Below are 57,671 nucleotides of genomic sequence, written 5' to 3' on the forward strand. Positions count from 1 at the left end.
TCTGCTCTGTAGAAGTTCGAAGAACTTCATCAAATCCTTTCTCTTACTCAGCTTCAATCTAATCCATATTGGCAAAGGAATCTAATGAGACTTGAGGAGAAGTCTCTACAAGGCTGAAGGGGAATGTAGAATTGAAAAAAAGATGGACTAAGCCATCTTTTAAATTAAATTAATCGTCATTTTTACCTACATCAGATAATACTATACCTTTGTTATGATCTAAAGCCCAAGATATACCCCAATCATTTTGGAATATAAGTAGGTTTCTATCTTTAAAGTCTTTAACTTTTTTAGTATCTGAGGTTAGGTTAAGTTTATCCATATCTATGTTTGTATTTTCAATCCATCTAACATAGCGATAAGCTAGTCTATCCATTTTTATATCAACATTATATTCACTTTTTAATCTATACTCTAAAACTTCGAACTGAAGCACACCTACAACTCCAACTATTATTTCTTCCATACCAACATGGATTTCTTTAAATACCTGAATAGCTCCTTCTTGAGCTATTTGAGAAACACCTTTTATAAATTGTTTTCTCTTCATAGTGTCTATAGGTCTTACTCTAGCAAAATGTTCTGGAGCGAAGGTTGGAATTCCTTCAAATTTAAATTTGTTTTTACCTGAACATAAAGTATCTCCAATAGAGAATATGCCAGGATCAAATACACCTATAATATCTCCAGCATAAGCTTCTTCAATTATTTCTCTATCTTGTGCTAAGAATTGTTGAGGTTGGGATAGTTTCATTTTTTTGCCGCCTTGAATATGATTAACATCAAGACCTTTATCAAATTTTCCAGAACAAATCCTCATAAAGGCAATTCTATCTCTATGAGCCTTATTCATATTAGCCTGTATCTTAAATACAAAAGCAGAAAAATCTTCGCTGAAGGGATCTATTTCTCCATTGCTTGAGTTTCTTGGTAGTGGTGAAGATGTTAATTTTAAAAAGTGTTGTAAAAATAACTCTACGCCAAAGTTTGTAAGGGCTGATCCAAAGAATACAGGAGTAAGATCTCCATCTTTTACTTTTTCTATATCAAAATCATCACCAGCTATATCTAATAATTCTATATCTTCTTTAAGTTTGTCATGAAGTCCATCACCTAAGAAGTTTCTAAAGGTTGGATCATCAATTGATCCTTCCATCATTTCTACTTCTGTTTGACCATGATTTCCAGAATTAAAGATGGCTATAGCTTCTTTATCTCTTTCATAAACTCCTTTAAAATCTTTACCTGAACCTATAGGCCAGTTCATTGGATAAGATTTTATTCCAAGTTCTCTTTCGATGTCTTCTAATAGTTGGAAAGGATCTTGAGCTTCTCTATCCATTTTGTTTATAAAAGTAAATATAGGAATACCTCTTAGTGCACAAACATGGAATAGTTTTTTTGTCTGATCCTCAACTCCCTTAGCAGCATCTATAACCATAACAGCAGAATCGGCAGCCATTAGGGTTCTATATGTATCTTCAGAGAAGTCTTGATGCCCAGGAGTATCTAATATGTTTATACAGTATCCATCATAATTAAATTGCATAACAGAGGAGGTAACAGATATTCCTCTTTGCTTTTCTATTTCCATCCAGTCTGATACTGCGTGTTTTGATGCTTTTCTTGCCTTAACGGAACCAGCAAGTCTTATTGCTCCACCATATAAAAGTAATTTCTCAGTTAATGTGGTTTTACCAGCATCAGGGTGGGAAATGATAGCGAAGGTTCTTCTTTTTTGAATTTCTCTAATTAATTCTGTCACTTTGCTTCCTCCTTATTTTAATTTAAAAGATTTTTGTATCTATAATAAAATCATTATATTTCTGTAACAAAACAAACTACATTATATCAATAGAGAGAGGAAATTTCAACTTATATGTCTTAGCATCTTACAAAATAATTAGAAAAATGTATAATATTTATAGGTATACTTTTGGAATATAGATGAATATGAGGTATATATGTATAAAATGGTTTAAATTTTAAAAGGGAAGGAGAGCTATAAATGTACAAATTAGTTGCAATTGATATAGACGGAACTTTATTAAAAAATGATAAAACAATATCTGAGAGAAATAGAGAATGTATAAATAAGGCTATGAAAATGGGGATAAAGGTAGTTATAACTACAGGAAGGCCGATACTTGGAATAATGACTTATCTTAAAGAGTTGAATTTAATAGGAGAAGATGAGTATGCTATAGCAGATAATGGAGCAACTGTGTATAATACTAAGGACTTTTCCTTGATTCATGAAAAAGCTTTAACTGGTAAGGATATAAAATATATTTATCCATTTATGAAAAAGGATAATACAGAAATAGAACTTCATGTCCCAGAAGGTGGATTGGTTGAAAAGGATGCTGGCACTGTGTTTCCTAAAAAGAGAATGCCCTATATGGAATTAAAAACAATAGATATCCTGAAGGATGTTAAGGATGAGGATAAAATATTAAAGTTTTTAGTATTTGGTGAGCCTCATGTAATAGAAGGCATGTACTCTAGTATACCAGATGAACTTATAGAGAAGTATACAGTGGTTAGGGCTTTAAATCATATGTTTGAGTTTATGTACAAGGGTTCCACAAAGGCATCTGGAATAGAGGTTTTGGGGAAACACTTGGGAATAAAGAGAGAAGAAATCATCTCAATTGGGGATGAACTTAATGATTTAGATATGATAGAGTATGCAGGACTTGGGATAGCTATGGGAAATGCTCGAGAAGAGGTCAAAAATAAGGCTGATTTCATAACTAAAAGTAATGAAGAAGATGGAGTAGCTTATGTTTTTGAGAAATTTTGTTTTGGAAGTGAGAGTTAAATGTATAAGTTAGTAGCTGTAGATATTGATGGTACCTTACTAAATGACAATAAGGAATTAACTAAAGAAACAAAAAGAGCTATAAATGAAGCTACAAAACTAGGAGTAAAAGTAGTAATAACCACAGGGAGAATAATACAATCAGTAAAAGAACTGATTGAGGAATTAGGCTTAGAGGGAGAAGAAGAGTACGTAATTGCTAATAACGGCTGTACAATATACAACACAAGAGATTATTCTTTAGTTTATGAGAAGAGTCTTAAAGATAAAAATCTTAAAGAGGTTTATAAAAAGTATAAAAGAAAAGAGACTGTTATAGAGGTGCATACTTTAAATGGAATATTAACAGAAGATATAAGTGAACATGAGCATCAAATTGATAGATATCCTGATATGGAAATACTTCAAAAAGATTTTCAAAATGATAAAATAGAGGATCAAAAACTAGTAAAGATTTTAGTTAAAGGTGATGAAAAATATATAGAAGAACTAACCAAAGTAGTTCCCAGGGAATTGCATGAAAAGTATGCAGTTGTAAGAAGCTTGGATCATTTATTAGAATTTATGTACAAGGGTTCTAGTAAAGCTAAAGGGTTAGAAGTTTTAGGAGAGATTTTAGGAATAAAAAGAGAAGAAATAATAGCAATAGGCGATGGCATTAATGATTTAGAGATGATTGAATATGCAGGACTGGGAGTTGCTATGGGAAATGCGAAAGAAGAGGTTAAAAAAGTAGCTAATTTTATAACAAAGAGTAATGAAGAAAATGGAGTTGCTTATACTATAGAGAAATTTATACTTAAAGATAGGGAAAGGAATGGCAGGGTTGGCTAATAAGCATGGTGGTGATATATACACAGATGGTGTTTTAAAAGGAAGACAAATATTAGATTTTAGTTCTAATATAAATCCATTAGGAGTACCAGGAAAATTTAGAGAAGCTTTAGATGAAATTTATAAAGACGTAGTTAGATATCCAGATTACAAATATAGAAAGCTTAAGGAAAGTATTATTACTTATGTAAAAACATATTATGAGACTAATTTGGATATGGATGAAATAATTTTAGGTAATGGTGCTTCGGAAGTTTTGGATTTATTTATATCTTCAGTTAAAAGTTTAGGGATTATAGTTCCATCTTTTGTGGAGTATGAGGAATTTGCTTTGAAACATGATAACAGAATTACTTTTGTGCCTTTAAGTGAGGATTTTAAATATAACTATTCTTCAATAAGAAAAAGTCTAGAGGACTTAGAAGGAATAATAATAGGAAATCCTAATAATCCCACTGGAAATTTAATAGATAGAAAAGAATTTATGGGATTACTGGAATATTGTGAAGAGAATAGTAAAAAAGTAATTGTTGATGAAGCTTTCATAGAGTTTTGTGATGAAGAGGACTCCTTGGTTAACTTAGTTGGAAAGTACTCTTGCTTATTTATTGTAAGAGCATTTACTAAGTTTTTTGGAATGCCAGGAGCTAGGCTTGGATATGGAATTTCCAGCAATAAGGAACTATTAAAGAAGTTTTCAAATTCTCAACTTCCATGGAATATAAATACCTTAGCTGAATTAGCATTGGAAAAGTCCTATGAGGATAGGGAATACATAAATAAAAGTAAAGAGTGGATAAAAGAGGAGCTTCCTTACATGCTAACTAAGCTTAAAGATATTAGTGTAATTAGCAGAGTAATACCAACAAGCTGTAATTTTGTTTTATGTGAGTTAAAGGGTATTGATGAAAATAAATTATATGAGATTATGCTAGAAAAGGGAGTACTGATTAGAAAATGCTCTAATTTCAAAGGACTTAATGATAGTTTTGTAAGATTTGCAATAAAGTCAAGAGAACTAAATAATATACTTTTGGATTTGTTGCGAGAATTATAGTTAATATGATATTATAAAAGAAAATTTAATAGTTATTCTATGGTGCCTTTTCAAAAGGTTAAAAGGGAAATGGGTTAAAAGCCCATGCAGCCCCCGTTACTGTATTGAGGATGAAACCTATATGAACCACTGAAGTGAGAGCTTCGGGAAGGATAGGGAGTAGGAAGAATCAAAGCCAGAAGACCTGCCATAGAAAGTAAGGTTTATTTTTCGGGAGGGAAAAGATGCCACGGGATATTGATTTTTAGTAGTTAAGTATTTAACTATTTATTTTCATACATTAAACCAGTGGGATTCTCACTGGTATTTTTTATTTTGGGGGAATAATCATGGGATTAAATTTAGAGGCAATGAAAGAGGCAAAATTAAGATTAGATAGGCTTATAAAACCTGTAGGAAGTCTTGGAACTTTAGAGGAAATAGCTATAAAGTTTGCGGGTATAACAGGACGGGTTAATAATAAGATAGACAAAAAGGGAATTGTTATATTTTCAAGTGATAATGGGGTATGTGAAGAAGGTGTGGCATCTGCTCCTCAGACTGTAACAGCTATGCAGACTATAAATTTCTTAAGAGGAATAACGGGTATAGGTGTTTTAGCCAGGGTGAACAATTGTGATTTAAAGGTTATAGATATAGGAATAAAAGAGGACATAAACTATCCTGGGCTTATAATCAAAAAAATAAGAAAAGGGACTTCTAACATGACCAAGGGAGAAGCTATGACTAGAGAAGAGGCTGAAAGAGCTATAAATGTAGGAATAGATATGGTGAGAAAATGTAAGGAAGAAGGTTATGATATTATAGGCACTGGAGAGATGGGGATAGGGAATACAACATCTTCATCCTCTGTATTAATAGCTCTTACTGGATGTTCAATAGATGAAGCAGTAGGACGGGGAGCAGGTCTTCATGATGATGAATTTTCACATAAAAAGAAAGTTATAAATAGAATACTGGAGGTTAATAATCCTAAAGGTGAAGATCCACTAGATATACTTCATAAGGTTGGAGGATTTGATATAGCGGGAATGGTAGGACTGTATTTAGGTGCTAAAAAATATAAGATGCCTATTGTAATAGATGGATTTATATCAGCTGTAGCAGCTCTTTTAGCTTATAGAATTGATAGTGGGGTTAGGGACTATATGTTTCCTTCACATATATCTAGTGAGCTAGGATATAACCTAACTATGAAGGAATTAGGATTAAATCCAATATTGAATCTTTCAATGAGATTGGGAGAAGGGTCCGGATGCCCATTTGCTATGCATATTATAGAAAGTTCTCTAGCTATAATAAATGAAATGGGAACCTTTGAGGAAGGTAATGTGGATATAAAAAACTATGAACATTATTGGAGGGAAGAAGCATGATATTAGTTACTGGAGGAGCTAGAAGTGGTAAATCATCATTTGGTGAATCCATATTAAAAGATGCGGATAGGGTTTTATATATAGCTACATCTATTCCAAAAGATGAAGAAATGGTTGAAAGAGTTAAAAATCATAGAGAAAGTAGAAATCAGAACTGGGATACCCTAGAAAGTTATAAAAATTTAGGGGAACAGCTTAAAGCGGGATATACAGGAATAATAGTTGACTGTATAACTATAATGGTTACTAATTTGCTTTTTCATGGAATGGAGTCTTTTGAAGAAGAGGATTTTAAGAATATGAACTTTAGAAAAAAGGAAGAGGAAATCATAAAAGAAATAAGCTTAATGGTAAAAAGCTTTAAAGAGTATGCACTTAAAAACTCTACTAAAATAGTTTTAATTACTAATGAAGTTGGAGCAGGATTAGTTCCAGAGTATAAGCTTGGAAGGGAGTTTAGAGATATTGCTGGAAGAGTGAATCAATATTTAGCTAAAGAAGCTAAAGAAGTTTATTTTGTTGTAAGTGGTATTCCTATGAAGATAAAAGGTGAGTAGTATGAAAAACTTTATTTTGATACTTCAATTCATGACTAGAATTCCTATAAATATAAACCTTAAGGTTGAGAGAGAAAACTTTCAAAAAGGGGTAGCTTATTTCCCTTTAGTAGGCTTAATAGTAGGAGGATTAGAAGCTTTAGTTTATTATATGTCAGCTAAGATATTTTCACTAAATATAGCTAGTTTTTTTACTCTAGTTACTCATATAGTTGTTACTGGAGCTATACATATAGATGGTTTTGGAGATACAATAGATGGAATATTTTCAGGACGAAGTAAGGAAAAAATTCTTGAGATTATGAAAGATTCTAGAGTAGGAACTTTTGGTGCAGTAGGAATTATACTACTAATACTAGGGAGATTTATAACTATCAAAGAGATGCCTTTTGATACCGCAATAGTGGCTATAGTTTTAGCTCCTATTATAGCTAGAACCTTTGTAACTTTTCTTATGTATAAAAGAAGATACGCTAGAGAAAAGGAAGGTTTAGGAGATTTATTTATAGGAGTTTTAGAGAAAAAAAGCTTTTTAATTGCTCTTGTTATAGGATGTATTTTAACTTTAGTAATAGCTAGGGAACATGGGATTATTTTATTGATAGTAGGTTTTGTTTCAGCTATATTGTTTAGAAAATATGTAGAGAAAAAAATAGATGGCGTTACTGGGGATATCTTAGGAGCAGCTATTGAACTTAATGAATTAATAGTTTTATTGTTATTCACGAGTAGTTTATTTTAGGAGAGAATATGAAAATAGTTTTGGTTAGGCATGGGGAAACAGAGGGGAATTCTAAAGGACTTTATGAAGGCAAAAAAGAAGTAAGTATAAATGATAATGGAAGAAACCAAAGTAAGAAGTTAGGAAATCTACTTAAGGATTATAAGTTTTCTAAAGTTTATTGTTCACCTCAAAAAAGATGTAAGGAAACATTAGATATTATAATAGAAACCTTAGATTTTAAACCTGAATCTATTGAATATAAAGAGGAACTAAAAGAGATAGATTTTGGACTATGGGAGGGTTTAAGCTATAAGGAGATAGAGAAAGTATTTCCTAGGCAATGGGAAGAGTTTATTAAAGATTACAAAGACTTTTATTTTCCAGATGGGGAAAGGTTTATAGATTTTTATAAAAGAGCCACTAAAATTTTAGATTTTTTAGATGATGGCAGTTATTTAATTTTAACTCATGGTGGTGTAATAAGAGCTGTTTTAAGTAAGTTATTAGGATCTGGAATAGAGGGATTTTATTCTATAAAACCTAAACAAGGAGCTTATAGCGAAATAAATTATTATAAAGATTTTGTAGAGATAGAATATATTAATAAAGATTAAAAGGAAGCAGGGATTAGTTTGAATAAGAGTATAATGCTACAAGGAACGGCTTCTACTGTTGGAAAAAGCATATTGTGTACTGCTTTATGTAGAATTTTTGCGGAAGATGGATATGATGTTTATCCTTTTAAAGCTCAAAATATGTCTCTAAACTCTGGTGTAACACCTGAAGGAGATGAAATAGGAAGAGCTCAAATAATGCAGGCTGAAGGAGCGTATAAAATTCCTAACGCTAAGATGAATCCAATTTTATTAAAGCCGACTTCAGATAGAAAATCTCAAGTTGTTTTACTTGGAAAGCCTTGGGATAATTTAGATGCAGTAGATTATTTTGAAAGGAAAAAAGTTCTAAAAAAAGAGATAATAAAGGTATATGAGGAAATATCAAAGGACCATGAACTTATTGTAATTGAAGGTGCTGGAAGTCCAGCAGAGATAAATCTATCTGATGAGTTTGTAAATATGGGAATGGCTAAAATAGCTAATAGTCCAGTACTACTAGTTGGAGATATAGATAAGGGTGGAGTTTTTGCTTCAATTTATGGAACAGTAATGCTTTTGCCTGAGGACGAGAGAAAACTTATAAAAGGAATAATAATTAATAAGTTTAGAGGAAGTATAGAACTTTTAGAACCCGGATTAAAACAAATTGAAGAATTAACTGGCATTCCTGTAGTAGGAGTTATACCTTATTTCAAATTAGACTTAGAGGATGAAGATAGTGTAACAGATTTTAATAAGTTTAAGAAATCAGGGGATTTGAAAGTAGGAGTAATTAAATTGCCATATATGTCTAATTTCACTGATTTTAATTCTCTTGCATTAAGCCCTAATGTTGAATTATCTTTTGTAAGTTTACAAGAAGATTTAGATAAATATCATCTTATAGTAATTCCAGGAAGTAAAAGTACTATAGCTGATTTAAAGGCGTTAAAAGATAGTGGTATGGACAAAAAAATAATTGAACAAAGAGATAAAGGAAAGTTTATATTTGGCATATGTGGCGGGTATCAAATTCTTGGTAGAGAGATTTATGATCTTATGGGATATGAAACTTCATTAGAAAAAGAAGAGGGATTAGCTCTTCTAAATATAAAAACAGAATTTTATAAAGATAAAAATACAGTTATATCTAAAGGTGTTGAAAGTATGTTTGATTCAGAAGTGGAAGGTTATGAAATACATATGGGAAAAAGCCAAACCACAGAAAAAGCTTTTATTAAATTAAGTAATGGTGAAGTAGATGGAGCACTATCAAAAGATTCAAAAGTTATAGGTACTTATTTTCATGGAATATTTGATAACGAAGAATTTACCTTAAGATATCTAAATAAAGTAAGACTTTCTTTTAATATAGCTGAAGAGAAGGATAGCTTCAATTATAGAAAATATAAAAATGAACAGTATGATAAATTAGCTTCTATTGTTAGGGAGAGTCTTGATATGAAAAAAATATATAGTATTTTAGATGAGGGAACAAAATGTCAGTAGTATTAGCTTTTTTATTAGATTGTTTATTAGGAGATCCTTATAAATTTCCTCATCCAGTGAAGTTTATGGGAAAGTATATTAGGCGATTTGAGAAATTTGTAAGAAGGAAAACTCCTACTGAAAATAAACTGAGATATTTTTATGGACCACTCCTTACCCTCAGTACGATAGCTATATTTTTTATGTTGACTTTCATAGTTTTAAAGTTAATAAAAGAATTAAATTATGTGGTTTACTTAATAGCAAATGTGATTATACTTTGGACCACTATTGCACCAAGATGTTTAAGTGAGGAAGGATATAAGGTTTATTTACCTTTAAGCAGGGGAGATATAGAAGGAGCAAGAGAGAGAGTAAGTTATTTGGTTTCAAGAGATACTAAAGAACTTAGTGAAAAGCAAATATGTAAGGCAGCTATAGAAACTGTGCTAGAGAATATTTCAGACGGTATAATTGCTCCTTTATTTTATGCATTTATAGGAGGCGCACCTTTAGCTATGGCATACAAGGCTGTAAATACTTTAGACTCTATGGTAGGTTATAGAAATGAGAAATATGAGAATTTTGGGTTTTTCTCTGCAAAAGTTGATGATGTATTTAATTTTATTCCAGCTAGAATAACTGGAATATTGATAATAATGGCTTCATTTATTCTTAGATATGACTATAAATCTTCATTTAAGATTTTCTTTAGAGATAGAAAAAATCATAAAAGCCCTAATTCAGCTCATCCAGAGTCAGCAGGGGCAGGGGCATTGAATATAAGAATAGGAGGACCTACAAGTTATTTTGGCAAAATTGTAGAGAAACCTTATATAGGAGAAGAGGTTGAAGAACTTAAAGGTGTGCATATAATAAAATCTATTAAACTACTTTACGTATCAACTGTTATTTTCATCGGAATTTATGCTTTAGTTCTTATAAATATTTAAAAGTTGGTAGTTGAGAAAAAGATTATAAACTAAAATAATTGGAGGAAGAACAAATGAAGATTAATAAAAAAATACTAGCAGTACTAATAAGTATTATGACTATAATTTTATTAGTGGGATGCACTAAAACTCAAGAAATAAAGAAAGATGAAGCTATTAAAATAGTGGATTCTTATAATAGAGAAATTTCCTTAGAGAAGGCACCAGAAAGGCTGGTTTCATTATCACCTGGAGCTACAGAAACTATTTATGCATTAAATTCACAGAATTTTTTAGTTGGTAGATCAGATTATTGTGATTATCCAGAGGAAGCGACAAAAATAGAATCTGTTGGACCGATAACTGAACCTAATATAGAGAAAATAGCAGAACTTAATCCAGATTTAGTTATAGCGAGCGCGCATTTTAGTAAAGAGTTAGTTGATAAGATAGAAGTTTTAGGAATAAAGGTAGCAGTACTTTATGGAGAAGATTCTTTTGATGGTGCTTATAAAAACATTCAAGATATAGCATTAGTGCTTGGAAAACAAGAAGAAGGCACTAAAATTATAGATGAAATGAAAAAGAAGGTTGAAGAAGTTGAGAACAAAGTTAAGGATTTAAAGAAACCATCTGTTTATTATGTAGTAGGTTTTGGAAAGACAGATTTTACAGCTGGAGGAAATACTTTTATAGGTCAAATAATTGATAGAGCTGGTGGAGAGAATATAGCTAAAGAGATAGATGGATGGAATTATTCTAAAGAGGTTTTAATGGAGAAAAATCCAGATATTGTAGTTTTATCAGATAAATATGACTCTAAGTCAGGGTTTACAACTGGAGAAGGTTATAAGGATTTAAAGGCAGTAAAAGAGGGTAGTGTATATGAAATAGATGACAATATGTTATCAAGACAAGGGGCAAGACAGGCGGATGGCTTAGAAGCTTTAGCAAAGATTATTCATCCAGAAGCTTTTAAGTAGAAAGGTATTAGTTTTGAAAAAGAAAAGATTATTTATAAGTTTAGTAATTTTCACATTTATCATAGCAATGGGATCTTTGACTGTAGGTTCTGCGAGCATTTCTTCCCTTGAAGCTATTAAGATTATAATTAATTATTTTACTAAGGTTTCTGAAGGAAATATGAGCGAAAAAATTATTATGAATATTAGAGCTCCTAGAGTTCTTATGGCACTATTTACGGGAGCTGGGTTAGCTATTAGCGGTGTAACATTCCAAGGATTGTTTAAAAATCCTATGGGAGATCCATTTGTTTTAGGAGTTTCATCTGGAGCAGCTTTAGGAGCAACTATAGGTTTAATATTTAATTTAGAAAAAAATAATTATATATTAATAACTTTACTAGCTTTTGGAGGAGCTATAGTGACTTTAATGTTAGTTTACAATGTAGCTAGAGTAGGAAATAAGATACCCATAGAAATACTATTGTTATCTGGTATAGCAATTAGTTTTTTATGTAATTCATTAATATCATTAATTATGATTCTTAAAAAAGAGGCTATGGATAAAATAATATATTGGACATTAGGAAGTTTAAATACTTCAAGCTATAAACAAGTCTTATTAATAGTACCAATAGTAGTGTTAGGAAGTCTTTTTATATATAGGAGATATAAGGATTTAAATATACTGTCCATGGGAGAAGAAGATGCCTATAGTTTAGGTGTAGAAGTTGAGAAAGTAAAAAAAGAATTAATTATAATATCTTCACTTATTGTAGCGGCTTTAGTTTCTGTAACAGGGATAATAGGTTTTGTAGGACTTATAATTCCACATATAGCTAGAATGATTGTTGGAAGTAATCATAGGGAGCTAATACCATTTTCATTTATATTAGGAGCCTTATTTTTAGCTGTTTGTGATACAATTTCTAGAGTTATAATTGCTCCAGGTGAACTTCCGGTAGGTGCAGTTACTGCTTTGCTTGGAGCACCATATTTTATCTATCTGCTTTGGAAAAAGAAAAGAGGATTATGATGAATTTCTTAGAGATAAAAAATTTAAACTATGAAGTTAGAGAAAAAAAGATATTAAAAAACATAAATGTAGACTTTAAATCTGGAAAATTTTATTCTATTATTGGGCCAAATGGAAGCGGAAAAACTACCTTTATTAAGCATTTAGTTAAAGGAATGGGTCTTAAAAATGACATATATTTAGATGGGAAAAGTTTAAATGAATATAGAGCAAAGGATTTTGCGGGAAAAATAAGTTATGTTCCTCAGATAATTTCTTATGAAATTGACTTTAGTTGCTTTGATGTGGTTATGATGGGAAGAAATTATGCACAAAATAGTTTGTTTAAATTGAATAATAGAGATATTGAAAAAGTTGAAGAAGCTATGAAAGTTACCGATACATATTTTTTAAAGGATGTAAGCATTAAAGATATAAGTGGGGGAGAAAGAGGTAGAGTGATTCTAGCAAGAGCCTTATGTCAAGAGGCAGAATGCATAATATTAGATGAACCTCTGGCTCACTTAGATATTAATCATCAGATTAATATGATGAGAACGCTTAAAGAAATAAATAAGAGACTTAATAAAACTATAATAATGGTTAATCATGATATAAATTTAGCTATAAAGTATTCAGACAAAATTATAGTATTTAATAAAGGGGAAATTGAAAAAGAATGTAATCCAAATGAGATACTTGATAAGGAGCTTCTTAATAATGTTTATAAATTAAACCTTAAGGATGAAAACATTAACTTGGAACAATTTTTTATTAATTTTTATTAAAAGGTTGGTAAAGATACAGTTATAGTTTAAAATAACTTTAGATGAAAAATTAGGGGGAGTAAGTTATATGTATAAATTGGTAGCCATAGATATGGATGGTACTCTTTTAAGAGAAGATAAATCTGTATCTGATAGAACAAGAGAAGCTATAGAAGCTGCAAAAGCTAAAGCTGTAAAAATAGTTTTAGCGTCAGGTAGACCTATAGAAGGAATAAATAGATACCTTGAAGAGTTAGATTTAATATCAAAAGAGGATTATGTTTTAAGTTATAATGGATCACTAGTATTAAATACTGAAACTAAAGAAGTAATAAGCAGTGATATATTATCAGGAAAAGACATACATGATTTATATAAAATTAGTAAAGAACTAGGAGTAAATATTCATGCTTTTTCTAGAACTCATGGTTTAATTACACCTAAGACTAGTACTTATACTGGAGTGGAGGCTGAGATTAACGGCATTAGGATTAATGAGATGGATTTTAACTTAGTAGACAAAAATGATGAAATAGTTAAAATAATGTTTATTGATGAACCAGAAATATTATCAAAGGCAGTGGATAATCTTCCTAAGGATTTATATGATAAATATACAATAGTAAGAAGTACTCCATTTTTCTTAGAATTTTTAAATATTAATAGTAATAAAGGAACTGGGATAGAGGCTTTAGCTAATTACTTGAAGATTAAAAAAGAAGAGATTATTTGCATAGGAGATGCAGATAATGATAGGCATATGGTAGAATATGCAGGGCTAGGAGTAGCTATGGAAAACGCTATTGAGGATATTAAAAATATTTCTCAATATATAACTTCATCAAATAATGATGATGGAGTAGCAGAAGTTATAGAAAAGTTTATATTAAATATTTAAATAAAAAAGACCTTTTGCAATTAATGCAAAGGGTCTTTAAAATTAACTTTCAAATATAAATTGATGCATTTGTTCAACAGTTTTTGCCTTATCAAAGGTTTGATAATACACTCCATTAATCATTTGACCAGCACCATTATCATCCCTAGGGAATCTATCTTGAATAAGTCCACCGGATAAAGATACTGATGAAGTAGCTAGTTTCAAAATATCTCCACCATCCAAGCTAGTCTTTACTAATGGCAATAATTCATTTAGTATTGCTGGATATTGAGTTTTACTAGTTGATTTTATAGTATTAAATAAAGCTTCAAAAATTACTCTATGTCTATGAGTTCTTTCTTGATCTCCACCGTCATATCTTATTCTAGCATAGGCTAAAGCTTGAGTACCATTGACATGTTGAGTTCCAGTGTTAGTTATATGTGAAACACTAGTTTTTTGTAAATTATTAAGACTATCTATATATCCGTTTATGTACTTTAAATCACCAGTAGTTATGTTTAAGTCAATACCGCCTAATTTATCTACCACCTTTGGTAAACTATCAAAATTAACAGTGGCAAAATCTTTAATATTTAAATCAAAATTTGTATTAATAGTACTGATAGATAATTCAGGTCCACCAAAAGCATATGCATGATTTATTTTATCTTTACCATGACCTTTAATATCCACATATGAGTCTCTCATTATAGATGAAAGTTTTAATTTGTTATGAACATTATCTACAGAAAGAATCATTATAGAATCAGAACGACCTGTTTCACCATCTTCTGAATCAATACCTAATAAAAGTATGTTTGTAATATTTGTATCTTTATATTTTTCCTCAACTTCTTGAGAAATATCTAAATTATCCTCATTAATTTCAACCTTATCAACTTTACCAAGCATAGACATGGTTAATCCTACACCTATACCAGCAATTATTAAAACTACTAGCAATAATGATAATATAATCCATTTCTTTTTATTTTTCTTCTTCTTTTTATTAGGGCCTTTACTTCTTCTTTTTCTATCCTCCACAATAATACACTCCTTCCCATGATTTGTATTTTAACACAATCGTATCTTAGTGTAAATTACAAAATCATTTCAATAAATAGATACATTGTAAAATATAGACTTTCAATAAAATTATATGGTAATATTTTATTGAGATATTTAATTTATGAGAGGAGAATTATTATGAAAGTTAAGAAGGCTATAATTCCAGCTGCAGGACTTGGAACAAGATTTTTACCTGCAACAAAAGCTTTACCTAAAGAGATGTTACCGATAGTTGATAAACCAACCATGCAGTATATAATAGAAGAGGCGATAGCATCAGGAATAGAAGAAATATTAATAATAACAGGTAGAAACAAAAAATCTATCGAGGATCATTTTGATAAATCTATAGAACTTGAAATGGAACTAGAAAAGTCAGGGAAACAAGATTTACTGGATCTAGTAAGAGATATATCTGGAATGGTAGATATTCATTATATAAGACAAAAAGAACCTAAAGGATTAGGTCATGCAATTCTTTGTGCTAAAACTTTTGTTGGAAATGAACCATTCGCAGTACTTCTAGGGGATGATGTAGTACATAGCGAGAATCCATGTTTAGGACAGTTAATAGAGTGCTTTAATGAATACAAAACAACCATACTTGGGGTGCAAACGGTTCCAGAAGAGGATATAAATAAATATGGGATAGTAGATGGTATCCATATTGAAGATAGGGTTTATAAAGTAAAAGATTTAGTAGAAAAACCTTCTAGAGATGAGGCGCCTAGCAATGTGGCTATTCTTGGAAGGTATATAATAACACCACAGATATTTAATATACTAGAGAAAACTAAACCTGGAAAAGGTGGAGAAATTCAGCTTACAGATGCATTAAAAGAACTTGTATCTCAAGAGGCTATGTATGCATATGATTTTGAAGGAAGACGATATGATGTAGGAGATAAACTAGGATTTTTACAAGCTACAGTAGAGTATGCACTTAGAAAAGATGATTTGAGAGATGCATTTTCAGAGTATTTAAAAACTAAACCATGGGAAAACGTAAAATAATTTCAGTTACTATTATATTATACTAATATATAAAAACGTCAAGACTTAAACAAGTTTTGACGTTTTTATATGCCTTAAATTACTTATAAATTAATTACCTAGGAATAAGGCCTATTTTCTTTTGAACTTTTCTTAAAGTTTTATTAGCAACATAATTTGCTTTTTCTGCACCTGTTTTATATATGCTTTCCAGATAATTTTTATCTGCCAAAAGATTTTTGATTTTTTCCTGTAGCGGAGATAATTCCTCAATTATAGTTTCTGCGACATCGCTTTTTAATTGAGCGTATCCTTTATCAGAATAATCAGCAACTATTTCTTCTGGAGCTATACCTTTAATTGAACTTAAAATATTTATAAGATTCTTTATACCTGGTTGCTCATCAGAATAATTTATTTTGCCTACAGTGTCTGTAACAGCTCTGCTTATTTTCTTTCTTATAACTTCAGGAGGATCCAATATTAAGATGTATGAATTAGGATTCTCGTCTGATTTAGACATTTTCTTTTCAGGCTCTTGTAAACTCATAATTTTAGCACCTGCTTTAGGTATATAAGGCTCAGGTATTTTAAAGGTTTCACTGTAGGTATTATTAAATCTATTTGCTATGTCTCTAGTTAGTTCTAAATGCTGTTTTTGATCTTTTCCAACTGGCACTAAATCAGTGTTGTAAAGTAATATATCAGAAGCCATTAATACAGGATAATTAAATAGTGCAGAACCTATTGAATCGCCAAATTTTTGTGATTTATCTTTATATTGAGTCATTCTGCCAAGCTCACCCATATAGGTATTGCAGCCAAGTAACCAAGAACATTCACTGTGAGCTGGAACGTGGGATTGAATAAACAGAGTATTTTTTTCTGGATCAATTCCTGCACCTATATATATAGCTAATACTTCTAAAGTTCTTTTTCTTAAATCAGCAGGTGTTTGGCGAACTGTAATAGCGTGTAAATCAACTACGCAAAAATAACAGTCATATTCATTCTGTAACTTAACCCAATTTTTTAAAGCTCCTAAATAGTTTCCTATAGTTAAATTTCCAGAGGGTTGAATCCCGCTAAAAATAACTTTTTTTCTTTCATCCATAAGTTGGTTCTCCTTCCATGTGCGTTTAATAAAAAACATCAAATTTTAAAATATAAAAAAAAGCCCTATGGAAAAGTCCATAGGGCGTTATTTACGCGGTGCCACCTAAATTCAAGAGTAGTAATCTCTTCTTTGAAGATACATTCATATCCTGCCTATATAACGTTAGACAAACGTTTTAACCTACTAAAAGTTTCAGCTAAAAACCTCAAAGATCCATTCAACTTAAGTACACATACTGCATCCCACCATAAACAGCTCTCTTAAATGTAACTTTTAAGTTTACTACTTCTTTTCACAGGTTATAATATAATTTTATAATATAATTATATGTTATTAATAGGAATAATGTCAACCAACTCAATAGTTCTTTCTTCTTCCAACAAGAGCATCTATTATAAAGACTATAGCAGCAATAACTAGTAAAACATTTATTGCATAGCCACCTACTTTAAATAGAAGACCTAATAGCCAAAAGAAAACAACTATACCTCCAAGCCATTTTAAGAATCCCATTATATCACCTCCATTTAAATAGGATATATTAATAGTATGTCTAATTGGGCCTAAATTAATGTACAGGATCATTTAAGTTTTTTTCTAATACTATACAAAAATGAAGCTATAACTGGAATTATTAACATAAATAAAATATTTATTAATGTATAAAACTCTAAGAATAAACTTAGCGTAAAGATATTTTTACATAGGTAATAACTAATAATATAGTTAACTATAGATATTGTTATAAAAAATTTATTAGAATTTTTGATTTTGTCTTTATAGATAATGTAAATAGCAAATATACTAAGTAAATACTTTATTATAAAGCCTAATACATTTTGTAAAAGAACAAAAAATTCACCACTCTCAAAGAATTTTCCATACTCGACTCTTTGAGCTTGAGTAAACTCAGGAAAAAATATATTAGCCCCTCTAAAATGATTAAAAAAGCCTAAAATACTAAGAACTGAATAAGTTGAAATAACTGATACTATAATCATAGTAGGAATATAGTACTTTTTTAATTCATCTTTTTCTTCAATTTTTTTTATGTAAGGCAAGGTTATTCCAAAAGAAGAGAAATAGCCTAATATGTATATTACTGAAAGTAATGAATTGAAATTCAATGGATTACCAAATACAGGGGTAACATAGTTAATTTTAATATAGGGTATAAATAAAAATGCTAATATTAACATGCACAAAAACATAGTAGCAATAGATATTAAAGAAAGCCTAAGTATGGATGAAAATTCCATACAAAGCATATAAGCAGACGCTGAAATAAAAAATAATAAAGCAAACCAAGCAGGCGTTTCAATGAATACAGTGTTGTGTATTGAAGTTGATAATATAGAGACACTTTCAATAGCATTAAACATTAATAAAACCGAAAAGCAAAACAAAAATATTTTTCCTAAATATTTTCCGTAGGAAGATTCAAAGAAATCATTCATACTTGAAATATTGAATTTTATAAATACATTAATTATATAGTAACCTAAAACACCAATAATTATAGACGAAAAAAGAACTAATAACCAACTATCTCTTCCCCCTAATGATAGAAATAGTATTGGGTATGTTTTTATAGATATTAATGTAACGCACAAGATTAAAAATATATGGTGCTTACTTGTGTATTTTTTCAAAATATTCACCTCTTAATTAGTAACTTTTAAAAATAGTATTTGCAAATTTGGGAATATTAAACCTAGAAAGGAAAAATAATAAGGAATGGTGATGTTTATGAATAATTACTTAGAAGAACTGAAAAAAACATATGAAAATGCCTTTGACGTAAAATATAGGGATATAGAGACCCCACTTGGAAAAGCAACATTGATATTTATTGATGTATTATGTTCTAGTGCATTTATAAGTGAATATATAGTCGCTCCATTAACTTCTAAAAACTATTCTATTAAAAATGTTGATGATATATTAACTAAAGTAATAACAATGAATTTAGCAGGAAATGTTAAAGATATGAAAGATGCTAATGAACATATCTTAATGGGTGATGTTGTTATTGTTTTTGAGAAAAGTGATACTATGATTTATTGTGAGACTAAGAGTTTTGTTAGAAGAGGAGTAGGGATTCCTTTAACGGAGTCAGTAGTTAAAGGGCCAAGAGAAGGATTTGCTGAAGCTTTTGTTGATAATGTTGCATTAATAAGGAGAAGAGTAAGAAATGTAAACTTAAAGCTTGAACCTCTTATATTAGGAAAAGAATCGAATACATCAGTGTGTATAGCGTATTTAAAGGGGATTGCTCCAGATAATTTGGTACAGCAGGTTAAAGATAAAATACAACAATCTAATTATAACTTCTTACTAGATACAAATTATATAGAAAGCACATTAACTGAAAAAAGAAGTCTGTTTGATACCATAGGATACTCAGAAAAGCCAGATGAGATTTCTGCAAAGATAATGGAAGGTAGAGTAGCAATAATAGTAGATGGTACTCCTTTTGTAGTAACTGTACCATATTTTTTCGTGGAAAACTTTCAAACTCCAGATGATTATTATTTAAATAAATACTTTGCTAATTTTACACGAATATTAAGATGGTCAGCATTTTTTATAGCTATGTTTTTACCTGCTTTATATGTAGCGTTTATAACTTATCATTTTGGAATGATACCTACTATGTTTATATTTAGAATGGCTGTTGCAAGAGCTGGAGTTCCATTTCCAACTTTCGTTGAAATTATCCTAATGATGTTATTCTTTCAACTTATAAAGGAGGCAGGACTTAGATTGCCTCAACCCATAGGAAGTTCTATGAGTATTGTATCGGCTTTAATATTAGGAGAAGCTGCTGTAGGAGCTGGGCTAGCTTCTAGAGTAACGATTTTGATTGTTGCAATAAGTACCTTGTCATATTTCTTAATACCAAAGACCTATGGAGCAATATCTTTATGGTCAATTATATTAGTAATAGTAGCGTCTTTATTTGGGATACCTGGATTTATTATAGGATCTATGATATTGATTAGTCACTTGGGTTCATTACAGAGCTGTGGATATTCATTCTTGTTCCCATTAGGAAGTATAAAAAGATACGGATTTAGGGATGTTATACTAAGAGGTAACTTAGAGGATATATCTAAAAATGTAATAAAGGATGAGGAGGAGTAGGTATGAAACTAAGAAAATATGTGGCTTTACTAATAATTATTATTACGACAACCTTCTCATTTACAAGCTGCTATAATTATCAAGATATTAATAAAGTTACATTTGTTACTGCTTCAATAATGGATATAGATGAAGATGATAATGTTTTAATATACTTGGAATGTATAAATCCATATAGAAGTACTAATGAGAGTTCAGATAAAGGGCAAAAGATGATATATGTAGGAAGAGGTAAGACTTATCTTGAGGCAATTAGGGATGTTAACAGAACCTCAGCCTATAAGATAAATTTTTCTCAAAATAGAGCACTTATATTTACAGAAAATGCGGTCACAAAAGGGATAAAAAAACATATAGACTTAATTAATAGAGACCAAGAGTTTTTAGTAAAACCTTATATGTTTATATATTACGGAACAGTGGATTCATTATTGAGTTATGGGCAAAATAAGGACGAATATTTAGGCCTATTTTTAGATGAGTTAACTTTAAAAACCAAAGCTACGCCTAGAGTTATAGCTGAAAATACAAATGATTATCTAACTGAAAGATTAGCTGGTAATGGAATAGCGCTTATGGGAGGGTTAAAGTTTAAAGAAGAGTTAGGAAAAAGTAATCTAGAGTTATTTGGTGGGGGAATATTAAAAAATGATACTTTAGTTAAAAATTTAGATGTTGAAGATACTTTAAGTTATAATTTTCTAAACGATAAGGTGAGAACAGGAACCTTAGAAATAAAAAATCCTCAAGCACCTAATGAGTTTATAACTTTAGAAATCCTTAAAAGCAAAACCAAAACAGATTTAGAATATGATGGGGAAAGGATTAATTTATACAAAACTGTCTATTTAACAGTTACTATTGCAGAATCTCAGCATAGATTAGTTATAGATGATACTGTAATAGAGATTTTGAAAAGAAACGAGATTAATAATATGAAACAATTTCTTAATGACGTATTTAATAAATACAAGAATGAAAGTGTAGATATATTTGAAATAGATAGATTGTTAGAGCGAAAATATCCTAATTTGGTTTTGGAAGATACTATAGGAATAACAGATTTAATATTAAACATAAAAGTTGATATTGAAGGAGCTACTAAAATAAAAAATACATATTGAAGATAGATATAGGTCATTTCTAAAATATAACTAATTTATATTTTAGAAATGACTATATTTTTTATACTTATTTGGTTATTATATAATATAATGTATATAAGGAACTAGTAAGGGGCATAGTTATGGATAGAAAGAAACTACTTTCTTTAATAAAAAGAGATGAAGGAATAAAATTAGATTATAAACAGAAAATAGATATAAATTCTGAGTATGGTAAGAAAGAACTAGCAAAGGATATATGTGCTATTGCTAATTCAAGAGGGGGAAGAGGTTATCTTATAGTTGGTATTGAAGATAAAAGTAAAGAGATAACAGGATATGAAAAGCAATACTCTTTTACTGAAGAGCAAATACAACAAATCATATCAACAAGATGTGAACCACCTATACCAATTAAAGTTGATGATATTTATATAGATGGAAAAGAAGTATCTGTAATAACTATATATGATGGACAGCAGAAGCCTTATCAAATAAGAGAAAATGGTGCGTTTTATATAAGAAGAGGCTCAACGACTGATGTAATGAGAAAACAAGAGCTACTTTCAGCATTTCAAGAAAATTTGAATCTTATTTTAGAATCTTATCCAGTTATAAGAAGTAGTCAGGAAATTTTAGATAATGATACTATAGAAAAGTACTTTAAAAACAAGGGCATAATTTTAAATAGTGATAACAGAGAATTTTTATTGGAAAGTTCATCTATAATATATAAAGATAGAGATTCAGGAAAATATTGCTGTACTTTTGGCGGATTATTGGTATTTTCTAATTTTAATAACTTGTATATTCCCCATAATATGGTTAGAATAAAATTAAACAATAAAAACAATATAGCAATAGTTCAGGGTAAATTATTAGATATAATAGACAAATGCGAAAAAGTATTATCTGAAGAGTTACCAAATAATTATCCTAAAGAAGCTGTAATTGAAGCATTGAAAAATGCGGTATTGTATAGAGATTATACGCATACAAATAGAGATATAGAGATAATTATTAGCAGAAAGTCAATAAGTGTAATTAGTCCAGGAAATTTGATCTATTCTAAAGAATCTAGTCAAATACCAAATGATTTAAGTAGAAATTCATGGCTTTATGAGAAATTAATTACTTTAGATGATAAAAAGAGATTTTTGCAGACCAGAAGGGGCTTTTATTTAATGAGAAATTCTTTTATTGGAAAAGGGAAAGTAAAAATTATTAATTCAAAGGCTGAAGGAACCTTTAAGGTCATTTTTCCAGGAACATCTGTGTTTGAATAATAAAAAAATAGAAATTTCTATTTTTTATTAAATATATAAGGGGTGGTACCAATGATTCATGTATTTTGTGGACAACGAGGATCAGGAAAAACCAAAAAGCTTATAGATTTGGCTAACGACAATGTTCAATTTGCAAGAGGAGAATCAGTTTATATCGATGATGACAATAGAGCTATGCTAGTTTTAAATCGAAATATACGATTTATTTCAACAGATGATTTTAAGTTAAAAGATTATGAAAGTTTTTATGGCTTCTTATGTGGGCTTATATCTGAAAATTATGATATAGAATATATCTATATTGATGAGTTATCTAATATTGTAAGAGGAAAGGACCTATGTAGCGCTAATTCTTTATTTGAGAAAATTAATGAATTAAGTAGGAGGTATGAAGTTAAGTTTTTTATAAATCTTAATCATGATTGCGAAGATTTACCTGAGTTTATAAAACAGTATAACTATAATTACAACTAAAATTGAAAACAATTACCTTGATATATAAAGCCCCAATGGGGCTTTTAATTTTAAGTATATGTTGATTAATAAATGAATTATTTATATACTAATATTATCTTTGTATGAGTTCTAGGAGGAATAGTATGGAAACAGTTTTGGATGAATTAATGGAACGTGGGTATATAAAACAATTTACTCATGAAGCTGAAACAAGAGAATTATTAGAAAAAGAAAAGATTACATTTTACATAGGATTTGATCCAACAGCAGATTCACTACATGTAGGGCACTTTATCGCAATGATGTTTATGGCACATATGCAAAAAGCAGGACATAGACCTATAGCTCTTCTAGGAGGAGGAACTGCAATGGTTGGAGATCCTAGTGGAAAAACAGATATGAGACAAATGCTTACAAAAGAACAAATAGAGTCTAATGTTTCATCAATAAAGAAGCAAATGGAAAAGTTCATTGATTTTGAAGATGGCAAGGCTCTAATTGTAAATAATGCAGATTGGTTATTAAATTTAAACTATGTAGATTTTTTAAGAGAAGTAGGAATGCATTTTTCTGTTAATAGAATGCTTACAGCAGAATGCTTTAAACAAAGACTTGAAAAAGGATTATCCTTTTTAGAATTTAACTATATGTTAATGCAAGGATATGATTTTTATGTATTAAATAAAGAATATGGATGTAAAATGCAGCTTGGTGGAGATGACCAATGGTCTAACATGATAGCTGGTGTTGAATTGATAAGAAGAAAAGCAAGTAAAGATTCTTTTGCAATGACTTGCACATTACTTACTAATAGTGAAGGTCAAAAAATGGGTAAAACAGTAAATGGAGCATTGTGGTTAGATCCAGAAAAAACTTCTCCTTATGAGTTTTATCAATATTGGAGAAACGTTGGAGACTCAGATGTTCAGAAATGTTTATCCTTATTGACATTTGTGCCTATGGATGAAGTAAGAAGGTTAAGTAGCTTAGAGGGTGCAGAAATTAATGAAGCTAAAAAAGTTTTAGCTTTTGAGATTACTAAATTAGTTCATGGGGAAGAAGAAGCTAATAAAGCTAAAGAAGCATCAGAAGCCTTATTTGGTTCAGGCGTTAATATGGATAATGTACCTACAACTACTATTTCAGAAGATAGTGTAGGGAAAAGCATATTGGATGTATTAGCAGAATCTAAAATTGTTCCATCAAAGGCAGAAGCTAGAAGGTTAATACAGCAAGGTGGACTTTCAGTTAATGGAGAGAAAGTAGTTGATATAAAGAGAGAGCTTACTATTAACGATTTTCAAGATGGTTCAGCACTTATTAAAAGAGGAAAGAAAAACTATAATAGAATAGTTGTAGAATAAAAATTGAAAGCAATAAGATTTTTTAACTTATTGCTTTTAGTTTTGTATAATAAGATACGATAATAATATATAGTATTTTGTATGGGAGTGGAGCTAAGATGCCTGGTATTTGGAATATAAATTCAGTATATAATGTAGGTTCAAAAAAATTATCATCTAAGTTAACATTTGAAGTAGGTGAAAAATTTGCAGGCAGAGTAATGCGGATTAGCCAAAATAAGGGGGAGTTTACAATAAAGCTTCTTGATGGCTGGCAATTCATAGCTCAACTCGATGAAAATTTAACACCAGAACAATTAGAAGGACTACTAAAGTTTCAGGTACTAGGATTTCAAGATGGGAAATTAAAATTAAAATTAGTTAGGCAAGAAGATAAAGCAACTAGTGAGGAGAACAATCCACTCAATGCATTAATTAAATCTCAAGGTTTAGCGAAAGAAGAAATTGAAACTTTAAAGCAGTTAGTAAAATTTAATATACCACTAACTAAGGAGAATATATCAAAGTATTCGTCTATATTTAATTTCAATGAAAAAATAAAAGTCGATGAAAAAGAAGTAGATAATTTTATAAATAATTATATTGCAAGTAAAAATATCCCTATTGACTCAGAGGAATCTAAAAATATTACGGAAAAACTACAAAGTTTTTTTAAAGAATTTAAAACTATGAAAGCAGAGGATATTTTAACTTTTATAGAAAATGATATAGATTTAACCGAATCAAATATAAAGGCGTTTAATAGGATATTTAAAGGTGAGGAGTCTATAGAAAAAATTATTTTGAAAGCTCCTGTAGAAGGAAGTAGTATAGAAAAAAATATTGATAGCGATGAGATTGTAAAATTAAATGTAAATAATACGGAAGATTCTATTAATAAGGACTTAAAGAATATAGCACCTAAAGAAGCCTACGTAAATTCAAGTAAAGATAAAAAAATAAGTGTTTTAGATATGTTAAGAAAATTATCAGGAGATTTTGAGGAAATTAATGATAATAAATCAGTTGACTTAAAAATAGATAATAAGGTTAGTGGAAATGATATAATAGTAAGCAAAGATACAGTTATAAGATATCTTAAAGATAATAATATAAACACAGAACTAATAACAGATAAGGATATAGAAGCATTTATAGAATTAATAAAAAAACAAGATGATGCTTCACTAAAAGATAAAAATAGTGAAATAAGTACTACAACAGATTTAAAAAACAATGAATCAGCACAAGAAAAAGAATTAGGTAGTGATATACAGAAGTTGAATCAACAGTTAATAAAAGAAGGTCTTACAAATAAAACTTTAAGAGACACAATTATAAATTATCTTAAGGAGAATAATGTAAGCAAAAAACCTATAACGGATAAGGATATAGAAGCATTTGTAGAATTAATAAAAAATCAAACTCCAGAAGAGTTTAATAAACAAGATTTAAAATCAACGAACATTCCATTTAATACAACAAAAGAGATAAAAGATTTTATAGATTTATTAAAAAAACAAGTACCTACTTCATCAAATGATAAGGGAAATGAGATAAGTAGTTCATCAAGTTTAAAAAATGAAGAACTGGTACAAGCAAAAGAGTTAGTTAGTAATGTAAATAAAGCTATTCCAGAGATGATAAAAGAAGGTATTAAAGAAAAAGCTTTAGACATTAAAGATATAATTAAAGAGGTTATACTATCTTCTAAATATGGAGATGATGAAGGTGAAGCCTTTAATAAGGTTATGGAGTTTATTAAAGGTAATGCTGCAGAAGTAAAGGTGTTTAATTCGGTAAGCAATAATTATTATTACATGAATATACCTTTAAAAGTGAAGCAAGATGAATACGAATGTAAGCTTATAGTTAAAGATGAAAGAGGAAAAGGAAAAAAATTAGATTCTAGCAATATAAAAATGATTGTATCTGTAAAAACATTAAATTTAGGAAATGTGGATGCATATATAAAGCTTCAAAACAAGAATTTAGATATTGATTTAAAATGTTCAAAGGAATATATTAAAATTCTTGATAAAGAAAAAAATAAACTTATAGAATCATTAAATACCATAGGATATAATAGTAAAGTAATAGTATCTAGAGCCATAGAAGAGGTTAATATAAGTACATCAAGGGAATTTTTTAATTCTACTAATCTAGTTATATTAGATAGAAAGGTGTAAAAAATGAAACAGAGAAAAAAAGCAGTTGCACTTAAGTATGAATTAAATAATGAAGCTCCTATAATAACAGCAGCTGGTATGGGACCAATAGCTGATAAAATAATTGAAAAAGCTGAGGAAAGTGATGTGCCTGTAGTTTATAATAAGGAATTAACCGATTTATTATCAAATGTTGATATCGGAAAAGAAATTCCTGAAGATTTATATGAGGCTGTAGCATATATTATTGCGTTTGTAACAGATTTGGATAAAAAGAATGAAAGGTGAGTATTATGGCATTATACGCTATATCAGATCTTCATTTATCTTTTAGTACGGATAAACCTATGAGTATTTTTGGAGATAATTGGATAGGGCATGAAAATAAAATAAAAAAAAATTGGGAAGAGAAAGTCAATGAGAGTGATACTGTTTTAATTGGGGGAGATATATCTTGGTCAATGAACGCAGATGAATCTAGAGAAGACTTAAAATGGATTAATGCTCTTCCAGGTAGGAAGATAATAATTAAAGGTAATCACGATTATTGGTGGAGTAGTATAACAAAGCTTAATTCGCTATATGATGGGATGAATTTTATACAAAATAACTATTTTAGTTATAATGAGTGGGCAATATGTGGAACTAGGGGATGGATATGCCCTGATAATGATAAGTTTGCGGAGAAGGATAAGAAAATATATGACAGGGAACTTATAAGGCTTAGATTATCTTTGGATGCAGCCAAAAGAGATGGATATAAAAAATTTATATGTATGATACATTATCCTCCAACTAATGAAAAATTTAATTCATCAGGGTTTGTTGAAATTTTTAATGAATTTAAGGTTGAGAAAGTTATATATGGTCATTTACATGGGCCAGCTCTTGGTAAGGTAATACAAGGAACATATGATGGGGTTGAATATATTATGACATCCTGTGATTTTATAAATTTTGACCCAGTTAAAATAATGGATTAGTATAACATAAAAAGGAACCTATTAAAGGTTCCTTTTTATGTTATTTATTTATAATATTTAAAATAGATTCTATGGAATCATGAAGATCATTACAAGCTTGAGAGTCTATTTTTACTGCGGCAGAAATCTCTTGAGTTAAAGCTGTATTTTCAAGAGTTATAGTTTCTAAATCTCTAACTAGACCAATGGAATCATCTTTATTAGCTGCAACAGAAGTTAGATTTTCAATAAATTCATCTATTTCAGTAACAGCCTCATTAATAGATGTTTTAATATTTTTAAAAGTTCCTTTAGTTGATTCAATAGCATCTTGTTGAGAGCTTAATGCAACATTTCCAGTACTCATAGCTGTAGAAGCACTTAAAATGTCTACCTTAATTTCCCCTAATAAATTAGTTATACTTTGAACAGCTTGCTTAGAGTTTTCAGCTAGCTTTCTAACTTCTCCAGCAACTACAGAGAATCCTCTACCAGCTTCTCCAGCACGTGCAGCTTCAATTGCAGCATTAAGTGCAAGTAAGTTTGTTTGGCTAGCAATCTGGCTTATAGAATCAGTAATTGAATTAACATATTCTAGCTTGCTAACTAATTCATTGATAGTATCAGAACTTACAGTAAAAGCCTGCTTAAGTTCGCTTAAAGAATTATCTAAAGTATTTATAGTCTCAACACCTTGATCAGCAGAAGAATCTGTATCAAGAACCTTAATATGTACATTAGTTACGTTATAGGCTAACTCTTCTAGTGAAGCACCAATGCTTCGTATAGAACTACTAACATTAGATAATTGATCACTTTGTTTTATAGATGAATCTGCTAAAGAAGATACAGAGTCTTCTATGTTACCGATAGAATTTTTTAAACTTTCAGAGTTTGCCTTCGTACTTTGTAACTCTGAAGATATTGAATCTAATATAGTAGAATCATTAGTAGGTTCAATAATAGCGTTTTTTGAGGAAATATCTTGCGAAATTTCCTTAGGTTCAACATTTTTCTTTTTTGAGAATAAACTCATAGTAAAATCCTCCTAAGTTTTATTTGATAATATTATTTGTTTTTATAATCTTTTATAAGATCTTTACAATCTCTTGCAAGATCTTTAACTTTTTGAGGAACTCCAGGGGTCGTAATAACGCTAGAGAACCATCTTAATGCCTCATCATAGTTACCAACTCTTCTATTTAATTCACCAATTAAATACATTATACTATATCTATGCATACCATATATAGGGAAATCCTCATTACTATATGCTTCGTTAAAACCATTCAAAGCTTGAGATAAAAATGAAATCTCGTTGTCAGTATCTTCTAGGAGCCTGTACATCCAAGCAGTTTTCAAACAAATCATTGCTTTAGTACTATTTTTTGCTTCCATGAATATAGCGTTAACTAAGGCTAATTTGAATCTCTCTATAGCTACTTTAGCATCAAAAACTTCAGGATATACTCTCCCTTTCCATTTTGGAGTTATTGAGGATAATATAATTTCCTTTTGAAAAGCCTTTATTTTAGGAAAATCAGCTTTCATGGCAGTATATCCACAACTATTACAAACCCATACATCATATAGATAGGGGTTAATTACATCATAATGAATAAATAAGTCAGAATCTTGTCCCCTCATTCTAGGGGAATTAACTTTAACAGATTTAACCTTGAAAGAAGCACTACAAACAGGACAATCTACTTGTTTATCAAATATATGACTCATAGGGTCCAATTCTTTCTTCTCAACTATAGTCTGTTTTTGCTTTTTCTCTTCATATACTTTTAAACCGTTTAAATTATCGAATCCCAGATTCTCTAATCCGGAAAAAATGTTACCCATTGTCAACACCTCTGTAAAATTGTATTAATATCATTATATCATAAATTTTAATTATCAGAAGTACTTTATTTTGGTATAATAAATATAGATTTAAGGAGTAGGTGAGACAATATGGCGATAAATGACTGGAAAAAATTTTTGATACCCTATGAGCAGGCAGTAGAGGAATTAAAGATAAAACTAAAAAGTATTAGAAAAGAATATAGAAAGAGAAAAGAATACTCACCAATAGAATTTGTGACAGGAAGAGTAAAAGAAGTTAGTTCTATGCTAGAAAAGGCTAATAAATTTGAAATTCCGTTAGATAGATTGCAGTATGAGTTAGAAGATATTGCAGGAGTAAGGATAATGTGTCAGTTTGTTGACGATATAGATAGAGTGGTAGAAATATTAAGAAAAAGAAGAGATATGCAAATCTTATATGAAAAAGATTATGTGAGAAATGTTAAAAGTTCAGGATATAGGAGCTATCACATGATAATAAAATACCCAGTTAATATGGCGGACGGACAAAAAGAAATTTTAGCAGAATTTCAAATAAGAACTTTGGCTATGAACTTTTGGGCAACTATAGAACATTCCTTAAATTATAAGTATAAACATCAAAAACCACAGGAAATAATGTCAAAATTGAAAAGTGCAGCTGATGCAGCCTTTAGACTAGATGAAGAAATGCTTTTAATAAAAGATGAAATAAAAGATGCTCAAAAATTATTTGAGGTTAAGTCGGATGTAATATCCAGCATAATGAATAATATATTAACATTAATGGGATTAGGTAGAATAGCTGAAGCTAGCAGATTTCAAAATTCTCTTAATAAACTATTAGAAGAGGGAGAAATGTGGGAATTTAACAACTTACTGTTTTTAATTCAGCGAGAAATCGAAAAATATAAAGAATCTAGATAAAGGAAACTTCAAATATATAGAAGTTTCCTTTTTGATAACTATTATTAAGTAATAGATAAATTCTTTTTAGTGGTATATAATTATATTAAGAAAAAAAGTTATTTTATATTATTAACATAGAGAACGAAGGGAAGTAAAAATGGAGAAATATGATTTAGAAATAAAAATTAAGGATAATCCTATTTATATTAGAGAAATAGATAATCCTAGTGAAGATATTAAAATATTGGCAGTAAGAAAAAATGGAACAGTTATAAGATATATAAAAGAACCATCAGAAGCTGTGCAAATAGAGGCAATAAAAAGTAACCCACTTTCTATAGAGTATATAGAAAATCCAGCTGAGGAGGCTTCAATAATAGCTGTTAAAAGCTTATGGAATGCATTAAAGCTTATAAAGTATCCAACAGAAAAAATACTTAAAGCAGCTATACAAACTAAAGGGTGGGCAATTCAGTTTGTAAATAATCCTAAAGAAGAACTTCAGATATTAGCTGTAGAAAATGATTATGATGCAATAAAATATATAAAAAAACCAACTGAAAATGTGGTGTTAAAAGCCATAGAGAACTACTGGGGGGCTATAAGGTTTGTTGATAATCCATCAATGGAAAGCAAGAAAAAGGCTATATCATTAAATGAAGAAGCTATAAACTATATAAATTATACTTATGAAGAGTTAGTTGAACTAATTGAAGTTAATATTAATGTAGTAAAGTATGTTTATAACGATATAAGCATTGATTTAGTTGTAGATATATTAACCAAAAAGGTTAGGGAAAATCGTATAGATGAGAAATACTTAAAAGATTTCTTAAATCTAGAGGTTTTAGAAATGGACAAAATTAATTTTATAAATAATTTTGGTAGTAAGACAGCAAGAAAAATATTAGTTGATTATAAACTTTCAATTTAGCTTAAGAAAGGACGAAAAAAATTGAATTTTAGAGAAGCATTAAAAACAGTGGAATTAATTATAGAGGCAAAAGATGTACCACTACTAATTGGAGAAAGTGGAATAGGAAAAACATCATTAATAAAAGAATTAGCAAATACTAAAAATTGTGAATTAGTTACTATAGATGCAAATTTATTAAAGGAGGGGGAAATAGGAGGTCTACCAACTGTAGAAAAAAGAGAATTTTTAGTGAAGGGAATTTCTAAGAGTAGAAAAGTAACTGAATATGCTACTCATTCAAAATTGATAGAGGTAGATAGTAATATAGAGCAAGGTAAACAAGTGGTGTTGTTTATAGATGAATTAAATAGATGCGAACATACAGTTCAACAGGAACTTATGAATTTAATATTAAATAGAGAAATAAATGGATATAACTTAAGTGAAGATGTTTATGTAATAGCGGCTATGAATCCATCTAACAAATATGATGATTATGAAGAAAGTGAATATCAAGTAATAGATATTGATCCAGCTCAAGAAGATAGATTTGTTTGGATACAAATGGAATCAGAACTGAAAGAATGGGTAAGATGGGCTATGACAAAAGGGCAGATACATGAGCATATAATAGAGTTTATATCAACTTTTCCTGAATTTCTTCATACACCAAACTCTAAGGAGCATATAAAAGCTACACCAAGAAGTTGGGAGAGGGTTTCTAAAGGCTATAAAGTATTTTTAAAGCATAAAGACTCTATGGCTAAAAATATATTCTTTAATTTGGTTAAAGGAAATGTAGGAGCTTCAATTGCTGGAGATTTTATAAACTTTTTAGACAATTTAAAGAATCCATTAATTAAACCAGAAGAGGTGTTTAGAGAAAATATATTAGTGTTTGATATAAAAGATAGAATCTCAAATGAAAGTCATTCACGCCTATATATCTTAGCTAAAAATTGTTTGAATTTTATTGAGTCATTATCTATAAGAGAAAAAGAGATATCTGTTTTTTCAGAGCTACTTAGTTTTTATCCAAAGGATTTAAGACTAGGAATAATGAAAGAAATAAAAAGTGATTACTCAAAGGAACTTTATGACGAGATGCTTGAGAATGAAAACTTCCTAGATGCATTTTTTAATATCTATTCTAATTAGTTGGGGTGATATTATGGATTTTGAAAAAAATAGTAAGGAATTATTGAAAGTATGTTATGAAATAGAATCTCAGAATGATTTTAAAGATTATCATAAAAGAAAATTTTGGGAACTAATAGAGTTTATAAATATAAGTCTTTTATCCAGCGAAGATAACTTTTTTGGACAATTTATGATTCAGATTAAGAGGGAGATTAATTTTAACATTACTTGGCCCATAGCAACTGAAGTTACGCTGGAAGGATATAAAATGCATTTTAACCCATTTTTAATGCTTTCTTTATCTCTTAAGGAGATGGAAGCACTTATAAAACATGAGATATATCATATAATGTATAACCATTATGAAAGAGAACGTAGCCTAAAGAACAAAGTATCTACTTTGGCTATAAATATAGCAATGGACTTATCTATAAATCAGTCTATAAAAAATCTACCTGCATTTTGTAAGAAGCTTCATACAGTAAACATAGAGTATGATTTAGATTTAAAAGAAGATATGCCTATTGAAGTCTATGCGGAAGAGATACAAAAGGCTATAGATAAAAGAAAAAATAAAAAGGTAATAAATAAAGATTCTAATATACAAAGGTCTATAGACTTAGAAAGAGCTCATGAGTTATGGGAAAGAGGAGAGTTAACCTTAGATAATATTAAAGATATAAAGAAAAGAACCTCTAAAAGTGCGTATAAAGGGAAAGCTCCTAAGGATATTGAAAAAATGATTCTATCTTTTGATGAAAAAGAAGAAATAGATTGGAAATCTCATTTAAAAAGATTATTAAATACCTCTAAGATTGGTTATAAAAAAACTATAACCAGAAAAGACAGAAGACAGCCTGATAGATTGGATATTAGAGGGGTGTTACCTAATAATATACCAGAAATATTAGTTGCTATAGATATATCCGCATCTATGAGTGATGGGGAAATTAAAAGCATAATGAAAGAAATATTAGCTTTATGCAGAAATAAGCTTGGAAAGATAAAAGTAATTGAATGTGATAACCAAATTAGGCGTATTTATGAACTTAAATCTACTAAGGATATAAAACAAAGAATAAATATAAGTGGAGCTACTCAATTCTCTCCAGTATTTAATTATATAAAAGAGAATAACTATAGAAATCATATATTGATATATTTTACTGATGGAGTAGGAGAAAAGGAATTAACAGTTAAACCTATAAACTATAAAACTATATGGGTTTTAACCTCAAAAGATAATCTTTCATTAAATAAAAACTATGGTGTAGTTACTAGATTAGAAAAGGTACAAGTTGAGGGATATGGTTATGATTATGGACTACAGGCAGTTAGAGATGCTATACATGATTGGGCAAGGTAAATAAAAGAAGCTATTACAGGAAGTGATAGCTTCTTTTATTATAAGGAAATTGTTAACAAAGAGTTTATGGTAATATTGTTAAGGAGATGCTATTATTTCTATAGGGAGATAATAATTATTGATGTCAATAATTGTAGAAAAATGAAAGATGGTGTGGTATAATTATCAAAATAGGGGGGGATTGAATGAGACAATTATCCGTAAAGAATTGTTTTTTTATTGTGGTCATAATTCTTGTGATAAGCTTTTCATTAAATATTTATTTTGCCTTAGATAATAAAAAGTATGAGAAAAAGATAGGCGAAAAATCCAATAATGAAATTTGTTCAATTAAAGATAAAAATGAGGCCAATCTTATAATGCTTGAGATGGTTACAGAAAAGGGAAGTATATCTAAAAAAGACATAACTAAGCTATACTCTAATTACAATGATATTTCAAAAAATTTATATACCTTACTTGAGGAATATAATGAGTATAAAGAGGATAGGACAATATTTAATAAGAAAGTTGTAGAGAGTAATGGATTAATTTTAGATGATATTTATGCAAAGGGAAATACATTTATTTTATATATAATGGAGAATAATGAAACACAAAGTGTAGAAGGTACAAAAGTGTTTAAACTTAATGAATCAGATAAGGTTAATTTTAAAATGTTATATAATCTATCATTAGAAATTGAAAAATACTTTGAAGATCTTACTGAAAAGTTTCCTATTAGTGGGAATGAATTTAAAAATGAAATTATAAAGAACAGATTATGGATAGATATCTTAAATGATTTAAAGAAAATAAATGATAAATATAGTAGCTTTACTTTACCAGTGAAATAGAAATATAAAAAAGGAAGAAGTTCATTAAAATGAATTTCTTCCTTTCTAAATGTTATTAGTGACATCCACCACAAGTTCCGCAACCGCTACTTTCAGATTCTATAACAGGTCTTAAACTTAATCCTCTTCCATCATTTTCATCAGTAGAAAGAATTATAAAACCGCCGAATTCATCTATAAGATTTTCTTCAGCAAAAAAAGTAATATCATTAACTTTTTCAACTACATCATTTTCTTTAGGTTCTTCAACTGATATATTAAAAGCAGGACCACTACATCCATAACCAGCAAGATTTACTCTTACGTTAAAATCAGTAATATCATTTTCACCTAAAAATCCTTTAAACTCAGTATATGCTTCTTCACTTAATATAAATTTATTCATCAACTTCACCTACTTATTTCAATTAATAATAATTATTAATTACATTATAGAATATTTTATAACAAACTTCAAGGGGGGATTTATAAAAAATATTTCTAAAAAATGTAAAACGTGTTATTATAGTAAAGAATGTATTTAATATAAGATCATTAATCATAATATATAAGATACAAGTAATTGACATTATAGTTAGAATGGAAGTGATTATGTGCTTTTTGATAGAGCATATTATATAGATAAAATAAGAGAATATAATAAAAAAATCAAATGTGAAAAAATTAATAAATTTGAAGTTTCTAAAATTGATGGATTAAAAGGAATAATTCCTCATTATCTTTTTGAAATAAATGAGGAGATAGAAGAATCTATTATAGAATTAAGCGATAATACTAAGACATGGATGCGATTAACTCCATTAGAAATAGAAGGCTGCTATGAAAGTATAAAAAGAGCAAAAGGAATTGTTGGAGTAGTAGGATTAGGCCTCGGATATTTTATTCAAGAGATATTAAAAAAGAAGGAAGTTAAAAATATAACTGTATATGAAACTTCAAAAGATGTTATAGAAATTTATAAACATAATTTTGGCGAAGATGATAAAATAGAAATAATACAAGAAGATGCTTTTAAAAGTCAATCAAGAAAGTTTGATTTCTTTTTTGTTGATATTTATGAATATAAATTGACTTCTAAAATAGCTGAGGATTATAAATTTTTTAATGAACTTCATGATATAAAGGAATATTCTTTCTGGGGGGTTGAAAGGTTTCTGTTAAGTTGTACTATGGAAGATTTAATGCATTTATGTATTCCAGAAGAATGGATGGATATGGCAAGAGATTTATATGATAAATTTAATGATTCCTATTACTTTAACCAGTTTAAACCGCTAGACTATAAAGAGATAGAGAAATTATTAAATGCCTTTGAGCGAATATTATAAAATTATTGGAGAATAAGCTGTGGAGAACTATTGGGGGGATTAAGTAAATGGAGAAAGTAGTTAAAGTAAAAGATGTAGTGATTGGAGAAGGTTTACCTAAAATATGCGTTCCAATGGTTGGTGAAAGTCTTTCTGAGCTTTTAGAAGAAGCAAATTATCTAAAAGATTTAGATGTAGATATAATTGAGTGGAGAGTAGATTTTTTTGAGCATGTTACTGATATAGAAAAAGTAAAACAAGCTTTAAAAGAAATTAGAGAAGTATTAAATTCTAAACCTATTATATTTACATTCCGTAGCAAAAAAGAAGGCGGAGAAAAAGAAATCAGCTCAGAATTTTATGTTGAATTAAATACAACAGCAGCAGAAACAAAACTTGTTGATATAATTGATGTTGAATTATTTAATGAAGAAAAAGATGTTAAAACATTAGTTGAAGCAGCTCACTTAAATGATGTAGCAGTTATAATATCAAATCACGATTTTGATAAGACTCCAGATAAAGAGGAAATAATATCACGTCTACATAAAGCTGATGAATTAGGAGGAGATATACCTAAAATAGCGGTTATGCCTAATTCTGTTGAAGATGTAATTACCTTATTAGATGCAACAAGAATAGTTAAAGAAAAGTATATTGAGGGTCCAATAATTACGATGTCTATGGCAGGAAAAGGTGTAATAAGTAGAGTTTCTGGAGAATTATTTGGATCAGCTTTAACTTTTGGAGCTGCTAAAAAGGTTTCTGCACCAGGACAAATATCAGTAGAGGATTTACGCAATATAATAGAGGTACTTCATAAAAACCTATAATATGTGAAAAAGCAGTAAGGCGTACCCTACTGCTTTATCTTTATTTAACAACTATATTTACAAGTCTTCCTTTTATAACTATTACTTTAACAACATTTTTACCATCAATAGCGGCTACAACTTGTGGGTTAGCTAAAGCTTCAGCTTTAATTTCATCTTCAGCTAAACCAGAAGCAATATTTATTTTAGCTTTGATTTTACCATTAATTTGAATAGCTATTTCAATTTCGTCTTTAACTAAGGCTTTTGGATCAAATGTTGGCCATTTTTCGTTAAAGATAGAATAAGAATTACCAAGTAATGACCATTGTTCTTCAGCAAAGTGAGGAGCAAATGGTGCTAATAATTTTAAATAATCGTCTAAAGTTTCTTTTAAGAAAGAGGCATTCATATCACTTTCTTGAGTGTACTTAGAAAGTGCATTTACAAACTCCATCATTCTAGCTATAGCTGTGTTAAATTGAAGTTTATCAGTATCTTCTGTTACTGATTTTATAGTATTATGTCTCCAGAAGTTTAATTCTTTCTCTGCCTTATCTAAAGTTGTTTTAGAATCTTTATTAGCTTCTATAAATTCTCTTGAAGTTTCTAGAACTCTCTCGATTCTTTCAACAAATCTATTTACAGATTTTATTCCATCATCGCTCCAAGCGCCACCTTCAGTATATGCAAAACCAAACATCAAGTACATTCTAAATACATCTGCACCGTATTGTTTTATATAATCATCTGGAGATATAGTATTTCCTTTTGATTTACTCATTTTAAGACCATCTGGTCCAAGTATAAGACCTTGGTGAGTTAAGCTTAAGAATGGTTCATCAAAGTTTATATACCCCATATCTCTTAAAGCTTTAGTTACAAATCTTGCATATAATAAATGCATACAAGCATGTTCAGGTCCACCTACATATTTATCTACAGGAAGCATTTTGTTTATCATATCTGTATCAAATGCTTTTTCAGAATTATGAGCATCTGCATATCTTAAATAATAGAAAGATGAACAAACGAAAGTGTCTAAAGTATCAGCTTCTCTTTTAGCTGCTCCACCACAACAAGGGCAAGTTGTATTTATAAAATCATCATTTTTAGCAAGTGGTGACTTTCCATCTGGAGCAAATTCTACATCATAAGGAAGCATAACAGGAAGATCTTTTTCAGGTACTGGAACAGTTCCACACTTTTCACAATGGATCATTGGAATAGGTGAACCCCAGTATCTTTGTCTAGATACTAACCAGTCTCTTAATCTGTAATTAACTTTTTGCTCTCCTAGGTTATTTTTCTCAAGTTTCTCAACAACCTTAACCTTAGCTTCTTCTGTTGTTAAACCATCAAATTCTTCTGAATTTACAAGCTTTCCATATTCACAATAAGGAAGTTCTTTAGAATCTCCATTTTTAGCTACGATTACCCTTTCTATAGGTAATTCAAACTTTGTAGCAAAAGCAAAGTCTCTTTCATCATGAGCAGGAACGGCCATAACAGCTCCTGTACCATAAGTAGCTAAAACATAATCTCCAACCCACACAGGAACAGTTCTTCCGTTAATAGGATTTATAGCATATGAACCAGTAAATACACCAGTTTTTTCTCTAGAAATTGATTGTCTTTCTATATCAGACTGCTTTTTAGCAGCTTCTTTATAAGCTTCTACAGCTTCTTTTTGATCACTTGTTGTAATTTCATCAACTAAAGGATTTTCTGGAGCTAAAACAACATAAGTAACTCCAAATAAAGTATCAACTCTTGTAGTAAATACATCAAAGCTTAAATCTGAATCCTTCATATTAAAAGTAACTTGTGCACCAGTAGATTTTCCTATCCAGTGTTTTTGCATTGCTACTGTTTTTTCAGGCCAATCTAAGGTATCTAATTTTTCTAATAATTCATCAGCATAATCAGTGATTTTTAAGAACCATTGAGTTAAGTCTTTTTTAGTTACCTCAGTTGAACATCTTTCACAGGCACCATCAACAACTTGCTCATTTGCAAGAACTGTATTACAAGATGGACACCAGTTAACAGGAGCTTTTTTTCTGTAAGCTAAACCTTTTTCATAAAGCTTTAAAAATAACCATTGAGTCCATTTATAATAATCAGGCTGACAAGTTACAACCTCACTTTCCCAGTTAAACATAGCTCCCATAGCTTTAAGTTGCTTTTCCATAGTTTCTATGTTTTGTACAGTGGAATCTTTAGGATGTATTCCAGTTTTTATAGCATAGTTTTCTGCAGGTAAACCAAAAGCATCAAAGCCCATTGGCTGAAATACATTATATCCATTCATCTTTTTAAACCTTGCCCAGCTATCTACTGGTCCGTAATTGAACCAATGTCCTGCATGAAGCTGACTGCCTGATGGATAAGAGAACATCTCAAGGACATATAACTTCTTATCTAAATTTTCTTTATCAAACTCATATAATTTTGTTTCTTCCCACTTATCTTGCCATTTCTTATCAATGGAAGTTCCGTAGTTTCCCATAGTCTTTTCCTCCTTAAACAATAAAAAATAAAAAAATAAAAACCCATCATCTCATAAAAAATTAAGAGACGAAAGGTTAAGTTCCGCGGTACCACTCTTGTTGAAATAAAATTAATTATTTCCACTTGAAACTTTAACGCAGTTAACGTCTTTGCTTTTAACAAAGAAACTCCTAGACAAGTTCATATTTCTTCATTACTACTTTTCACCAAACAGCAGCTCTCTAAATAAATGAAATAAAATATTACTACTTCTAATCAATGCTTTAAAATATTACATTATCGTTATTATATTCTATTACAGAATTTAAATCAAGAAATTCCTTTATAAAGATATTTAATAGCAAAAAGAATTAAAGGATAGTATAATATTAAAAATGAATACTGGAGGAGTAATATGAATTTTTTAGGGAATTTAGTTTGGATAATATTTGGGGGATTAATTCATAGTATAGGATGGCTTTTAATAGGAGCATTGTGGTGTTTAACTATTATTGGGATACCTATAGGGGTTCAATGTTTTAAGATGGCATCTCTTCAGCTTGCACCTTTTGGAAAAGATGTTGTGACTGTAGATAGTGGAGGAGTAAGCTTAATTGCAAATATATTTTGGTTAATATTCGGTGGATTAGAGCTTGCTATAGGGAATGTCATTTCAGGAGTAATAATGTGTGCAACTATTGTTGGAATTCCTTTTGGACTACAGTTTTTTAAAATGGCGTCATTAAGTTTGATGCCTTTTGGAAAAGAAATCAGATAATATTAATAAGGCTATTACAAATTTAATTTGTAATGGTCTTTTTGTTTTAAGAGAGAATCGCTTTAAATAGTAAAATTAAACATTAGGCTAAAAGTTATATAATATTAGGTGGAAGAGGGGGCCCAACATGAGGCCCAAGATAAGGTGATTATAGAAATAAAATCTGGGTTAAAGAGTTAAAAGTATGAAGGAGCCAAGGGAAGAAGCTCCTACAGGTTAGAAGTTCAAAGGAATTTGATGGAGCTGCACTACTGTTTTGTAGAGACTGTCATTTAGTCTCGCTAGATTCCTTTAAGAAACGCTCCTACAGTGCAGAAGTGCACTTTGTTGCGGTAGACGCGCTTTTCAGCGTCAGTCTAATCCTTTATTGATAGAAGTTAAAAGGAATTTAATGAAGCTCTTGAGAAGAAGAGCTTCTACAGAATAGAAGTGCAGAACATCAGAAATTCAGAAACTCAGAAGATCAGAAATTTAGAAATTTAGAAACGTAGAAATTTGGAAATTTTTCTAATAAAATATGAAAAAATACTATTCGGTGAGTTTATTATTTTTAGGTCTAAGTGAGGATTTAATATAAATCTTCAAATTCAATAATTTGTAATAGAATCTTAAGAATTACAAGGGTAACTTTGTAATTTTTTTTATTTAACATTTTAATAGAGTTAAATCAGCAGGGGGTGTTATAATAATGCTAGGAATTTTAAGGGGGACGCTAGTATGGAAAAATACAATGTTTTAGTAGTTGACGATGAGGTTGAAATAACGGATGCAATACAAATATATTTAGAAAATGAAGGATATAAAGTATTTAAAGCTTACGATGGATTAGATGCTTTAGATACACTAAATTCTGTGGACATACATCTAATAATAATGGATCTAATGATGCCAAAACTAGATGGAATGAGAGCAACTTTAAAAATAAGAGAAAATAAAAATATTCCGATAATAATGCTTTCAGCAAAATCAAGGGATACAGATAAAATCTTAGGACTTAACATGGGAGCAGATGATTATATTACAAAACCTTTTAATCCTTTAGAACTTATAGCTAGAGTTAAATCTCAATTAAGAAGATACGTAAACCTTGGAAACTACAGAGGAGAGTCAAAAGAAATCCTTAGAGTAGGAGGCTTATATCTTAATAAGGAGACTAAAGAGTTTAAAGTTGATGAAGAGGATGTAAAGATAACTCCATTAGAATTTAAAATTTTAACTTTACTTATGGATAACCCAGGACGAGTTTTTCCTATAGAAGAAATTTATGAAAGAGTATGGAATGAACCCTCTTATAATGCAGACACAGTTACAGTTCACATAAGAAGAATTAGAGAGAAAATAGAAATAAATCCGAAAGAACCAAGATATTTAAAGGTGGTGTGGGGAATTGGCTATAAAATTGAAAGGCAGTAGAGGACTAAGATTTTTATGCAGTATAATTTTAATGATATCTGTAATATTAGAGTTTACATTAATACCTAATTTTTGTGGTAACTATAAATCGGGTGAGTTTACAGACACAGACGAATTTAAAGATACTGTTGAAAGTTTTACTAGAAATTTAGCATTTTCTTATAATAACTTTGGAAAAACTATTGAAAGTCAGAAATTCAAAGAATTAACAAATAATGAATTTTTAAAGAAAAAAGATAAACAGATAGAAGAATATAATAAAATTAAACAAGATTTAGATAATGTAAAAAAAGATTTAGATAGTGGGGAATTACAATCATACCCTTTAGGACAATCAATTGATTCAGATGGATATTATCAAGGAGGAGTTTCAATAAATGAAGAGCAGGTATATATAAATAGTTATGATGAAGGAATAACCATTTTATCAAAATATTATAAAAAAAGTGATGAAGATATAAAAAAGCAGGTACTGAATGAGTATACAAACATGTACAATAGTTATGAAGAACTACTTACTAAGTCATATAATATTCAATTTGTTATCTATAATGGAGAAACTGGAGAAATTGAAAAAAGTAACTTAGATGATTTAAGCGAAGGATATATAAAAGATAGAAAGGTTAATGCTATGGCTTATATTTCAATTGATGGTAGTAAGCCAGGAAATATATTAGAGAATACAGAAGGATTGCATGCTCAAAAGATATTAGAAAGACTTGATTATGGTAATTTTAATTTTGTTAAAGAGAATAAGATTAAATTGTTATTGATGGTTCCTAAAAAGTTGTATAACTACAATGATAACTTAAAGTATTCATATGATGGTTTTAATCAAGAAAAAAGTGAACAAAAAAAGAATTTAGTTTTTATATTGACATTTTTAGTATTGAGTTTAATATCAGCAATTTATTTATATATTACCAAAAGTGTTATTAGTAAAAACATTATAACAAGACTGTATAAGAAATTATGGCTAGAGGTAAAAATTACATTAATTCTAATAGACGCATTAATACTATTTATGCTTTTTGATGGTTTTGAATATATGATTCGTTATGGTTCATATGGGGAAAGACTAATGTATTTAATAGGTACTTTTATATCTTATGTAATCAGTGTAGAAACCTATAAAACACTAGTAAAAGAAATAGATGAAAAAGGATTAAAAAATGTTATAAAGGAAACAAGCTTATTATATAAATTTTATTTGTTAATGAAAGAAACCTTTATAATAAAGAGTGTTGGATTTAAGATATCAATATTTAGTATAGCAACAATTATATTTATACTTTTTACTGCATTATCATTACCAATACTGACTTCAGGAGGTAATGGGATTTTTTTTCTTCTCTTTATGATAATTTATATAATTATGTATATATGCTCTATGGGATACTTTGTTTTCAATTTTACGGGAAGTTTTAACAAAATAGTCCTAGGTGCTCATAAGATATCACAAGGAGATCTTAATTATCAAATTGAAGGTAGTTCTATAGCTGTTTTGGATGTATTAGCTAAAGACATCAATAATATGAGAAGTGGGCTTGGAAATGCTATTCAAAATGAAGTTAAAAGTGAAAGAATGAAAACTGAGCTTATAACTAATGTTTCTCATGATTTAAAAACACCATTGACTTCTATAATAAATTATGTGGATTTAATAAAAAAAGGTGATTTTACAAAGGAAGAGATTGAGGATTATATTAAGATAATAGATAGAAAATCTCAAAGACTTAAAGTTTTAATTGAGGACTTATTTGAAGCTTCAAGTGCAGCTTCAGGTGAAATGGAGCTAAATATAGAAAAGCTAGATATTGTAGCTTTACTTAAACAATCTATTGCTGAGTTTGAGGAAAAAATAAAAATTAGCAAGTTAGATTTTAGAATAAATATACCTAATGAAAAAGTTTATGTTATGGTTGATGGTAAGAGGACTTGGAGAATATTTGAAAACCAAATATCTAATATATTAAAGTATTCTTTAGATAATACAAGGGTATATATAAATCTTGAAGAAAGCGAAGATAGAATCATAATAATATTTAAAAATATATCTGCCTATGAAATTGACTTTAATGAGGATGAGATAACAGAAAGATTTAAAAGAGGAGATCAGTCGAGACATACTGAAGGATCGGGTCTTGGTCTTGCAATTTCAAAAGGTTTAACAGAACTTCAGGATGGCATATTTAAAATAAAAGTTGATGGAGATTTATTTAAAGTGGAAATTCAACTAAAAAAAGCATAGATATAAAACCGCTGCATATATAGTTATACAGCGGTTTCTTTATATATTTTATTATAAATTATGGAAAATAATTTGGAAAAAGTTCAAGAAAGTACTTTACAATAAATAATAATTGTTATAGAATAATAATTGTCGAGAATAAATAAGATAAAAATTAAAGTTATATAGAGGAGGATTTTTTTTATGAAAAAATTTGTTTGTACAGTATGTGGATATGTTCATACAGGAGATGAAGCTCCAGCAAAATGCCCAGTTTGTGGAGTTCCAGCTGAAAAGTTTATGGAGAAATCAGGAGATTTAGCTTTTGCAGATGAGCACGTAATAGGTGTAGCAAAAGGCGTAGATCCAAGAATAATAGAAGGATTACAAGCTAACTTTATGGGAGAATGTACAGAAGTTGGTATGTATTTAGCAATGTCTAGACAAGCTGATAGAGAAGGATACCCAGAAGTTGCTGAAGCATATAAGAGAATAGCATGGGAAGAGGCTGAGCATGCAGCAAAATTCGCTGAATTATTAGGAGAAGTAGTTGATGCTGATACTAAAGCTAATCTTCAAGTAAGAGTAGATGCAGAGCATGGTGCTTGCCAAGGTAAAAAAGATTTAGCTACTTTAGCTAAACAATTAAACCTAGATGCTATACACGATACAGTTCATGAAATGTGTAAAGATGAAGCAAGACATGGAAAAGCATTTAAAGGATTATTAGATAGATATTTCAAATAAGCTGACCACATAGAGATTCGTGATGAACTTAGTCCCTATAATCCACTGAAAACAGTGGGTTATAGGGACTTTTTATGTGCAAATTCTATGTATGCAGTACATGGATTGAGGAACGAAGGTATATGCTGTAGAGATTAATAAGTTTGAGAATTTTTGACAAACTCAAGGGAAAATAGTAAAAAAGCACCTAAAAGTGAAGGATATTGAAGTTCTAGTTTCTATCGATAAGTACAGACAAGGAAGTCTGATGAAGACTAGCTTGCACCCATAGCTGTTTTGTCACTTCTTCTATACTACATGGCATGGAATTTACAAGCCACCATTCTACTACACCAACAAAAGCCGAGGTTAAAAAATGTACTGTAATTTCTTTTGAAAAGCCTGCCGTATCGTTCTCAGTCACAACAACCGTAGCAACTTTTGAGGCAATCATTGAATAAAGAGCTTTGCGAAAATAGCCAATGCCTTCATTTGTCATCAAAATTTTGTATTGAATAAAATTTTCACGCAGGTATTCAAATGTAGTAAGGAGTACATTATAATTAGCACTTTTAACTTCTTGTTCCTCACAATACTGCATGAGCTTGCTAGTATATGTTTCGATGCACTTGTCCAGTAAATCGTACTTGTCAGCAAAATGAAGATAAACAGTTCCTCTGTTTACATTTGCATGTTCTGCAATATCGTTAATCGTTATTTTTTCAAACTTATTGCCACTTAGAAGTTCGACAAAAGCAGACATAATTAGTTGTCTCGTTTTTTGTATTCGCCTGTCCATAATTCCTCCATATATTTTCAACAGAAGGTGGAAATCTGTTGAGTATTCAACAAAAGCTGTAATATCAACCATTGATTAATGAGTTAATAATGTTTATATTTATTTTATCAAACATTTGTTGAAAAAACAACAAATGTTATTTGGAGGGAAACAGAATGAAAATATTATTTTTTGGACGAGGTGTAGTATCTACTCAATATGCTTGGGCGTTTGAGAAGGCAGGTCATACAGTGGAGTTTTATGTAAGAAAAGGAAGAAAAGAAACCTATGGTAACTCAGTCCATCTTGAAATATGGGACGCAAGAAAAAGCTTGAAAGGAAAGTTCGTAAATGAAAATTGGAAAATAACTTTGAATGAAGAAGTTAATCCTAACCATGATTATGACCTTATCTTTGTAAGTGTAAATACTGAACAGGTTTCTAGCGCAATTGACTATTTAAAGAATCGTGTTGGAAACGCAACGGTATTGTTTTTCAACAACTTTTGGCAAGACCCAAAGACAGAAGTAGTTCCTATTCCATTGAATCAAGTTGTGTTTGGTTTCCCTGGTGCAGGCGGCGGCATTGAAAATAATAAGTTGCGAGGTGGCTTCTTAAAAACTGTCTTTATTGAAGGATCAAGGCATGGGGTGGAAACTCGTATTGAAGAAGTAAGACAGCTATTTTGGGGTGCAGAATTTAAAGTTAGTACACTAAAAGATATGCGTAGTTGGTTATGGAATCATTTTGCGATAAATGCGGCTATGGAAGTAGAACTTGTTAAGTGTGGAAGTTTTAGTAATATGATGGAGTCGCCGCAATTACTTTCAAACATCGGATTGAATTTGAGGGAAATTGTTCCTGTATTAAAGGCAAAGGGTGCTAAAATTGATTTAATCACTAATCTTTTTGCATATCTACCCCACAAGTTTTTAGGGTTTTTGTTAGGCAAAGTTGTGTTTTCTCCCAAAAGTCTGTCACGTAAATTTATGGTATACAATAACAGCAGACCAGGTTACGCATTACAAGAAGTATTTAACACAGCTCAGAAATTCAATGTATCCACTCCAAGATTGAAAGCAGCTTTTAAATAGGATATTTTTTGTAGATATGAGGGTATTATCTTGGCAATGTTGTAAATAAACTAATGATTATTAAGGATGTTAGGTAACTCAAAACTTCTACAAACCTTTGTAAATAAAGGGGAGTAGAAGCTTTTTTTATGTTTAAATTCTATGTGTGAAGCACACGGATTGAGAAATGAAAGCATACACCATAGGGATTAATGTTTTTAGGGCTTGATTAGATCAAGAGAGTTTTATCTACGAATAATAGCAAAATATTTATGTATGTCTTGACAAAGTAGAGTTCTACCTACACACTGTTAAGTAGAAGTCAACCTAATTTTGGAGGTGAATAGAATGGAGGGCTACAGCTACTACATTCTGTATGTGATATGCCAATAACCAAAGCCTAGTCCATTATAGGCACACAATGAAGATTGAAATTACTGCAAAGTCATACAGTTGATAGATAAAGCTGAAAAATATCTTTGCTGAAGCCAAATGAAAACTGTTGCAGAGATTTACGATTGAACAGAAGAAAGCCTTTTTAGAGTTGCTGATAAAAGCATATGGAAACATAGGAATTGGCAATCGTGCTTAACAGCGCTTTTTTTTGCATAGCTAGGTAGAATTCTACTAATTAAAAGGAGATGTTATTATGATTAATGAAGAAAATAATGAAATGTACTATCTTGAGAAAGCTCCCGTGCCTAAAGCGATTATGCACATGGCAGTACCAATGATTATGGGGATGGTCGTCAATATGATTTACAATATTACAGATGCCTATTTCATAGGGCTATTAAATAATACGTCTGCATTGGCCGCTGTAACTCTTGCACTACCATTTACAACAATTCTTATGGCACTTGGAGAATTGTTTGGAACTGGTGGAAGCACCTACATTTCACGTCTACTAGGCGAAAAAAATATTAGTGGTGTAAAAAGTGCGTCCTCTGTTAATTTTTATCTTTCGTTATTGTCAGGTGTTGTATTTGCAATAATATGTATTCCGCTTTTAACGTCAGTTTTAAATGTCTTAGGTGCAACTGGTGACGCATTTACCCCAACAATGAATTTTATTCTGCCTTTTGTTATCGGTGCACCGTTCATAGTAGCAAATTTTACTTTAGGTCAAACTATTCGTGGTGAAGGTGCAGCAAAGGAATCTATGATTGGCATGGTTATTAGTGTGGTCGTTAATATCATACTTGATCCAATTTTAATTTTTACACTTAGCAAGGGTGTGATGGGTGCTGCTATCGCAACCGTGATTGGCAATATCTGTGCGGTTGTGTACTATGTTTGGTATCTGAACACAAAAAGTCCTGTTCAGAGTGTGTCATTACAGGATTGTAAACCTACTAAAGATATACTTAGTAACATTTTCAAGATTGGTGTATCTGCATTCCTACTTTCATGTTTTCTGATTGTATCGAGTCTTTTATTTAACAACTACTCGATGATGTATGGTGATTATGTGGTTGCTGCTTTTGGTGTAGCTAATAGAATATGTCAGATTTCTGATTTAATTGGCATGGGTCTGTATATGGGCGTAGTGCCTTTGATAGCATTTTCTTATGCAGCAGCAGATACCGAACGTTTGAGTAAAGTGCTTAAAACAACTGTAACCTATCTTGTTTGTACGGTTTTGGGAATTGCGGCTATCTTGTTTGCATTTCGAACACAAGTAATTAGTATCTTCAGCTCTGATACTAATGTAATTCATATAGGTAAGGAAATTTTAACAGCACTACTTCTATCCACTTTGTTCGCCGGGCTTTCGGGGTTTATCACAAGTATATTTCAAGCTTTTGGTAAAGGCGTGCAGTCAAATATCATGTCCGTAGTAAGAGGAATTGTACTAATTCCTATCATTATTGTGGGAAACAAAATGTTTGGATTGGATGGTGTAATTTGGTCGCTGACCGCATCAGAATTTTGTGCAGGTGCAGTGGGAATTTGCCTTTGGGTAATCTCTAAACGCAAAATTATGGATACACCAGTGGAAGAAAGAATAGCATTTGCCCAGGATGAAGTGTAGATGCTTTCACTGCCTTTTTATAATAGTTATTATATAAAGACCTACCGAGTTCTTAATTAGTAGGTCTTTCTTTTTATCTTAAAAGGTTTTGGTTAACACTGAGATGAGTCTATAATTACTTAAGAAATCCAAAGCCCCATCATGTTACTTGTTACCATGGGAGAGAGTAATTAATAATTATTATTGACAATGATTATTAATTATGATACTATAGTTCTATAATTATAGAACTACAAGGTGAGGAAGTCTTTATGAAACTTGATGAAAATACTATACAACAAGCAGTTAAAGTTTATAAGGCTTTAGGAGAGCCTACAAGAATAAAAATAATTCAGATTTTATATAAGACTGAGGAATTAAGTTGTAATGAAATAGAATATAAAACATGCATATGTGCTAAGTCAACTTTATCGCATCACATGAAGCAATTAGCAGATTGTGGACTTATTGAACTTCGCAAGGATGGTATATATCATTATTACAGCTTAAATAAAGAACTATTAAACAAGTTTGTAACAATAATTTGGGAATAAAGATAAAAATTTTTTAATGAATAGTTCGATAAAAATAGAACTATCGAATAATTTAATGGAGATGATGAAAATGAAAGATTTAACTAATAATACAGCATTACCTATAATAGCAATCCCAAATACAGTTTTGATGCCAGGAAAATCAATAACATTAAAGGTTAATTCAGCAATTGGAAAACATATTACTAATAAGATGGAGAATGAGAATTTTTATGGTGTTGCATTAGCTATTAGAGAGGAATATGAAGGTGGAGATTTTTCTAGAGAAGATTTTTATACAGTTGGAACATTAGTAAAGCTAGAAGAAAGTAAAAAGATTAAAGATGGATATAATATAACTTTAGAGGTTATAGAAAGAGTAGAAGTTGAGGACTTTGTGTTAGAAGACAATAACTTCAAAGCTATTTATAGCACTATACCTGATATAGAAGACCTGGACAAACAAAATCAAAAAGAAATCATGCAATACATGAGAAACCTAATTTCAGAAATAAGTAAAAATTTCAGAGGCTCTGAAACTTATGTGGAATATGTAAATAGCCTAGAGGATATTCAAGGAATAATAGCATATGTATTCCCATTTATGAACCTATCTTTTAGTGAGAAACAAGCTTTCTTAGAAATTCGTTCTTTAAGAAAAAAGAGTTTAAGATTTTTGGATATATTAATAGAGCAAAAAGAAACTATTCAATTCCAGATGGAGCTTGCTCAAAAATTTAATGATAAAGTTAATAAAAGCTATAGAGAAAATATGTTAAGACAGCAACTTAAAGCTATCCAAGAAGAGCTGAATGAAGGTTCAGAGGATAATGTTAAGAGTAAAAATAAAAAGAATTACAGAGAAAAAATAGAAGCTGCTAACATGCCAGAAGAAGTAAAAGAGATTGCTTTAAGTGAATTAGAGAAGTTTGAAAGACAAGGACCTAATAGCTCAGAAGCAAATGTTATTCAAACTTATCTTGATTTATTAGTTAGTCTTCCTTGGGAGAAGAATAAAGTTAAGGATATAGATATTGAAAAGGCTAGAGAGATACTTAACAGCAAGCATTATGGTCTTGATAAGGTTAAGGATAGAATAATACAGCACTTAAGCATATTGAAGCTAAAAGAAAACAAACAAGGATCTATATTACTTTTAGTAGGGCCTCCAGGAACAGGAAAGACAAGCCTTGGAAAAAGTATAGCTGAAGCCTTGGGAAGAAAATATGTCCGTATTAGTTTAGGTGGAATAAGAGATGAAGCAGAAATCAGAGGACATAGAAGAACTTATATAGGAGCTTTACCTGGTAGAATAATTCAAGGAATGAAAAAGGCAGGAGAAAAGAATCCAGTATTCATTTTAGATGAAATAGATAAGATGATGGTTTCAAATAGTGGTGATCCAGCAAGTGCTTTATTAGAAGTTTTAGATCCAGAGCAAAACAATACTTTTGCAGATCATTACTTAGAAGTACCATATGATTTATCAGATGTATTCTTTATAGCAACTGCTAATTCATTAAGAAGTATACCAGGACCACTAAGAGATCGTATGGAGATAATAGATATATCAAGCTATACAAGTAAAGAAAAGTTTTATATAGCAAAAGATCATTTATTACCAGCGGTTTTAGATGAAAATGGTCTAAACTCTAGTCAACTTCAAGTTGATGATGATGCTATGAAAGCCATAATAGATAATTATACAAGAGAAGCGGGAGTAAGAAGTTTAAAGAGACAATTATCTTCAGTTGCAAGAGTTTCAGCAGAAAAGATAGTTCTTAATAAGGTTGAACTTCCACATATAATAAAAGAAGACATGCTATTTGATGTTTTAGGTCATGAAATAGCTCGTTATGATAAGGTTAATCAAAAAAATGCGCCTGGTGTAGTTACAGGGTTAGCTTGGACACCAGTAGGCGGAGATATACTATTTATTGAAGGTGTATTTATGCCAGGTAATGGACAATTAATGTTAACTGGACAACTTGGAGATGTAATGAAGGAATCAGCAAGGATTTCACAAAGCTTAATTCGTTCAAGGTTTGCTTTAAATCTAAAGTATCTTGAATTAAATAAAAATGATTTACACATCCATGTTCCAGCAGGGGCTATACCTAAAGATGGTCCATCAGCAGGAGTAGCTTTATTTACAACTATAGCTTCATTGATTACAGGAATAGAAGTAGATCCAAAGTTAGCTATGACAGGTGAGATATCCTTAAGAGGAGCTGTTCTACCAGTTGGAGGAATCAAGGAAAAAGTAATAGCAGCACACCGTTCAGGTATAAAGAGAGTTATCTTACCTAAAGATAATGAGATGGATATAAAAGATGTTCCACAAGAAGTTAGAGAGGATTTAGAATTTATTCTAGTTGAAACAATAGAAGAAGTTATAAAAGAAACTATTGGAATAGAGCTTCCTAAAGTGGCAATGCTTCAGATTGCGGCTACAGAAGAAAAAAATAATGAGAATTTAAAGTTAATTAATGTTGATTAATAATAGAAAAACAGAGACTTTACCGATTTTTAAGGTAAAGTCTCTGTTTGTTTTATCCTGCATAAGTTACTTATATATTAGATATTTCTACAAAATTATCAATGTAATAAACGTTCGATATTTAGTAATAAACGTAGAAATTTATGAAAATAAGTATGATTTTTACCTTTAAATTATGCATTGTTATATAAGTGTGAATATTATACATTTTTATGCTAATATTTATATTAAGATAAATATTGTAAATTTATGGTGGATAATAATACTTTATAGAGGTGGAAAATTGTGAAAGATAGCATAGCATTATTTTTAGTATTTACTTTGCTATTGATTCCTTTAGTTTTATTAAGTGGTATAGAGTTTATAATAAAAATACTATTAATGACTGGAATTGCTGTATCATTAGGGGTTCAATATGCTTTAATAAGCAAAGATTAATTAAAGTTGTGGTGATTTTATGAAAACTGTGAAAGTTAAAAGAAAAAACTATATTGAAGAAATATCTAATAGTTTAACTCAAGTTTTAAAAACTAGAAGTAGCAATCCTAATTTTAATGAAAATATAGTTAAATATGGAATAGAAATTGTTTTGATAAATTTTACAAAAATTGCATTTATCATGGCTCTAGCAGCTATGTTAAATATATTTTGGACAATCCTTATAATAATGATAAGTTATGGAGCATTAAGAAGATATTCTTATGGTGTACATGCTTCCACAAGCTTAGGGTGTACATTAACTACTATAATATGCTTTTTTTCAGGAGCATTTTTAAGTAGCTACGTACCAGAAAATAAGTTAATACTAGCAGGTATGTTTACTATTTCAATTATCAGTATTCTTGCTTTTTCCCCAGCAGATACAGAGGCAAGACCATTACTTGGAAAGAAAAAGAGAGACAAGTTAAAAAGAAAATCAGTTTATGTATGGCTAATTTCATTTGTTTTAGCTATATACTTAAAAGACTTTAGGATAGGCTTTTTAATAGCCTATGGAAATCTGCTAGAGGCATTAATGATAATGCCAATAACCTACAAGGTATTCAGAGGGAGGTATAAAAATTATGAGAGATATGAACAAGGGACTATTTGAAGAATTAAAGGATATGGTATTAGATGGAGTTGAGAAAGCATCTGTTAAGGTAGCAGAAAATTCCACTTCAAAATGCACATATTTACTTTTTTATGAAACAAAAATTCCACAAGAATTATTAAGGGAAGAAGAATAAGGGATAATTGAATTATTAGTACATATCTGCTAATATAAAATAAAAATGGAATTATTGGGGGAAATGTTTTGATATCGATTATTGGAATAACATTAACTTGTTTTTCATTTAATTATGCAGCAAATAACACTGGAATAGTGACTTTCGAAAAAAAGAAATTTGTTAGAAACTTTGTTGCTATGGAAATAATTTTAATACTTATAGCAAGTGCTAATTCATCGTTAGGACTACCAATAATGGTTATAATGAATTTTTTGTTTTTATATATGGATAATAAGAAAATATTTATAAATATTATGAATTGTGTATTTGCTGCGATTATTTTATTTATATCAGATGGATTAATAGGTAGTTTAGCAATACCAATTATAGGAGAAGAATTTTATAAAGCTATTGAAGCTAGTAGATTTAGACTGTTAATACATTTAGGAATGTTGGTATTAGTGATAATTATAACTATGTTTGTTAAATTGTTAATAAAAAAACTGAAAATTAATCCAGATAACATTAAAATAAAAAATAAAATGACAATGGTAATGATAGTAAATATTTTCATAATAACAATTACATATTATTTAAATGCTATGATAGCTAAAAAATCTATGGCTGAAAACACTACAATGCTTATTTATGTTGCATTGATGATAGTTTATCTTATATCAATGTCAGTAATTACTTTTGTTGTAGCAAACAACATGAAAAAAGAAATACAATATGAAAATCGTAAAATAGAATTAGAAAACTTAAAGGAGTATAACTCCAATTTGGAAGCTATGTATAACGATATGAGAGGCTTTAGACATGACTACACTAACATATTAACTGCAATGTCTGGATACATAGAAGAAAAAAATATAGAAGGTTTAGAGGAATTTTTTTATAAAAAAATTGTTCCTTTAAATAGCGAAATGAATAGAAAAAACAATAGAATAGGATTACTACAAAATATACATATCACAGAAATTAAGGGACTTATAGCATCAAAGGTCATAAGAGCTCAAGAGTTAGGAATAGATGTGTTGGTGGATATTGTAGAGCCAGTGGACAAGATTGATATGGATATAATAGATTTAAGCAGAACTATAGGTATATTATTAGATAATGCCATTGAAGCTGCTATTGAATGTGAAAAATCATGGATAAAATTAACTTTTATACAAAAAGAGAATTTTGTCCTTTTAGTTTTTATAAATTCATGTGTTGAAAGAACTCCACAAATATATCAGATATTTGAGAAAGGTTTTTCAACTAAAGGTGATAATAGAGGGTTAGGTTTATATAACTTAAAAGAAATAGTTAATAAATACCACACTATATCACTAGATACAAAGGCTGATAAAGGCGAATTTACTCAAGTTTTACAAATTTCTAATAGTTAAATAGGGGGAGTTATGCTAAATATATATGTTTGTGAAGATGACGAAAAGCAAAGAGATAGTTTTGCTAAATTTATTGATGACATAACTATAATAGAGAACTTAGATATGAAGTTAGCTTTAAGTACAGGTGATCCATACGAGCTAATAGAATATGTTAAACAAAGCAAATACTCAGGTGTGTATTTTTTAGATGTAGATTTAAATTCTAATATAGATGGTATAAGATTGGCAGAAAAAATAAGAAAATATGACTCAAGAGGATTTGTTATATTTGTTACGACTCATGCAGAAATGAGCTATTTGACTTTTGTTTATAGAGTTGAGGCCTTAGATTATATTATTAAAGATGATTATTTAAATATAAAAAATAGAATACATCAATGTATTTTAGAAGCTCTTGATAAATATAGCAGAAGAAAAAAAGACAATGATGTTTTTACTATCAATACTGATGAAAGAATAATTAATGTTGAATATGATAAAATACTTTTTTTTGAAACTTCCAAGAAAATTCATAAAATTGTACTTCATGCTACAGATAGGCAAGTTGAATTTTATGGACAAATGAAGGATATAGAAGAGGATTTAGATGAAAATTTCATAAGAGTACATAAATCTTATTTAGTAAATAAAAAAAATATATCTGAGATAAATAAATTAAGCAGGAAAATAACTATGAAAAATGGGGAGCAGTGTATTATTTCTATAAAAGCGTTAAGAAAAATATAGAAATATTGAGAATATATAAAAAATTTAAATAAAAATCAATGAAAAAGTTTTCTCAGTATTGACATACTATTTTTATTAGTATACAATTTAGAAAAAGATTTTTACAGAAATTCACATAGGAGGTTAGTATGCTTAAAGGAGTTAATAGAATAGCAGGACAATTATTTGGATACTTTTACTTTAGCTGGGGCTTTTATTTTAGCGCTGGTTCATCGTTCTGCAATAAAATACTGTTAATTTCTAATGAGTAGAAATAACCTTAAAACCTTGTATCAAGAAATAATTATGTTGGAATAATAAGACTCATTAGATGAGTCTTATTTTTTTTATAAAAAATCATTAAGGGGGCAATTTATATGATAGTAATTTTAAAACCAAAAACAGCACAAGAGGAAGTAGAAAAATTATCAAAATCTATTGAAAGACTTGGGGTAGAAGTACATCCAGTTATAGGTAAGGACTTAATAATCTTAGGATTAATTGGTGATACCACTAAAATAGATGCAAGAAAAATAGAAGCTAATAAAAGTGTTGAAAGAGTAATGCATGTTCAAGAACCTTTCAAGAAAGCTAATAGATTATTTCATCCACAAAATTCTGAAGTTAAAATAACTGACGATATTTCCATTGGAGGAAAAAAGATAGCTTTAATAGCTGGACCATGTTCAGTAGAAAGTGAAGATCAAATTATAGGAATAGCTAAAAATGTTAAAGAATCAGGAGCAAGACTATTAAGAGGAGGAGCATTTAAGCCAAGAACTTCTCCATACAGCTTCCAAGGATTAGAGGCAGAAGGATTGGATCTATTAAAAATAGCTAAAAAAGAAACTGGTTTACCAATAGTTACTGAGTTAATGTCTGAGAAGTATTTAGAAAGATTTGTTGAAGATGTTGATATAATTCAAATAGGAGCTAGAAATATGCAAAACTTCGATTTATTGAAAGAATTAGGGAAAATAGATAAACCAATACTTTTAAAGAGAGGATTATCAGCAACTATCGAAGAACTTTTAATGTCAGCTGAATACATTATGGCTGGTGGTAATGAAAGAGTAATACTTTGTGAAAGAGGAATAAGAACTTTCGAAACTTACACAAGAAATACTTTAGATTTAAGTGCAGTACCTGCAATAAAGAGATTAAGCCATTTACCAGTAGTAATCGATCCAAGTCACGCAGCAGGGAAAAATTGGATGGTAGATCCTTTATCTAAAGCAGCTGTAGCGGTTGGTGCTGATGGACTTATTATAGAGGTTCATAATGATCCAGCAAATGCTTTATGTGATGGACCTCAATCTATTAGACCAGAGGAATATGATAAATTAGTTAAAGAACTTTCTGTAATAGCTCAAGCTGTAGGAAGAGAAATATAATTAAGGGGGATGGAGCCTTGGAATTAAAGGTAAATTTAGAAGAAAACTCATACCCGATTATAATTGAAAAAGGAAGTATAAAAAATATTAGCAAACACCTTAAAGATAAGTTTAAGGGAAAGAAAATAGCAATAATATCAGACAATATTGTTTATGGGATATATGGTGATGGCCTTAAAAAGGCACTTGAGTGTGATGGATATACAGCAAAAGGTATAGTTATCCAGGCTGGAGAAAAGAGTAAATCTTTCTCTACACTACCAGCTGTATATAATGAACTCTTAGAGTTTAAATTAACTAGAACTGACATAATCCTTGCATTAGGAGGAGGAGTTGTAGGAGACTTAGCTGGGTTTGTAGCTTCAACTTATTTAAGAGGAGTACCTTTTATTCAAATTCCTACTACACTTTTAGCACAGGTTGATTCTAGTGTTGGAGGAAAGGTAGGAGTTGATTTAGAAAAAGGTAAAAATCTAGTAGGAGGCTTCTACCACCCTAAACTTGTTATTATAGATCCAGAGGTTTTAAATACCTTATCAGATAGAATATTTAAAGACGGTTTAGCAGAAGTAATAAAATACGGCTGTATTAAAGATAGAGATTTATTTGATAAACTTAAGGCTTATAAAGATAAAAAAGTGTTAATAGAAGATATTGAAGAAATAATATATAATTGCTGTGATATTAAAAGAAAAGTTGTAGAGGAAGATGAAAAAGATACTGGGGAAAGAATGCTTCTTAACTTTGGTCATACTTTAGGTCACGCAATTGAGCAATATTATAAATATGAAAGATATACTCACGGGGAAGGAGTAGCTATAGGTATGTATCAGATAATGAAAAGTGCTTATAGTAAAGGCTTAGTAGCTGAGGGTGTAGCAGAAGAAATAAAAGATATTCTTATTAAATATGACTTGCCTTATTCTTTAGACGGAGAAAATATTGATGAGCTTATTAATGTAATAAAATTAGATAAAAAAAATATCAATAACTCCTTAAGTTTAATACTCTTAAAAGAAATTGGTGAAAGTTATATATATCTAAGTGATGAAAATTTCTTTTCGGATATTTAATTAAGGGGGCTATTAAATGAATAGTGTTAAGATTACTCCAGGAAAGCTTAAGGGAGAAGTTAAAATTCCACCATCAAAAAGTATGGCTCACAGAGCAGTTATATGTGCTTCATTAAGTAAAGGAAAAAGTAAGATAACTAATATTGAGTACTCTGACGATATAATTGCAACCATAAATGCTATGAGAGCTTTAGGATCTGAAATAGAGATATTTGATGATCATTTAGAGATAGATGGTAGTAGTGTTTTCTCCAAAAATGTTGGAGAAATAGATTGTAATGAATCTGGATCAACTCTAAGATTTATGGTTCCACTGGCTATAGCTAAAGAAGCAGAAATGAGATTTATAGGTAAAGGTAATTTAGGCAAAAGACCGTTAACAACTTATTATGAGATATTCGATAGACAAGGAATTGAGTATAGCTATAAGGATGGAGAACTTGACCTTAAAGTTAAAGGAAGCCTTAAAGGAGAAGAGTTTAAGATAAGAGGAGATATAAGTTCTCAATTTATAAGTGGATTACTATTTACGCTTCCTCTTATTAAAGAAGATTCTAAAATTATTATAACTAC

At 29.8% G+C, this 57,671-nt stretch carries 56 protein-coding genes, 1 riboswitch and 2 other annotated features (1 of these 59 cut by a window edge); of the genes, 46 read left to right on the forward strand and 10 right to left on the reverse strand.

The features are described 5' to 3' along the window. Positions 1-169 precede the first annotated feature (169 nt). Positions 170-1,765, reverse strand: coding sequence for a peptide chain release factor 3 (locus BUA92_RS14500; RefSeq protein ID WP_073020624.1), 1,596 nt, complete (start codon positions 1,763-1,765; stop codon positions 170-172). Positions 1,766-2,008: 243 nt separating this feature from the next. Between BUA92_RS14500 and BUA92_RS14505 the strand changes: the two genes are divergently transcribed. The 13 genes from BUA92_RS14505 to yidA all read left to right on the forward strand — a co-directional run bounded on the left by BUA92_RS14505 (position 2,009) and on the right by yidA (position 14,030). Continuing rightward, entirely contained in the window at positions 2,009-2,824 is an 816-nt protein-coding gene (locus BUA92_RS14505; RefSeq protein ID WP_073020626.1) for a Cof-type HAD-IIB family hydrolase, read from the forward strand. Continuing rightward, positions 2,825-3,658: a Cof-type HAD-IIB family hydrolase gene (locus BUA92_RS14510; RefSeq protein ID WP_073020628.1), complete on the forward strand. Its 834-nt coding sequence runs from the start codon at positions 2,825-2,827 to the stop codon at positions 3,656-3,658. It begins immediately after the preceding gene. Beyond that, positions 3,642-4,715 carry a pyridoxal phosphate-dependent aminotransferase gene (locus tag BUA92_RS14515; protein ID WP_073020631.1) on the forward strand — a complete coding sequence of 358 codons (1,074 nt, stop codon included), beginning with the start codon at positions 3,642-3,644 and terminating at the stop codon, positions 4,713-4,715. Before BUA92_RS14510 ends, BUA92_RS14515 begins: the two co-directional genes overlap by 17 nt. Before the next feature lie 23 nt (positions 4,716-4,738). Further along, positions 4,739-4,921, forward strand: a riboswitch (cobalamin riboswitch). 123 nt (positions 4,922-5,044) lie between these two features. Beyond that, entirely contained in the window at positions 5,045-6,091 is a 1,047-nt protein-coding gene (gene cobT, locus BUA92_RS14520) for a nicotinate-nucleotide--dimethylbenzimidazole phosphoribosyltransferase (RefSeq protein ID WP_073020633.1), read from the forward strand. Then, positions 6,088-6,648, forward strand: a complete 561-nt coding sequence (cobU, locus tag BUA92_RS14525) for a bifunctional adenosylcobinamide kinase/adenosylcobinamide-phosphate guanylyltransferase (protein ID WP_073020635.1) — start codon at positions 6,088-6,090, stop codon at positions 6,646-6,648. The genes cobT and cobU overlap by 4 nt, the downstream gene beginning before the upstream one ends. 1 nt (position 6,649) lies before the next feature. Continuing rightward, a complete protein-coding gene (gene cobS / locus BUA92_RS14530) occupies positions 6,650-7,390 on the forward strand; it encodes an adenosylcobinamide-GDP ribazoletransferase (protein WP_073020636.1) in 741 nt (246 codons plus the stop codon). A gap of 8 nt (positions 7,391-7,398) precedes the next feature. Further along, on the forward strand, positions 7,399-7,986 hold the full coding sequence (locus BUA92_RS14535; protein WP_073020637.1) for a histidine phosphatase family protein: 588 nt from the start codon (positions 7,399-7,401) through the stop codon (positions 7,984-7,986). Positions 7,987-8,019: 33 nt separating this feature from the next. After that, positions 8,020-9,477 (forward strand): cobyric acid synthase, encoded by a 1,458-nt coding sequence (locus BUA92_RS14540; protein ID WP_083553547.1) that lies wholly within the window; start codon positions 8,020-8,022, stop codon positions 9,475-9,477. Further along, on the forward strand, positions 9,468-10,409 hold the full coding sequence (gene cbiB, locus BUA92_RS14545) for an adenosylcobinamide-phosphate synthase CbiB (RefSeq protein WP_073020639.1): 942 nt from the start codon (positions 9,468-9,470) through the stop codon (positions 10,407-10,409). The genes BUA92_RS14540 and cbiB overlap by 10 nt, the downstream gene beginning before the upstream one ends. Positions 10,410-10,462: 53 nt before the next feature. Continuing rightward, a complete protein-coding gene (locus tag BUA92_RS14550; protein WP_073020640.1) occupies positions 10,463-11,371 on the forward strand; it encodes an ABC transporter substrate-binding protein in 909 nt (302 codons plus the stop codon). Between the two features lie 13 nt (positions 11,372-11,384). Continuing rightward, positions 11,385-12,386: a FecCD family ABC transporter permease gene (locus BUA92_RS14555; RefSeq protein WP_073020641.1), complete on the forward strand. Its 1,002-nt coding sequence runs from the start codon at positions 11,385-11,387 to the stop codon at positions 12,384-12,386. Then, positions 12,386-13,153 (forward strand): ABC transporter ATP-binding protein, encoded by a 768-nt coding sequence (locus BUA92_RS14560; RefSeq protein ID WP_073020642.1) that lies wholly within the window; start codon positions 12,386-12,388, stop codon positions 13,151-13,153. The genes BUA92_RS14555 and BUA92_RS14560 overlap by 1 nt, the downstream gene beginning before the upstream one ends. Positions 13,154-13,220: 67 nt before the next feature. Continuing rightward, positions 13,221-14,030 carry a sugar-phosphatase gene (gene yidA / locus BUA92_RS14565; RefSeq protein ID WP_073020643.1) on the forward strand — a complete coding sequence of 270 codons (810 nt, stop codon included), beginning with the start codon at positions 13,221-13,223 and terminating at the stop codon, positions 14,028-14,030. 42 nt (positions 14,031-14,072) lie between these two features. Here the strand turns inward: yidA and BUA92_RS14570 are convergent, their stop codons facing one another. Then, complete coding sequence (locus BUA92_RS14570; protein WP_423236812.1) at positions 14,073-15,065, reverse strand: LCP family protein; 993 nt, start codon at positions 15,063-15,065, stop codon at positions 14,073-14,075. A gap of 156 nt (positions 15,066-15,221) precedes the next feature. Between BUA92_RS14570 and galU the strand changes: the two genes are divergently transcribed. After that, complete coding sequence (galU, locus tag BUA92_RS14575) at positions 15,222-16,097, forward strand: UTP--glucose-1-phosphate uridylyltransferase GalU (protein WP_073020645.1); 876 nt, start codon at positions 15,222-15,224, stop codon at positions 16,095-16,097. Between the two features lie 94 nt (positions 16,098-16,191). Here the strand turns inward: galU and trpS are convergent, their stop codons facing one another. From trpS to BUA92_RS14585, 3 genes are all read right to left on the reverse strand, one after another. Next, on the reverse strand, positions 16,192-17,190 hold the full coding sequence (gene trpS, locus BUA92_RS14580) for a tryptophan--tRNA ligase (protein WP_073020647.1): 999 nt from the start codon (positions 17,188-17,190) through the stop codon (positions 16,192-16,194). Positions 17,191-17,267: 77 nt separating this feature from the next. After that, positions 17,268-17,498, reverse strand: a binding site (T-box leader). 52 nt (positions 17,499-17,550) lie between these two features. Next, positions 17,551-17,706 (reverse strand): lmo0937 family membrane protein, encoded by a 156-nt coding sequence (locus BUA92_RS23025; protein ID WP_021803142.1) that lies wholly within the window; start codon positions 17,704-17,706, stop codon positions 17,551-17,553. 68 nt (positions 17,707-17,774) lie between these two features. Next, positions 17,775-18,845 carry a GerAB/ArcD/ProY family transporter gene (locus tag BUA92_RS14585; RefSeq protein WP_073020649.1) on the reverse strand — a complete coding sequence of 357 codons (1,071 nt, stop codon included), beginning with the start codon at positions 18,843-18,845 and terminating at the stop codon, positions 17,775-17,777. A gap of 97 nt (positions 18,846-18,942) precedes the next feature. Here BUA92_RS14585 and BUA92_RS14590 point away from each other — a divergent pair, with 97 nt between their 5' ends. The 8 genes from BUA92_RS14590 to BUA92_RS14625 all read left to right on the forward strand — a co-directional run bounded on the left by BUA92_RS14590 (position 18,943) and on the right by BUA92_RS14625 (position 27,679). After that, a complete protein-coding gene (locus tag BUA92_RS14590) occupies positions 18,943-20,340 on the forward strand; it encodes a spore germination protein (protein WP_073020652.1) in 1,398 nt (465 codons plus the stop codon). A gap of 2 nt (positions 20,341-20,342) precedes the next feature. After that, on the forward strand, positions 20,343-21,464 hold the full coding sequence (locus tag BUA92_RS14595; RefSeq protein WP_073020654.1) for a Ger(x)C family spore germination protein: 1,122 nt from the start codon (positions 20,343-20,345) through the stop codon (positions 21,462-21,464). Between the two features lie 122 nt (positions 21,465-21,586). Then, positions 21,587-22,729 (forward strand): AlbA family DNA-binding domain-containing protein, encoded by a 1,143-nt coding sequence (locus tag BUA92_RS14600; RefSeq protein ID WP_073020656.1) that lies wholly within the window; start codon positions 21,587-21,589, stop codon positions 22,727-22,729. A gap of 51 nt (positions 22,730-22,780) precedes the next feature. Next, on the forward strand, positions 22,781-23,203 hold the full coding sequence (locus BUA92_RS14605; protein ID WP_073020658.1) for a hypothetical protein: 423 nt from the start codon (positions 22,781-22,783) through the stop codon (positions 23,201-23,203). Between the two features lie 125 nt (positions 23,204-23,328). Then, positions 23,329-24,549, forward strand: coding sequence for a tyrosine--tRNA ligase (gene tyrS, locus BUA92_RS14610; protein ID WP_073020660.1), 1,221 nt, complete (start codon positions 23,329-23,331; stop codon positions 24,547-24,549). Positions 24,550-24,647: 98 nt separating this feature from the next. Then, on the forward strand, positions 24,648-26,717 hold the full coding sequence (locus tag BUA92_RS14615; protein WP_073020662.1) for a hypothetical protein: 2,070 nt from the start codon (positions 24,648-24,650) through the stop codon (positions 26,715-26,717). 3 nt (positions 26,718-26,720) lie between these two features. Next, the gene (locus tag BUA92_RS14620) at positions 26,721-26,984 is read left to right on the forward strand and encodes an EscU/YscU/HrcU family type III secretion system export apparatus switch protein (RefSeq protein WP_073020664.1); all 264 of its coding nucleotides are present in this window, start codon (positions 26,721-26,723) and stop codon (positions 26,982-26,984) included. Positions 26,985-26,989: 5 nt separating this feature from the next. Continuing rightward, the gene (locus tag BUA92_RS14625; RefSeq protein ID WP_073020666.1) at positions 26,990-27,679 is read left to right on the forward strand and encodes a metallophosphoesterase; all 690 of its coding nucleotides are present in this window, start codon (positions 26,990-26,992) and stop codon (positions 27,677-27,679) included. 40 nt (positions 27,680-27,719) lie between these two features. Here BUA92_RS14625 and BUA92_RS14630 read toward each other — a convergent pair whose 3' ends face one another. Both BUA92_RS14630 and BUA92_RS14635 read right to left on the reverse strand, forming a co-directional pair. Then, positions 27,720-28,694 carry a methyl-accepting chemotaxis protein gene (locus BUA92_RS14630; protein WP_073020668.1) on the reverse strand — a complete coding sequence of 325 codons (975 nt, stop codon included), beginning with the start codon at positions 28,692-28,694 and terminating at the stop codon, positions 27,720-27,722. A 32-nt stretch (positions 28,695-28,726) separates the two neighbouring features. Further along, positions 28,727-29,509 (reverse strand): DUF2225 domain-containing protein, encoded by a 783-nt coding sequence (locus tag BUA92_RS14635; protein WP_073020670.1) that lies wholly within the window; start codon positions 29,507-29,509, stop codon positions 28,727-28,729. Positions 29,510-29,620: 111 nt separating this feature from the next. On the opposite strand from BUA92_RS14635, the gene yjbM reads away from it, so the two are divergent. From yjbM to BUA92_RS14660, 5 genes are all read left to right on the forward strand, one after another. Further along, positions 29,621-30,418, forward strand: a complete 798-nt coding sequence (gene yjbM / locus BUA92_RS14640) for a GTP diphosphokinase (RefSeq protein WP_073020672.1) — start codon at positions 29,621-29,623, stop codon at positions 30,416-30,418. A 139-nt stretch (positions 30,419-30,557) separates the two neighbouring features. After that, positions 30,558-31,334 carry a hypothetical protein gene (locus BUA92_RS14645; RefSeq protein WP_073020674.1) on the forward strand — a complete coding sequence of 259 codons (777 nt, stop codon included), beginning with the start codon at positions 30,558-30,560 and terminating at the stop codon, positions 31,332-31,334. A gap of 21 nt (positions 31,335-31,355) precedes the next feature. After that, positions 31,356-32,474, forward strand: a complete 1,119-nt coding sequence (locus BUA92_RS14650) for an AAA family ATPase (RefSeq protein WP_073020675.1) — start codon at positions 31,356-31,358, stop codon at positions 32,472-32,474. A 13-nt stretch (positions 32,475-32,487) separates the two neighbouring features. Beyond that, the gene (locus BUA92_RS14655; RefSeq protein ID WP_073020676.1) at positions 32,488-33,822 is read left to right on the forward strand and encodes a vWA domain-containing protein; all 1,335 of its coding nucleotides are present in this window, start codon (positions 32,488-32,490) and stop codon (positions 33,820-33,822) included. Between the two features lie 185 nt (positions 33,823-34,007). Next, a complete protein-coding gene (locus BUA92_RS14660; protein WP_073020677.1) occupies positions 34,008-34,658 on the forward strand; it encodes a hypothetical protein in 651 nt (216 codons plus the stop codon). Positions 34,659-34,713: 55 nt separating this feature from the next. Here BUA92_RS14660 and BUA92_RS14665 read toward each other — a convergent pair whose 3' ends face one another. After that, the gene (locus BUA92_RS14665) at positions 34,714-35,043 is read right to left on the reverse strand and encodes a HesB-like protein (protein ID WP_021803125.1); all 330 of its coding nucleotides are present in this window, start codon (positions 35,041-35,043) and stop codon (positions 34,714-34,716) included. Positions 35,044-35,251: 208 nt separating this feature from the next. On the opposite strand from BUA92_RS14665, the gene BUA92_RS14670 reads away from it, so the two are divergent. Both BUA92_RS14670 and aroD read left to right on the forward strand, forming a co-directional pair. Continuing rightward, complete coding sequence (locus tag BUA92_RS14670; RefSeq protein ID WP_073020678.1) at positions 35,252-35,986, forward strand: polyamine aminopropyltransferase; 735 nt, start codon at positions 35,252-35,254, stop codon at positions 35,984-35,986. Between the two features lie 47 nt (positions 35,987-36,033). Continuing rightward, positions 36,034-36,798: a type I 3-dehydroquinate dehydratase gene (gene aroD / locus BUA92_RS14675; RefSeq protein WP_073020679.1), complete on the forward strand. Its 765-nt coding sequence runs from the start codon at positions 36,034-36,036 to the stop codon at positions 36,796-36,798. A gap of 40 nt (positions 36,799-36,838) precedes the next feature. On the opposite strand, the gene leuS is transcribed toward aroD, so the two are convergent. Continuing rightward, complete coding sequence (gene leuS / locus BUA92_RS14680) at positions 36,839-39,289, reverse strand: leucine--tRNA ligase (protein ID WP_073020680.1); 2,451 nt, start codon at positions 39,287-39,289, stop codon at positions 36,839-36,841. 61 nt (positions 39,290-39,350) lie between these two features. Beyond that, positions 39,351-39,559 (reverse strand) — a binding site (T-box leader). Between the two features lie 126 nt (positions 39,560-39,685). Between leuS and BUA92_RS14685 the strand changes: the two genes are divergently transcribed. From BUA92_RS14685 to BUA92_RS14700, 4 genes are all read left to right on the forward strand, one after another. Beyond that, positions 39,686-40,048 (forward strand): YccF domain-containing protein, encoded by a 363-nt coding sequence (locus BUA92_RS14685; RefSeq protein WP_073020681.1) that lies wholly within the window; start codon positions 39,686-39,688, stop codon positions 40,046-40,048. A 717-nt stretch (positions 40,049-40,765) separates the two neighbouring features. Then, on the forward strand, positions 40,766-41,461 hold the full coding sequence (locus BUA92_RS14690; protein WP_073020682.1) for a response regulator transcription factor: 696 nt from the start codon (positions 40,766-40,768) through the stop codon (positions 41,459-41,461). Beyond that, positions 41,436-43,712 carry a HAMP domain-containing sensor histidine kinase gene (locus BUA92_RS14695; protein WP_073020684.1) on the forward strand — a complete coding sequence of 759 codons (2,277 nt, stop codon included), beginning with the start codon at positions 41,436-41,438 and terminating at the stop codon, positions 43,710-43,712. Before BUA92_RS14690 ends, BUA92_RS14695 begins: the two co-directional genes overlap by 26 nt. 183 nt (positions 43,713-43,895) lie before the next feature. Next, positions 43,896-44,438 (forward strand): NADH peroxidase, encoded by a 543-nt coding sequence (locus BUA92_RS14700; protein ID WP_021803118.1) that lies wholly within the window; start codon positions 43,896-43,898, stop codon positions 44,436-44,438. Positions 44,439-44,649: 211 nt separating this feature from the next. Here the strand turns inward: BUA92_RS14700 and BUA92_RS14705 are convergent, their stop codons facing one another. Further along, positions 44,650-45,288, reverse strand: a complete 639-nt coding sequence (locus BUA92_RS14705; protein WP_242950174.1) for a TetR/AcrR family transcriptional regulator — start codon at positions 45,286-45,288, stop codon at positions 44,650-44,652. A gap of 83 nt (positions 45,289-45,371) precedes the next feature. On the opposite strand from BUA92_RS14705, the gene BUA92_RS14710 reads away from it, so the two are divergent. The 13 genes from BUA92_RS14710 to aroA form a co-directional block, all read left to right on the forward strand. Further along, positions 45,372-46,289 (forward strand): ketopantoate reductase family protein, encoded by a 918-nt coding sequence (locus BUA92_RS14710; RefSeq protein WP_073020688.1) that lies wholly within the window; start codon positions 45,372-45,374, stop codon positions 46,287-46,289. A 628-nt stretch (positions 46,290-46,917) separates the two neighbouring features. Next, a complete protein-coding gene (locus tag BUA92_RS14715) occupies positions 46,918-48,303 on the forward strand; it encodes an MATE family efflux transporter (protein ID WP_073020690.1) in 1,386 nt (461 codons plus the stop codon). Positions 48,304-48,554: 251 nt separating this feature from the next. Next, positions 48,555-48,836 carry an ArsR/SmtB family transcription factor gene (locus tag BUA92_RS14720; RefSeq protein ID WP_021803117.1) on the forward strand — a complete coding sequence of 94 codons (282 nt, stop codon included), beginning with the start codon at positions 48,555-48,557 and terminating at the stop codon, positions 48,834-48,836. A gap of 70 nt (positions 48,837-48,906) precedes the next feature. After that, entirely contained in the window at positions 48,907-51,315 is a 2,409-nt protein-coding gene (gene lon / locus BUA92_RS14725; protein ID WP_073020692.1) for an endopeptidase La, read from the forward strand. Positions 51,316-51,600: 285 nt separating this feature from the next. After that, a complete protein-coding gene (locus BUA92_RS23340) occupies positions 51,601-51,753 on the forward strand; it encodes a hypothetical protein (RefSeq protein WP_156337861.1) in 153 nt (50 codons plus the stop codon). Between the two features lie 28 nt (positions 51,754-51,781). Next, positions 51,782-52,408: an accessory gene regulator B family protein gene (locus BUA92_RS14730; protein ID WP_175550912.1), complete on the forward strand. Its 627-nt coding sequence runs from the start codon at positions 51,782-51,784 to the stop codon at positions 52,406-52,408. After that, positions 52,389-52,544 (forward strand): cyclic lactone autoinducer peptide, encoded by a 156-nt coding sequence (locus BUA92_RS22865; protein WP_207650353.1) that lies wholly within the window; start codon positions 52,389-52,391, stop codon positions 52,542-52,544. The genes BUA92_RS14730 and BUA92_RS22865 overlap by 20 nt, the downstream gene beginning before the upstream one ends. A 68-nt stretch (positions 52,545-52,612) precedes the next feature. Then, positions 52,613-53,923, forward strand: a complete 1,311-nt coding sequence (locus BUA92_RS14735; protein WP_073020696.1) for a sensor histidine kinase — start codon at positions 52,613-52,615, stop codon at positions 53,921-53,923. A 12-nt stretch (positions 53,924-53,935) separates the two neighbouring features. Beyond that, positions 53,936-54,652, forward strand: a complete 717-nt coding sequence (locus BUA92_RS14740; protein ID WP_021803115.1) for a LytR/AlgR family response regulator transcription factor — start codon at positions 53,936-53,938, stop codon at positions 54,650-54,652. 128 nt (positions 54,653-54,780) lie between these two features. Continuing rightward, entirely contained in the window at positions 54,781-54,903 is a 123-nt protein-coding gene (locus BUA92_RS23755) for a hypothetical protein (RefSeq protein WP_275299559.1), read from the forward strand. Between the two features lie 105 nt (positions 54,904-55,008). Continuing rightward, complete coding sequence (gene aroF / locus BUA92_RS14745; RefSeq protein WP_021803114.1) at positions 55,009-56,025, forward strand: 3-deoxy-7-phosphoheptulonate synthase; 1,017 nt, start codon at positions 55,009-55,011, stop codon at positions 56,023-56,025. Between the two features lie 17 nt (positions 56,026-56,042). Continuing rightward, positions 56,043-57,098 carry a 3-dehydroquinate synthase gene (gene aroB, locus BUA92_RS14750; RefSeq protein WP_073020698.1) on the forward strand — a complete coding sequence of 352 codons (1,056 nt, stop codon included), beginning with the start codon at positions 56,043-56,045 and terminating at the stop codon, positions 57,096-57,098. Between the two features lie 16 nt (positions 57,099-57,114). Beyond that, positions 57,115-57,671, forward strand: partial view of a 3-phosphoshikimate 1-carboxyvinyltransferase gene (aroA, locus tag BUA92_RS14755; protein ID WP_073020699.1) — the 5' end (the start) only. The gene runs 721 nt beyond the window's last position; the window shows 557 of its 1,278 coding nt (coding positions 1-557); its start codon is at positions 57,115-57,117; its stop codon lies off the right edge, out of view.

This window comes from Clostridium intestinale DSM 6191, from assembly GCF_900130055.1.
Classification (GTDB): domain Bacteria; phylum Bacillota; class Clostridia; order Clostridiales; family Clostridiaceae; genus Clostridium_T; species Clostridium_T intestinale.

Coding starts and splice junctions, on each gene's coding strand:
- BUA92_RS14605 (WP_073020658.1), top strand. CDS start 22,781: ATGATTCATGTATTTTGTGGACAACGAGGATCAGGAAAAACCAAAAAG.
- BUA92_RS14600 (WP_073020656.1), top strand. CDS start 21,587: ATGGATAGAAAGAAACTACTTTCTTTAATAAAAAGAGATGAAGGAATA.
- BUA92_RS14595 (WP_073020654.1), top strand. CDS start 20,343: ATGAAACTAAGAAAATATGTGGCTTTACTAATAATTATTATTACGACA.
- lon (WP_073020692.1), top strand. CDS start 48,907: ATGAAAGATTTAACTAATAATACAGCATTACCTATAATAGCAATCCCA.
- BUA92_RS14740 (WP_021803115.1), top strand. CDS start 53,936: ATGCTAAATATATATGTTTGTGAAGATGACGAAAAGCAAAGAGATAGT.
- BUA92_RS14635 (WP_073020670.1), bottom strand. CDS start 29,509: ATGGGTAACATTTTTTCCGGATTAGAGAATCTGGGATTCGATAATTTA.
- cobS (WP_073020636.1), top strand. CDS start 6,650: ATGAAAAACTTTATTTTGATACTTCAATTCATGACTAGAATTCCTATA.
- BUA92_RS14720 (WP_021803117.1), top strand. CDS start 48,555: ATGAAACTTGATGAAAATACTATACAACAAGCAGTTAAAGTTTATAAG.
- BUA92_RS14535 (WP_073020637.1), top strand. CDS start 7,399: ATGAAAATAGTTTTGGTTAGGCATGGGGAAACAGAGGGGAATTCTAAA.
- BUA92_RS14660 (WP_073020677.1), top strand. CDS start 34,008: ATGAGACAATTATCCGTAAAGAATTGTTTTTTTATTGTGGTCATAATT.
- BUA92_RS14655 (WP_073020676.1), top strand. CDS start 32,488: ATGGATTTTGAAAAAAATAGTAAGGAATTATTGAAAGTATGTTATGAA.
- cbiB (WP_073020639.1), top strand. CDS start 9,468: ATGTCAGTAGTATTAGCTTTTTTATTAGATTGTTTATTAGGAGATCCT.
- BUA92_RS14710 (WP_073020688.1), top strand. CDS start 45,372: ATGAAAATATTATTTTTTGGACGAGGTGTAGTATCTACTCAATATGCT.
- cobT (WP_073020633.1), top strand. CDS start 5,045: ATGGGATTAAATTTAGAGGCAATGAAAGAGGCAAAATTAAGATTAGAT.
- BUA92_RS14510 (WP_073020628.1), top strand. CDS start 2,825: ATGTATAAGTTAGTAGCTGTAGATATTGATGGTACCTTACTAAATGAC.
- BUA92_RS14620 (WP_073020664.1), top strand. CDS start 26,721: ATGAAACAGAGAAAAAAAGCAGTTGCACTTAAGTATGAATTAAATAAT.
- yidA (WP_073020643.1), top strand. CDS start 13,221: ATGTATAAATTGGTAGCCATAGATATGGATGGTACTCTTTTAAGAGAA.
- BUA92_RS14560 (WP_073020642.1), top strand. CDS start 12,386: ATGAATTTCTTAGAGATAAAAAATTTAAACTATGAAGTTAGAGAAAAA.
- BUA92_RS14645 (WP_073020674.1), top strand. CDS start 30,558: ATGGAGAAATATGATTTAGAAATAAAAATTAAGGATAATCCTATTTAT.
- BUA92_RS14590 (WP_073020652.1), top strand. CDS start 18,943: ATGAATAATTACTTAGAAGAACTGAAAAAAACATATGAAAATGCCTTT.
- BUA92_RS14685 (WP_073020681.1), top strand. CDS start 39,686: ATGAATTTTTTAGGGAATTTAGTTTGGATAATATTTGGGGGATTAATT.
- BUA92_RS14630 (WP_073020668.1), bottom strand. CDS start 28,694: ATGAGTTTATTCTCAAAAAAGAAAAATGTTGAACCTAAGGAAATTTCG.
- aroD (WP_073020679.1), top strand. CDS start 36,034: ATGGAGAAAGTAGTTAAAGTAAAAGATGTAGTGATTGGAGAAGGTTTA.
- BUA92_RS14550 (WP_073020640.1), top strand. CDS start 10,463: ATGAAGATTAATAAAAAAATACTAGCAGTACTAATAAGTATTATGACT.
- BUA92_RS14515 (WP_073020631.1), top strand. CDS start 3,642: ATGGCAGGGTTGGCTAATAAGCATGGTGGTGATATATACACAGATGGT.
- BUA92_RS14625 (WP_073020666.1), top strand. CDS start 26,990: ATGGCATTATACGCTATATCAGATCTTCATTTATCTTTTAGTACGGAT.
- BUA92_RS14540 (WP_083553547.1), top strand. CDS start 8,020: ATGCTACAAGGAACGGCTTCTACTGTTGGAAAAAGCATATTGTGTACT.
- cobU (WP_073020635.1), top strand. CDS start 6,088: ATGATATTAGTTACTGGAGGAGCTAGAAGTGGTAAATCATCATTTGGT.
- yjbM (WP_073020672.1), top strand. CDS start 29,621: ATGGCGATAAATGACTGGAAAAAATTTTTGATACCCTATGAGCAGGCA.
- BUA92_RS14705 (WP_242950174.1), bottom strand. CDS start 45,288: ATGGTTGATATTACAGCTTTTGTTGAATACTCAACAGATTTCCACCTT.
- BUA92_RS14615 (WP_073020662.1), top strand. CDS start 24,648: ATGCCTGGTATTTGGAATATAAATTCAGTATATAATGTAGGTTCAAAA.
- BUA92_RS14690 (WP_073020682.1), top strand. CDS start 40,766: ATGGAAAAATACAATGTTTTAGTAGTTGACGATGAGGTTGAAATAACG.
- BUA92_RS14715 (WP_073020690.1), top strand. CDS start 46,918: ATGATTAATGAAGAAAATAATGAAATGTACTATCTTGAGAAAGCTCCC.
- BUA92_RS23025 (WP_021803142.1), bottom strand. CDS start 17,706: ATGGGATTCTTAAAATGGCTTGGAGGTATAGTTGTTTTCTTTTGGCTA.
- BUA92_RS14700 (WP_021803118.1), top strand. CDS start 43,896: ATGAAAAAATTTGTTTGTACAGTATGTGGATATGTTCATACAGGAGAT.
- BUA92_RS22865 (WP_207650353.1), top strand. CDS start 52,389: ATGAACAAGGGACTATTTGAAGAATTAAAGGATATGGTATTAGATGGA.
- leuS (WP_073020680.1), bottom strand. CDS start 39,289: ATGGGAAACTACGGAACTTCCATTGATAAGAAATGGCAAGATAAGTGG.
- galU (WP_073020645.1), top strand. CDS start 15,222: ATGAAAGTTAAGAAGGCTATAATTCCAGCTGCAGGACTTGGAACAAGA.
- tyrS (WP_073020660.1), top strand. CDS start 23,329: ATGGAAACAGTTTTGGATGAATTAATGGAACGTGGGTATATAAAACAA.
- BUA92_RS14505 (WP_073020626.1), top strand. CDS start 2,009: ATGTACAAATTAGTTGCAATTGATATAGACGGAACTTTATTAAAAAAT.
- aroF (WP_021803114.1), top strand. CDS start 55,009: ATGATAGTAATTTTAAAACCAAAAACAGCACAAGAGGAAGTAGAAAAA.
- BUA92_RS23755 (WP_275299559.1), top strand. CDS start 54,781: ATGCTTAAAGGAGTTAATAGAATAGCAGGACAATTATTTGGATACTTT.
- BUA92_RS14665 (WP_021803125.1), bottom strand. CDS start 35,043: ATGAATAAATTTATATTAAGTGAAGAAGCATATACTGAGTTTAAAGGA.
- trpS (WP_073020647.1), bottom strand. CDS start 17,190: ATGGATGAAAGAAAAAAAGTTATTTTTAGCGGGATTCAACCCTCTGGA.